This window comes from Thiohalocapsa sp., from assembly GCF_022340605.1.
GTDB lineage: Bacteria > Pseudomonadota > Gammaproteobacteria > Chromatiales > Chromatiaceae > Thiohalocapsa.
The window spans coordinates 56,862-111,042 of record NZ_JAJDNQ010000023.1 but is presented as its reverse complement, the minus strand read 5'-3'; the positions used below and the strand labels follow the sequence as shown (position 1 = coordinate 111,042).

Sequence of the window (54,181 nt, the reverse complement as noted above, 5' to 3'; positions counted from 1 at the left end):
TTCTTACCCAAGCTGCCCTCATGCCTCTCTGTGGTTTCTGCGCACATCAGGCGACCTTTACCCAATACACCGTGCCAAACCGTACGCCGAAAACTTTCCCATGCCCGCCATCGCATTATTCCCGCAAGCACCTGACCGGTCTTCCCCACATCGTCGCCGGCACCAAGATTCAGCGCGTCTTTGTATTCCCAAAGCCGACAAAGAAGGCAGTCATCTGCCCGACAGCGATGACCGTCGAGCCACGATGACCAACGCGGACGCGCCCGCACCGTCGTCGAGCCATTGGCAAGCCGCGAATTGAGCCGCAGAGACAAACCGCCAAAGGCAACAAGATCACACCTGCGGCAAGCGCTCCGGCGCAGCTCGGCGATCGTTATCGCCAATCCCCAGACCACCGGCCTCGCGGCGGTGCTTACATCCTTGGCGGTCCGGCTGCTATGCTGCCGAGCCATGTTGCCCCCCTGCGAACCCACCGCCATCCGCGACGAGCTCCGGCGCATTCTGGATGCGCTGCCGGAGCAGACGGCCGCCCCCAGCGCCGGGTCTGCGGACGCGCCGGAGGCGATGTCCTTGTCCACGCTGGCGACGGCCCTGGAGGAGGCGCTGGACGCGCTTGCCCAGCGCATCCACATCGATTGCAGCGACGCGCCGGTCACGGAACAGCCCGGTCTCGACCGGCTCGGCGACCACGTCATCGACCTGCTGGACCGCCTGACGCAGCACGCGCGGCGGCTCGGCGCCGATGCCGACGCGCACGACCTCGACGGGCTGCTGCTGGCCCTGGCCTGCTGCGTGGTGCGCAGCGGCGGTGAGCTCTCGCTCCTGCAACCGGTGGTCAACGCCGCCGCGGAGCGTGCCAAAGACGAGCGCGACCCGGCGCAGATCCGCCTGCTCTACCACATGGCCGACGACGTCGCCCGCGGGCTGTCGGCACGCTTCAGCGGCGCCCTGCCCGGGAGCGCGCGCTTCGAGACCTGGCGCGCGCTGCTCATCAATCGCGCCATCATCGCAATGCGGACGCTGGAGCCGCAGTTGATGGAGCCGGCCTTCGATGCCCTGCTGGAGGAGTTGCCCGCCGACGCCCCCACCTTCTTCCGTGAGGGCATGCGCCAAATGGCGCTGATGGACTATCCGCGTGCCGTGCGCGAGGTCATGCGCCGCTACCACGATGCCCGCGGCACGGACGAGCGCCTGCACTGACGTGCACGGCGAGCCGGGTCGCCGCAAACGCGCAGCCCGCGCTTCGACGTCCGCAGCCACGGCCGGCGCCATCGAAGACCCCAGGCCACGACACGGCCCATGCAAGAGATGCCATGAAACTCCTGTTCGACCTCTTCCCAGTCATCCTGTTCTTCGTCGCCTACAAGCTGTTCGGCATCTATGTGGCCACGACCGTCGCCATTGCCGCATCGGCCTTGCAGGTGGCTTGGGTGCGCCTGCGCCGCGGCCGCGCCGAGCGCATGCACCTGGCCACGCTGGCGCTGCTGGTGATCTTCGGCGGAATGACCCTGGCGCTGCGCGACCCTACCTTCGTGATGTGGAAGCCCACCATCGTCAACTGGTTGTTCGGGCTGGTATTCCTGGTGACCCAGTTCATCGGCGACAAGCCGCTGGCGCAGCGCATGATGGAGCACGCCGTGGAGGTGCCGGACGTCATCTGGCGGCGGCTCAACCTTGCTTGGGCGGTCTTCTTCATCTTCTCCGGCCTGGTTAACCTCTACGTGGTCTACGTCGGCAGTGGCTTCTACGAGGCCCGTGAGGCACTCATCGCCGCCAGCGGCGTCACGGACATCGACCTCAAGCAGTGCGCACAACACTTCTCCGGCTCCGTTCTCGCCCTCTGTCAGCGGGCGCACATGAGCGAGTCGTCATGGGTCGACTTCAAGCTGTTCGGTATGATGGGCATGACATTGGTGTTCGTCCTGGCGCAGGCGGTCTACCTGGCCCGGTACGCTCACCACGACAAGGAGCCCGCGCCCGCCGCGGGCGATATCTCGCAGGAGGCCGACGCAGGCGGCCGATAGCCCAGGACTAAACAGCCCGGAGTGCTCGACAGTGTTGTACGCCATCATCGCCACAGATCACCCGAACAGTCTGCCCGCACGCCGCGCGGCGCGGCCGGCGCACCTGGCACGGCTGGAGGCCCTGCAGGCGGAGGGTCGGCTGGTGCTTGCCGGACCTCACCCGGCGGTGGCGGCCACCGATCCGGGCGATGCGGGCTTCACCGGCTCGCTGGTGGTGGCGGAATTCGAGGACCTCGACGCCGCCCGTGCCTGGGCCGACGCCGATCCCTATATCGCCGCGGGCGTCTACCAGAACGTGCTGGTCAAGCCGTTCATCCAGGTGCTGCCCCGCTGAGCGGGGCCCGCCGAAACCACCGCCCCGCCTGAGCACGGCGTCCGGGATGAGCAACCGGCAGCCCGAGCAACCGAACCCAGAACCCCCTTCCTAGGCCAAGGGCGCGCGGCACATGATGCCGGCCGGCGCCGAGGTCAGCGCACACCATCACCAACCCGAGGAAGAAGTCAGATGCGATCCAAACCGTTCCCGAAGCACCTGTTGCGCATCGCCGTCGCCAGCGGCCTGCTGGCCGCGGCATTCGCCACGCCTGCGTCGGCGGAGGACAAGACCCCTGCCGGCGACGATACGGTCATCGCCACCATCAACGGCGAGCCCTACAAGCTCGACGTATTCCGCCTGTTCTATGCCCAGCGCCTGCAACAGACGGGCGGGGAGAACTCGGCTGACTTGCAGGAACGGGCGTTCAACGAATTCATGAACCTCGTGGTCTCTTCCCAGGAGGGCGAAAAGCGCAAGCTCGCCGAGCGCCCCGACGTGCAGGCGGCGCTGGAGCTGGAGCGCATGATGGTGCTCTCCACGGCCGCGTTGCAGGCCATCGCCGCAGACACCGAGGTCACCGACAAGGAGCTGAAGCAGGCCTACGAGCAGTTCAAGCAGCAGGCCAAGCGCACCGAGTACAAGGCCCGCCACATCCTGGTGGACAACAAGGAAAAGGCCGAGGAGCTCGCCAAAGAGGTCACCAAGAAGAAGGGCAAGAACTTCGAGAAGCTGGCCAAAGAGAACTCCCTCGGTCCCACCGCCGACAAGGGCGGCGACCTCGGCTGGTTCGATGGCCAGCAGATGGTCAAGCCCTTCGCCGACGCCGTGGCCAAGCTCAAGCCTGGCGAGTGGACCAAGGAACCAGTGCACACCCAGTTCGGCTGGCACGTGATCCTGCTGGAAGACACCCGCGACGCCGAACCGCCGTCGTTCGAGGACGCAAAGCCGAGCCTGGAGGCTGCAATCAAGCGCCAGAAGGTCGCCGAGAAGCTGGCCGAATTGCGCAATCAGGCCATGGTGGAACTGAACGAAGACGTCGTGAAGCTCAAGGACGACGGCGGCGAGAAGAAGTAACGCCCCGGCCAAAGCCCGTGCCCAGGGCCAGGATGGCCCGCGGCACCGGCAGCAGGACGTGCCGGTGCCCGGCCATGGGCGAGCGGGCGACCAGTCGGTGTAGGTCGGGTTAGCGGTAGCGTAACCCGACGATGGGCGTCCGTAAGCCGTGCTTACCCGGCCGCCGGTCGCGGCACCGAGAGTGCCGCTCCCACCAAGCCCCACAAGCGCTGCCTGCCATAGCGGTTGCTCTAGGCGCGTCGGCGCTGTGGGAGCGCCACTGCCTTTTGTGGCGCGACGACGGGTGGGAGGTTGCCTGCCGCATGGCAGTTACTCAGCGCGCGGTGTGCTGCCTGGCCGCCGGTCGCGGCACCGAGAGTGCCGCCCCCACAAGCGCTGCCTGCGATCTGCTCGATTTCGATCCCGATTTCGATTTCGATCCTGAAACGTCTGTGGCTGGCGGTGCCAGGAATTTGGCGCAGGTGCACCGGCCACAGCAGTCAACTGCTGGTTCTAGGACCACGCGTCAGGGCGTACAGACCATGGCGACACGCCGATTACCCAGGCGCTGAAGCGGTCTGGCGTTCCGCCCCACCAGACTCGCGAGCCGATTCAGGTCGACCGCCGCCACCTCCACCGGGGTGCGCATCACGAACCAGTGCACACCCTCGGTGCAGGGCGGTCGGGTCAGGGAGCCCTCGTAGGCGTAGTAGTCCTTGCGACCCGGTAGCATGAACAGCGGGTTCACGCCCACGTTGCGGCCGTAGAAGGATTGGCCCGGCCGGCTCGGTGCGTTCTCCAAGACCCGCCGCAGGATCTGGTTGACGCGTGGACCGGCGATCAACGGCACGGCGACCACGGCAATGTCGCCGCGATTGTTGGCATGGATGAGCTGTAGCTCCGCATCCGCCGTGTGGCCGTCGATGACATGCTCGGAGGGCACGTGGAAACGCAGCTCCACCAATTCGTAGCTGAGTCCGTCCACCACCAGATAGCTGCCACGATCGTAGCCCAGCCGCAGGGCGCGCCCATCGTTGGTGACATAGAGGGCGCTGCTGCGGTAGCGGAAGCGCAGCGGCTCGCAGGGCGCCGCAACGGCAACCGCCTCCGTCAGGGCCACCGGTGACTGATGGTCACCGCGGCCGCAGGTGCCGTAGTCGGGATCAAGATCGGCCCAGCGCTCCGGCCCCTTTGCGCCACTGTAGGCCCACTGCGGCATCGCGTCCGGGTCCGGCAGCGAGACACCCGGCTGCCAGGCGGCCGCGGGCGCGGCGCAGAGCAGGAGCCCCGCGACGGCGAGGGCGCCGGGCAGTGCTTGCGCAGCAAGTTGGGCGAGTGCCATGGGCCGGACCCACGGGCCAAACCGGCGAGACGGCTTGCTCATGTCGTATCAGTCGTCGCGGTTGCGCTTCAGGCCCGCAACGGAGACCACCTGGGCCGATTGCGGCTCGTCGGCAAAGTAGGGACGCTCGCCGCCGCGGCCATCGAGGTCGGCGAGCTCTTGCTCGCGCGCGGCGATCAGCGCGAGGCACTGGCGCACGTCCTCGATCGTGTTACCGGAGAGTGGATGCTTCATGCCGGGCGGCGGCGTCACGTCTCTGATGATCGCCCCCAGCGTCTTGCGCATCGCGATCAGGATCTGCTGTTCTTTGCTAAGCTCGGGCATCTGACTCCTCCCGTTGCGTTTGAGTTGTCGGCCATGTAGCTGTCACGTCGGGGAGGCCGCGCGGCATCGCCGCGATCTTGCCCGCCCGCGCATCAGGGTCGGGGCGAACGGCGCATTATTCACTAGCCCGGAGCCGAGTCAAAAGGGGCACAACGCTCAACCGGCCGCTGCCGCGGGCTGGTACAGGCCGCCCGTCAGGTCCGCCAGCGCCGCCTCATCCAGCACCGCAACGCCGAGCGACTGCGCCTTTTTGAGCTTGGAGCCCGCCTCTGCGCCGGCCAGCAGGTAGTCGGTGTTGCCGGACACGCTGCCGGTAACCTTGGCACCCAGGGCCTCTAGCTGTGCCTTCACGGCGTCGCGCGGTCGGCTCAAGGTGCCGGTGATGACGAAGGTCTTGCCGGCCAGGAGCTGCCCGCCACCCACTTCGCCTGCCGCGGCGGCCCGCGCGGTCGGCACCGCCCAGGTGATGCCGCCGATGGCCGGGTCAAGCAGCTTGTCGATGACCTCGCGGTTATGGGGCTGGGCGAAGAAGCTCACGATGTGGGCGGCAACGATGGGTCCGACCCCTTCGATGAGACTACACTTGCCACCCTGGAGCTCGGCGACCGTGGCGCCGCGTAGTGACGCCAGGTCGGGCCAGCGCTCGGCGATCTTGGCCGCCGCGGCGGCCCGCAGGCCGCGCACCTCGAGGCCGGCGAGCCAGTCCGCCGACGGCTGCTCAGCCGGATGGGCCTCGGGATGCTCACCGAGCCACTCCAGCAATGCCGTGGCGGTCTTCTCGCCCACGCCCTCGATGCCCGGCTCATCGACGACGAAGGTGTCGATGTCGGCGCTCAACAATGGCTCCAGATCACCAAAATGGTCCGCCAGCGCCGCCGCCGTGGCCTCCCCCACCTCGCGGATGCCCAGTGCATAGATGAAGCGCGCGAGCGTGGTGCGGCGGCTGCGGTCCAGCGCGTCGATGAGGTTCTGCGCGGACTTCTGCCCCATGCGCTCCAGCCCGGCGTAGTCGTCCACGCCGAGCCGGTAGAGGTCCGCCGGGTCGCGCACCAGTTCCTGGTCGACGAGCTGCTCGATGAGCTTCTCGCCGAGACCGTCGATGTCCATCGCCCGGCGGGACGCGAAGTGCTTCAGCGCTTCCTTGCGCTGCGCGGCGCAGCTGAGCCCGCCGCTGCAACGCGCGATGGCATCGCCCTCGGCACGGATCACATCGGAGCCGCACGCGGGGCAGTGCGTCGGCAGCTCCACCGGCACGGTCCCCGGCGGGCGCAGCGATTCCACCACGGACACCACCTCCGGGATCACGTCCCCGGCGCGGCGCACGATGACGGTGTCGCCGGCGCGCACGTCCTTGCGGTGCACCTCGTCGATGTTGTGCAGCGTGGCGTTGGAGACGGTCACGCCGGCCACGTCCACGGGCTCCAGTCGCGCGACGGGGGTGACGGCACCCGTGCGACCCACCTGGAACTCCACCGCCCGCACCACCGTCTGCTCCTCCCGCGGCGGGTACTTGTAGGCGATGGCCCAGATCGGGTCCCGCGCCCTGCGCCCAAGCTGGCGCTGGGCGGCGATGTCGTTGACCTTGAACACGACGCCATCGATCTCGTATTCGAGACTGTCGCGGCGCGCGCCGATGGCGCGGTGGTAGTCGATACAGCCCGCCGCACCGCGGACCACCTTGGACTCGGGCGACACCCGCAGCCCCCAGCCGCGGAAGGCCGCAAGCGCGTCGTGCTGCGTCGCGCCCAGCTCGCCGCCCTCCACGGCACCGAAACCGTAGCAGAACATGGCGAGCGGCCGACTCGCCGTAACCCCCGGGTCCAGCTGCCGCAGACTGCCGGCGGCGGCGTTGCGGGGGTTCTTGAAGGGCGTCTGGCCGGCTTCGAGCATCTGTTCCTTGAGGCGCTCGAAGGCGGCGATGGGGAGATAGACCTCGCCGCGCACCTCCAGCAGCCGGGGCCAGCCGGCGCCCTGAAGCCGCAGCGGGATGGCACCGATGGTACGCACCTGGGCGGTCACGTCCTCGCCGACGGTGCCGTCGCCGCGGGTAGCGGCCAGGGTCAGTAGGCCGTCTTCGTACAGCAGGCTGATGGCCAGGCCGTCGAGCTTGGGCTCGGCGACATAGTCCACCGCGTCGGTGTCCAGGTCCTTGCGGATACGGCGGTCGAAGTCCTGCACGTCGCCGTCGGTGCGCGCGTTGCCCAAGGAGAGCATGGGCACGCGGTGGCGGGCCTCGGCGAAGCGCTCGGACGGCGGTGCACCGACCCGCTGCGTGGGCGAGTCGGGCGTGCGCAGCGCCGGGTAGCTGCGCTCGAGCTCCTGCAGCTCCCGGAACAGCGCGTCATACTCGGCGTCGCTGACCTCCGGGTTGTCGAGGACGTAGTAGCAGTAGTTGTGGTGGTGCAGCTCGGTGCGCAGTGCTTCCGCCCGCCGTGCCGCCGACTCGAGTGCGTCCGGCGCGTCGTCGGGCGCGTCGGGCACATCAGGGGGCGCCTCAGGGGGCGCCTCAGGGGGCGCGCTCACGGCGTGTCGGCGGTCGCCGCGTTGCCATGCAGCAGGGCGCGCACCTGGGTGCGCAGCGCCTTGGCGTCGGCGTCGCGCAACGGCTGGCGCTGCGGTCCGCGGATGTCGCCGCCGAGCAGCTCCGCCATGATGCGGGCACCGTCCAGCATCTCGTCGAATACCATGAGATCGCTCGGCTCACCGCGGAACTGGGCGAACACGGCGAGCCCGGGACTGGCGAACTCGCTCATGTCATCGAAGGGGAAGGTGCCGGGGTTGACCAGGTTGGCCATGCTGAATAGCGGCTCACCGTGCGGCGCGTCGCCGCGGGTGCGGTGGAAGATGTCCATGTCGCCGGGGCGCAGCTTGCAGCGCTCGGCAGCGGCAAGGATGTCTTCACCGTCGAAGGCGCCGCCGGGGCTGGTGATATAGAGCTGGATCAGCAACTCATCACTGGCGGCACCGGCGGCACCGGCGGCGGCGCGCTCGCTGGCGGACTGCTCGCCCTCATCGTCATCATAAGCGTCGGTCATGGCCGATTCGGGCGCCGGCACGGCTTCATAGGAGAGGTCGTCGGCATCGTCACCATAGGCATACGCCGAAGCGGCGGAATCATCATCGTCCGCCTCACCCAGGCGGCCGAAATTCGGCTCCTGCCTGCGTCGGGATGGCGGCCGACGCACCCGCCGCGCCCCCGTGAAGCCCTGCGCCCGCTGCTTCTCCCAGAGATACAGCCCGATCAGAAACACGGCCCCAATGACCGTCAGTATCAGGCGCAAAGTCGTGGCGTCCATTCGGTGCTCGCCCCCCAAACGTTGTCTTGACCGGAATAAGTCTATTGTCGCGCGCAGTATATCAGCGCGATCAAGCGCGGTTGGCGGCGGCCGGGCCGACGAACACCGCCTCCAGCTGGCCGAAACGGACTCATACGCCGATTATCCCGCACATCAGCCCGCTCATCACCCGGATTGCGGTCAGGAGACCGCCGCGAGCCGAGCGGCCTCCTCCACGTCCACGGACACCAGCCGCGAGCAGCCGGGCTCGTGCATGGTGACGCCGATGAGGTGATCCGCGATCTCCATGGTCACCTTGTTGTGGGTGATGAAAATGAATTGCACCTGATCCGACATGGAGCGCACCAGTTCGCAGAAGCGCCCGACATTGGCGTCGTCGAGCGGCGCGTCCACCTCGTCCAGCATGCAAAAGGGCGCCGGATTGAGCTGGAAGATGGCAAACACCAGGGCCACCGCCGTCAGCGCCTTCTCACCGCCGGAGAGCAGGTGAATGCTGCTGTTCCGCTTGCCTGGCGGGCGGGCCATGATGGCCACGCCGGTGTCCAGCAGATCCTCGCCGGTAAGCTCCAAGTACGCATGCCCGCCGGCGAAGACGCGCGGGAACAACTGCTGCAAGCCCTGATTGATGCGATCGAAGGTCTCCTGGAAGCGCTGGCGGGTCTCGCGGTCGATTTTGCGGATGGCCGCTTCCAGGGTCTCCAGGGACTCGCTGATGTCCCCGTGCTGCTCGTCCAGGTAGTGCATGCGCTCGGACTGCTCGCGGAACTCGTCGATGGCGGCAAGATTGATGTTGCCGAGGCGCTCGATGCGGGACTTGACCCGCGTCAGCTCGCCCTCGTGCTCGGTGCTGGTGGCGGCGGCCGCGAGGCGCGCGACCACCTCCGCCATGACGCCGCCGCGCTCGCCGAGCTGCTCCTCCAGGGTACGCCGACGCACCAGGCGCTCCTGGCGCTCCAGGCGCATGGCATCCAGCGCCTGCTGCACCGAGCCTACGCCCTGCTCCAGGGTATGACGCTGCTGCTCGGCCTCGCGCACGGCCTGATCCAGCGACTCCATGCGCGCGCGGGCCTCGCTCAGCTCCGCCTCCACGTCCACGCGCAGCTCCAGTTGCACGTCGAGCTGCTCGCGCTGCTCGGCGATGGGCTCCGCCGCCTCGTTCAGGGCCTCGATCAGCTCGTCGCGGCGGGCGTTGAGGGTCTCCAGCTGCTCGGCGGCACGTGTCAGCTGGCCCTCCAGTGCGCTCAAGGACGCCCGCCGCGTCTCGATGGCGACCTCCAGGCGCTGGCGCTCGTCCCGCAGCCTGCCCTCGGCGGCGCGCGCCTCGGCGACGCGGGCACGCAACGCGTCGCGCTCCACGCCCAGCGCCTCGCGGCGGGCGGCGAGCCGATCCGTCTCCGCCAACGCCGCGTGCAGGCGCTCGCGGGCGGCTTCGATCTCCTCCTCGGCCTCGGCGCGGCGCTCGGTGAGCTCCCGGAGCTCCTCGTCCAGGGCCGCCACGCGCTCGCGCATGTGCTCCAGGCGCGAGCGCCCGGCGCCGAGGTCCGCGTCGAGTGCAGCGCGCTCGCGGCTCAGGCGGCCGACGGTATCCAGGGCGTCGTCGCGTTCCCGCTCCAGGACCTGGCGGCGCTCGGCCAGCGCGTCGTGGCTCTCCGCCAGCTCGGCGATCACCTGCTCCAGGTCGTCGATCTCGGCCTGCAGGCTGCGTAGGGTCTCGGCCCGCTCCAGGCTGCCGGCCACCTTGGGACCGTCGCCCGGACGTTGCAGCCAGTCGCGGCCCACCTGCGCACCGTCGCGGGTGACAATGCGCTCGCCGGGGCCGATCTCACTTCGGCGGGACAGGGCCTCGGGCAGGGTGTTGGTGGTGCGGATGCCGTGCAGCAGGCCATGCAGCGGCCAGGGGCAGCGCACCCTGGCCGCGAGGCTGTCGGGGGGCGGTGCCGGCGGGTCCAGATCCTGGCTCAGGCCCGGCCCCAGCAGACCGAGGGGGCCGCAATCGAGGTGTGGGCCGTGGGCGTCCAGATCGGCGACGCACAGCGCGCCAAGCATGTCCGCGAGCACCGCCTCCGCGGCTGCCTCCCAGCCGGCATCCACCTCGATGCCGTCCAGCAGCCGCGGCACGTCACCCAGCCCCTGCTCCTCGATCCAGACGCCCACCGCGTCGTCGCCGTGCTCCAACGCGGCATCCTGCAACGCCTCCAGCGAGGCTTGGCGACCGCGGCATGTCTGCAGCTCGGTGCGGGCAGCGTCCAGACGCGCGGCGGCCGCGGTGCGCTCCGCGTCCAGCGCGCGCAGGGCCTCGGCGCTGCGGGCCTGGCCGTCGGCGGCCGCGGCGATCTGCTCGTCCAACGCCTCGGAGCGCTCCCGCAGCGCCGCTAGGCGGGTTTCCAGCTCGGCGGTATCCAGCTTGGCCCGGTCCTCGGCGATGCGTGCGGCGCGCTGCCCCGCGCGGGCGATGCGCTGCTCCAGGTCGTTGATGCGCCCGCGCTCAGTCTGCGCGCGCTCGGTGGGGCCGCCGGGACCCTCCTGGAGCTCGTCCCAGGCCGCCTGCCAGGCGTCGAGCCGCTCTTCCGCCTGCGCCAGCTCGTCGCCCGCGGCCGCGAGACGCTCGCCCACCTCTTCGAGGGCAGGCTCGTCACGCGTAAGCTCTTCGGTGAGCTCCCGGATGCGGCCGGTGTCGCGCTCGCGGTGGCCCCGGGCGGCTTCCAGCTCGCCGCGCACCCTCGCGAGCTCCACCTCCTGGCGGGTGCGGTTCTCGTCGGCGAAACGGATGGCCTGCTCCAGCCGGGCGATCTCGGCACCGACGGCGTAGTAGCGGCCCTGCACGGCGTTGAAGCCGTCGGAGGCATCGGCGTGGGCATCACGGTCCGCCTCGATCTGCGCCTCCACCCGGCGCTGCTCCGCGCGGCGGCGCTCCAGATCCACCTCAAGCTGCGCCAGCGCGCGGTCGCGCTCGGCGAGCTCCTGGTCCAGCTCGCGCCAACGCAGCGCCGTCAGCTCGTCCTCCAGCGCCCGCTCGTCTTCCTTCAGTTTGCGGTACTTCTCGGCGGTCTCGGCCTGGCGCTCCAGATGCTTGATCTGCTTGCCCACCTCCTCGCGCAGATCGTTGAGGCGGTCCAGATTCTCGCGGGTGTGGCGGATGCGGTTCTCGGTCTCGCGGCGGCGCTCCTTGTACTTGGAGATGCCGGCGGCCTCTTCGATGAAGAGCCGAAGCTCATCGGGCTTGGCCTCGATGAAGCGCGAGATCATGCCCTGCTCGATGATCGCGTAACTGCGCGGCCCCAGGCCCGTGCCGAGGAAGAGGTCCTGGATGTCGCGCCGCCGGCAGCGGGCACCATTCAGGAAGTAGGCCGACTGGCCGTCGCGGGAGACCTGGCGCTTGACGGCGATCTGGTTGAACCGAGCGAACTCGCCGCCGGCGCGGCCCTGGCTGTTGTCGAAGGTGAGCTCGATGCCGGCCACGCCGACCGGCTTGCGGCTGGTGCTGCCGTTGAAGATGACATCCGCCATGGACTCGCCGCGGAGCATCTTGGCCGAGCTCTCGCCCATGACCCAGCGCACCGCATCGATGACGTTGGACTTGCCGCAGCCGTTGGGACCGACGACACCGACGAGATTGCTCGGAAACTGCACCGTCGTCGCGTCGACGAATGACTTGAATCCCGCCAGTTTGATCTTTTCCAGCCGCATCGCGGAAAGATACTGAAGGGATGTGAACCTAACAAGCGTCCACCGACTGACGCCTGGGGGCGCGCTGTTAGACTTTGCGGAATGCAGCGGGCCGAGGGCCGAGGGCCGAGGGCCGAAAGGAGCCTTGCACGCAGCGCCAAACAAGCAAGCGTCCCCGCACCATGGGCGCTCGCGCTACGCGCTACGCACCACGCACCACGCACCACGCACCACGCACCACGCACCACGCACTACGCACTACGCACTTCGCACTTCGCACTCCCAAACACCATGCCGAGTCAACCAACCAAAACCCTCGAAACCTTCCCCAACCCCCAGCCGGGGCGTGATTACGTCATCCGCATCCGGGTGCCGGAGTTCACCTGTTTGTGCCCGAAGACGGGCCAGCCGGACTTCGCGGAGCTCACCCTCGAATACGTGCCGGAGGCGCTCTGCGTGGAGCTGAAGAGCCTGAAGCTCTACGTCTGGTCGTTCCGCGACGAGGGCGGCTTCCACGAGGCTATGACCAACCGCATCCTGGACGATCTGGTGGCGGCCACCGAGCCGCGCTTCATGCGGCTGACGGCGGACTTCAACGTCCGCGGCGGCATCTACACCAAGGTAGTCGCCGAGCACCGCGCCACGGGCTGGCGTGCGGCCGAGCCGGTGCATCTGCCTTGAGCGAGCGAGTCGGCATCGGTGTCGACGTCGGCACCAGCGGCGTGCGCGCGGTGGCGTTGGACGGCGCCGGCAACGTGCTGGCCCGCGCCGTCGAGCGCCTGCCGGCGCCGCTGCATACCGCGGAGGGCGGCGTCGAGCAGGACCCGGAATGCTGGTGGGACGCCCTGGTGCGGACACTGCGGCACCTCACGACCGAGGTGGCGCTCGCCGGCCAGGACTGCGCGCTGAGCCTGGACGGCACCTCCGCAACCGTGCTGCTGACGGCGCCGGACGGCCGCCCGCTCGGCCCCGCGCTCATGTACAACGACCGCCGGGCGACACGGACGGCCGCGGCCATCGCGGCCGCGGCGCCGGCAGACTCACCGGCGCTGGGCGTCGGCTCCAGCCTGGCCAAGGCGATGCACCTGCGGTCAGCCGGCGGGCTCGATGCGGCCGAGGTCCGCGTGCTGCACCAGGCGGACTGGCTGGCCGGGCGGCTGCTGGGGCGGTTCGGCGACAGCGACTGGAACAACGCGCTCAAGCTGGGCTACGACCCGCGGGCGGAGCGCTGGCCGGACTGGCTGGGCAGCCTGCCGCTGCCGGCCACGGCGCTACCGCGAGTGCACGTGCCCGGAACGCCGTTGGGCATCATCGCGCCCATGGCCGCCGCCGCAACCGGCTTGCCGGACAACACCATCATCTGCGCCGGCACCACAGACAGCACCGCCGCGGTGCTGGCGACCGGCGCCGCGGACATCGGCGACGCCATCACCAGTCTGGGCAGCACCCTGGTGCTCAAGGTCATCGCCGAGCGGCGGGTAAGCGCGCCCGAGTACGGCGTGTACAGCCATCGGCTGCGGTGTGACTGGGGCGATGCCTGGCTGGTGGGCGGCGCCTCCAACAGCGGCGGCGCGGCGCTGCGGGCGCACTTCGACGATGCCACCCTGGCCCGGCTGAGCGCGAGGATCGACCCAGAGCGGCCCAGTGGGCTCGACTACTACCCGCTGCCGGCACCGGGTGAGCGCTTCCCGGTGCACGACCCCGGGCTCGCCCCGCGGCTGACACCGCGGCCGGCGGACGACGCGCGCTTCCTGCATGGGCTGCTGGAGGGCATCGCCCGCATCGAGCGCGATGGCTACCGGCTGCTCGCCCGCCTGGGTGCGCCGCCCCCGCGCCGCGTGCTCAGCATTGGCGGCGGCGCGGCCAACGCCACCTGGACCGCCATGCGCCGGCGCCTGCTCGGCTGCGATGTCATTCGCGCGCATGGCGAGGCGGCGGCGGGCGTCGCAGCGCTCGCGCTGCGCGCCCTTTGGCGGAGCTGAGCTCTGCAACGGTCGGCTGTTCTGACCTTCCCGGCAGGCGACAGGTCGTGCTTTCCATCGTCCCGCAGAGCTGGTGGAACCGTTTCGAGACCGTGGAAGTATTGCCCGTAACGCAGAAATCGAGCGAATCGTAGGTCGGGTTAGCGATAGCGTAACCCGACAATCAACGGCTTACTGGCGCTCTTACTGGCGCCCAGCGTCGGGTTACGCTGCGCTAACCCGACCTACACCCAATTCCAAGAACGGTCTCGACATTTCGGCGCCAAGGCTCCAGGACCACCGGGCGCTGCGCTGAGATGCCGTGCCTCGCCTCGGGCAAGGATGCACACGCAACAGATTTGGCGCATGGCAACCGCCTCAGCCGATTGCGCCGCATCGCTTCCGGTCGCGCGGCGGGGTCGCCGCGCCTATGGGGCTCATCGGTGCGCTGCCTCAGCCCGCGCCACCGCCCAGCTTGTTCAGCAGTTGCTGGGCGTCGTCCGCCTGCGCCGAGTGCGGGTGCTCACGCACCAGGCGGTGCAGGATGGGCAGGGCCTCATTGCCACGCCCCAAGTCGCTCAGCGCCAACGCCGTGTGATAGGCGATTTCGGTCTGGGTCGGATAGGCCAGATGGGCGTTTTGCAGGATGCGCAGGCCCTTGTCCCGCTGGCCGTTGTTGAACAGGATCCAGCCGTAGGTGTCGGCCACCTCGGGGCGGTTCGGGTCGAGCTCGTAGGCGTTGCCGGCGATCTCCAGCGCCCGGGGGTCACCGCGCTCTTGCAGGATCCAGGCGAGGTTGTTGAGAATGAGGATGTTCTTCTGGCCGGCGGCGTAGAGCCGCTCGTAGATTGGCAATGCCTGGTCCGCCTTGCCCTCGCCGTGCAGCAGCATGGCCAGCATGGCCTGTGTGCCAAGATCATCCGGCTGCTGCCTGCTCCAGTCCTGAAGCAAAGCGATGGCGTCGGCGTTGCGGCCTGCACGGCCATAGGCTTCGGCGAGCTGACGGACCAGCTCCGGCGCCGGCGCCAGATCCAGGGCCTCCTTCAGCGGCGCGATGGCGCCGGCCGGATTGCGCGCGGCCATCTGCACCGTCCCCTCGATGCGGTAGCCGAGCGCCTGCTTTGGGTAATCCGTCTGCAGGCCACGCGCAACCTTCAGGGCGGCGTCGTAGTTCTCGGCGGCCACCAGCACCGATGCCAGGGCGACGCGCGCTTCGATGAAGTCCGGTTTCTGTGCAATAGCGTGCTCGAATGAGCGCCGCGCACCGTCGAGATCCTTGCTCTTCCATTGCGCGCCGCCTTTGAGATAGAGGATGCGGGCGTCATCCGGGTTCTTGTCCAGGATTTGGTCGTAGCTGCGGATGGCGCTGGCCGGCTCGTCGGCGAGGGTCTGGGCCCGCCCGAGCATCTCGAGGGCATCGGCATTGTCCGGAAAGCGCCCGGCGAGGTCGCTCGCGGTCGTGAGCGCCTTCAGGTATTCCTGCCGATCGATGTAGTAGCGGCTCAGCAGCAGCCCGGGCTGTGTGGCGGTGGGATTGGCGTCCTGCGCCTTGTTCAGCCATTCGAGGATGCCGGCATCGTCTTTGCGCAGTTCGGCAAGGGCGGCCATGCCGAGCAGGGCGGCGAGGTTCTTCGGGTCCTGTTTCAACACCTGCCGGTACTGGCCCTCGGCGGCGTCGAGATCTTTGTTGGCCACCTCGACGCGGGCGAGGTTGATGTGTGCGGTGGTGAACTCCGAGTCCAGTTCAAGCGCCTTCTCGAAGCGTGCACGGGCGTCGTCCAGCTTGCCCTGCGCGAGCATTGCGAGACCGGTGAGGTTGAAGGCGATGGGACTCTTGGGCTGACGCGCCTCCAGCGCCTTGCTGGCGGCAATGGCCTCGTCGTAGCGCTTCTCCTTGAGCTTGGCGAGGACCAGCAGGACGTCCGCCTGCAGCACGTCCTGGCCTAGGTCGACGGCGCTCTGAAGCTCGTCGATGGCACCGTTCATGTCGCCCCCGGCGATGAGCGTCAGCGCGAGCTGGGTGCGCAGCGCGGCCACGTCCGGCGCCGCTTCCACGGCCCGGTTGAGCCAGTCCTGCCCCTTCGCCTGATCCCCCGCCAGCATATAGGCGCTACCGAGCAGCGCCATCACCTGCGGGTCCTGGCCGCCGGCGAGAGGCTCCAGGACCTTGACCGCCTGCTTCGGCTCGCGGAGCTTGAGACGGGTTGCGGCCAGCACCTTGGCCGCCTGCAGGTTGTCCGGCATCGCGTCATGGATGCGCGACAGATATTCCTCGGCTAGCTGGAGATCGTTGCGGGCATAGCTGACGATGCCCATTAGCAGCTGACTCTGCACGTGGCTGGGTTGGGCGCTGAGCACCCGTTGCAGGTGCTCCGCGGCCTCGTCCCACTTGCGCTCGTAGAAGGCCATGACGCCGCGCAGATAGCTGACGATGACGATCTTGGGCTGGAGGGCATCGACTCGCTTCAGGTCCGCCCGCGCCTCGTCGAAGTGCCGCATGCTCACCAGGGTGGTCGCCCGGCCGAGCAATGCGCGCAGGTTCTCGGGCTCGAGCTTCAGCACCTCGCCGAACAGCGCCACGGCCGCCTCCGGCTGCTGGGCACGGCGCTCCACCTCGGCCCGCAGCAACATCACGTCGGGGTCTTTCGGGTACTGCTCCAGCAGGCGCTTGGAGGCCGCTTCCGCGGTCTCCATGTCGCCGTCGAGGAGGGCCAGCTGCACCAGGCCCGAGCCGGCCTCACGATCGGTCGGGTCCAGCGCCACCGCGTCGGCGAAGGCTTGCTTGGCGGCATCCTTGTCGCGCAAACCAACGTAGGCGCGCCCGCGCAGGGCCAGGGCGCGGGCCTGCTCCTCTGCCGGCAGTGCGGCCACGTCCAGCGTGTCCAACACGGCCTGGAACTCCTGTTGCTGCAACTGCGCCTCGACGAGGTCGAAACGCAGCGTCGCCGGGTCGGCACCGAGATCCAACGCCCGACGCAGCTCCTTCTCCGCCTCCGCACCCCGTCCGGCACGCAGGTATACCTGGGCGAGCAGCACCCGGGCGTCCATCAGGTTCGGGTCGGACTGGAGCAGGTTCTTGAGCTCGATCTCGGCGGCGTTGTAATCGCCCTTGTCGAAGGCGCCCTGGGCCTCGTCGAGCGTTTCGCTGCCGGCCCACACGGATGGCGCGGCGCTGGCACACAGCAGGGCGAACAGGACGGCGCGGATGCGCAGCGAACGGCGCAGCCTGCGCGGCGAGTGGATGATCATGACCACCTCCGGACGATGCATGATGGGGTGAGGCTTGACGAAACGGGACGCAGACGGCCCGCCGCGCGCGGCCCGTCAATTGGGGATGCTGTACTTCTTCATCAGGTTGTAGAGCGTCGGGCGGGTGATGCCCAGGAGCTCGGCGGCGCGCGAGAGGTTGCGGTCGCTGTGATGGATGGCGCGCGTGATCGCCTGCATCTCGGACAGCTCCCGCACTTCGCGCAGATTGAAGGGCGTCTCGCGCGCTTCCACCTGCGCGAGCTCGAGGTCCTCGGCGGTGATCTCGCGGCCGTCGGCCATCACCACCGCACGCTTGACCCGGTTTTCCAACTCGCGCACGTTGCCCGGCCAGGCGTATGCCTCGATCATGGCCAGAGCCTGCCGCGCGAAGCTCTTGACCGGCTTGCGGTGCTGCGCGGCGAAGCGATTCAGGAAAGCGCGCGCAAGCACCACGGCATCGTCCCGGCGCTCGCGCAGAGGCGGCACCTGGATGGTCGCCTCGTTGATGCGGTAATAGAGATCCTCGCGGAAACGGCCCTCCTCGATGAGCTTGGGCAGGTTCTGGTGTGTCGCGCAGACGACGCGCACATCCACCGGAATTTCCTGCCGCCCCCCGATGCGCTCGATGACACGCTCCTGCAGGAAGCGCAGCAGCTTCGCCTGCAGCGACAGGGGCAGATCACCGATCTCGTCCAGGAACAAGATGCCGCGGTCGGCGGTTTCGATTTTGCCGCGGGTGGTCTTCACCGCACCGGTGAAGGCGCCCTTCTCGTAGCCGAACAGCTCGCTCTCGAGCAGCGCATCCGGGATGGCCGCGCAATTGATGGCGACCAGGCGACGGCCGCTGCGGGCGCTCAGCGAATGCAGGATGCGCACCAGCACCTCCTTGCCGGTGCCGCTCTCGCCGAGAATCAGCGTGGTGACATCGGTCGGCGCCAGCTTCTCGACCGTGCGGCACACCTCGAGCATCTGCGGGCTAACGGCGATCAGCTCGCCGAACGGCGACGCCGGCACGGTGCTGGCAAGCTTGCGGTAGTCCTGTTCGAGGCGCGCGAGCTTCGCGGCCCGCTCTATCATCATGCCGAGCAGATCCGGATCGATGGGCTTCTCGAAGAAGTCGTAGGCACCCCGGCCCACGGCGCGCACGGCGTTGTCGCGGTCGTTGTGGCCGGTGACGACGATGATCTTCGTATCCGGTGCACGCACCAGGATCTCATCGAGCAGTCGAAAGCCCTCGCTAGTGCCGCCCGGATCGGGGGGCAGTCCGAGATCCAGGGTGACCACCGCGGGCGTGAAGCGCGCGAGCTCGGCGAGCGCGGAGTCGTGGTCCGAGGCGACGGCCGTCTCGCAGCCTTCGAAGCTCCAACGCAGTTGCCGTTGCAGTCCCGGGTCGTCTTCGACGACCAAAAGTTTGATGGGTTGCTCTTGTGCTGCCACTAGATCGCTGCCGCCACGGGCTGTGGTGCTACCGCCGAACCCGCCTTCGGCAGGCGGATGCGAAAGCGCGTACCGCGCCCGGGCTCACTGTCAACGTCCACGCGCCCGCCGGCCAGGGCAACGAGGGACTTGCATTCATACGCACCGATACCCATGCCGGCGAGGCCCTTGGTCGAGTCGAAGGGCCGAAACAGCCGCTCGCGGACGAATTCCTCGTCCATGCCGCAGCCGTCGTCCTCGATATCGATGGTCACCATGTCGGCATCCGCGCGCAACGTCACTGCCACATGCCCGGACCTGTCCGTGGCATCTTGGGCGTTCTGGATCACGTTCCGCAGCACCGCCTGAAGTCGCTCGGCATCGATGCACACCTCCTCGGCAGCGGCCGTCTCGACTTGCAGCACCGGTGCCGGCGCGTGCGCCGAGCGCTCGGCCACGGCCCGCTCGAGCACGGGCAGCAGCTCGCAACACAGTTGCCGGCCGCCCGGCACGGCCGCTCGCAGCTGGAGCAGGAGCCGATTCATTCGGTCGACGGCGTCGCGGACCGTCTGCAAAGCGTCGTCGACGAACTCCGGGTTGTCACGATAACGCTCCGCATTGCGGCTCACCAGTGACAGCTGGGCCACCAGGTTCTTGAGATCGTGGACGACGAACGCGGACAGCCGGTTGAAGCCTTCGAACTGACGCGCCTCAAACAGGGCCGCGGCGGCCTCGTCCAGGGCCAGATAGCTCGCCGCCTGACGGGCAGCGGTCCGGAGCAATTGACGATTCTCCCAGCCGAGCTCCTGGGGTGCCCGGGGGCGGGCGAGCAGCACGAAGCCCAGCAGCCGCGTGTCGTGCATCAGGGGCAGCAGCAGCCAGAGCGTCGGACTCTCGCGCAGCCAAGTGGGTATTGCCGCGGCAATCACGGCATCCTCCATCGGCGGACCCAGCTCCACCACCTGACCGCTCGGCTCCAGGGCCGCGCACAGCATGGCGGCGTCCCAGCGGCGGTCCACAGCGGCCGGTGCCAGATTCCAGCAGCGGCGAAAGGTGCAGACGCCGTCCGGGTCGCGAACCCAGATGGCCCCCCCGGGGCTGTCCACCAGCTCGGCGAGGGCGAAGATGATGCGTTCGGGCAAGCTGGCCTGCAAGACCTTGCCCGACAGCACGCTGATGAGGCGCAGCCATTCTTCGCGATAGTCGTAGCGGTAGCTGTAGAAGTGCTTGCTGACGAACAGCTTCAGGCGCGAGCGCAACTGGCCGGAAAACAACAGAACAACCAGCAGCAGTGCCGCACCGAAGAAGAACAGCGGCTGGAAGACCGCGCTCCACTCGCCGCCGTAGGCGCGGATGTAGTAGCCGGCCAATGCCATGAACAACAGGTAGATGCCGGCGGCCATCAGGGTCGTGGAGTGCACCACGACGGTGCGGGACACCGCGAGATCGAACGACCATTGCGGGTTGCGCGCAATGGAGACGGCGAGCAAAGGCGTCGCCAGGGCGTTGACCGCACCCCGGGCGAGCCAGACCCCGGGGTCCAGCCGGCCGAACAGCAGCGCATCGGCAAAGAAGTAGAAATCGTAGACGAACAGGGCGCCGAGCCCAAAGCACAGGAATTTGATGCCCCAGCGGTGCTGCCAAGGGGTGTTTCGATACATCTGCTCAACCAGGAACAGACCCACCACGGTCAGCAACAACTGCCCGATCAGGCGCGCCTTGGCCAGCCAGTCACCAGGGCCGGGCAGCAACGCGGGCACCCAGTCCTCAAATGGCAACAGCAGCAGGAAGCCACCCCCCAGCACGCTCCAGCGCAGCAGCCGAAGCCGCTGCGCCAAAGCGCTTTGACCGTGGGCCAGCACCCGCAGCAGGAAGACACACCAGGCGACCATCCGCACCGCTTCGGCCGCCCAGATCAGTTGCACCGGCACGACGTGCCACTGCGCCTGAATCGCGAGCAGGAGTGCCCAGACGACACTCGCCATGACGGCCAGCAGCAGCAGACCGCCCTGCAGCCGCCCGCGCCAGCTGGTGAGCAGCAGCAGCCCCAGTACTGCCATAGCCAGCGCATCCGCGGCGTAGCCGGCGGAACCGATGAGATCAGGGGACATCAGTGCTGCCATCCGGCGGCCCGGCGCGCCGATCCTAGCGCGCGCCCTTGCCCAGCAAGACCACTTCGACGGTCTGCAGCAAGATGATCAGATCGAGGAAAATGCCCGCATTCTTGACATAGTAGAGGTCGAATTCGAGCTTGCTTTTCGCATCCTCCTCGTCGGACCCGTATGGATAGAGCAACTGCGCCCAGCCGGTGAGCCCGGGCTTCACCCGATGACGCTCGGCATAGTAGGGAATGCCGGTGGTGAGGCGCTCGACGAACTCCGGCCGCTCCGGCCGCGGCCCCACCAGACTCATCTGCCCCTTCAGCACGTTGAACAGTTGCGGCAGCTCGTCCAGGCGTGTGCGCCGCAGAAAGGCGCCGAGCCGCGTGATGCGGGCGTCGTTCTTGGCCGCCCAGCGCGGTCGCCCGTCGGCCTCGGCGTCCACGCGCATGCTGCGGAACTTGTGCAGTCGAAACGGCAAGCCCCCCTGCCCCACGCGGATCTGGTGGTAGAGGATCGGATCGCGCCCGCGGGATTCGATCAGCGATGCCAGGGCCACCAGGAGCATCACCGGCGCCGCCAGCAGCAGCATCAGCGAGCCGAGCATCAGGTCCAGCAGGCGCTTTCCGTACAGGCCCGTGACGCCCATCCTGAAGCCGTCGCGCGAGAAGAAGATCCAGCTCGGGTGCAACAGGTCGATCTTCACCGCCGCCTGTTCTTTTTCGAAGAAGGTCAGCAGGTCCTGCACCCCGAAACCGCTCAGCCTGCAGTCCAACAGCTCGCCCACGGGGAGCTTGCGGCGGCGGTCGTCGGCCGCGACGACGATCTCATCCACGTTGTGCGCGATGGCCAACTCCAGCAGTGAGCCCGTCTGCGCCAGGAGCTTGTCCTCGCCGAGCAGACGCTGACTGCGTGGCAGCGGCACGTAACCGACGACGCAGAAGGCCTGATTGCCGCCACGCTCGGCCACCTCGGCGATACGCTCGGCGTTGACGCCGGCTCCGAGGACCAGCACCCGGCGCTTCTGCCACTCGGCCCCGGCGATGCGGTCGAAGGCGACACGCAGCAGCACCGTCCCGATGAACGAGAACAGCAGCGACAGCGCCAGAATGCCGCGGCCCATGAAGAGGGCCGGAAACAGATAGAACAAGAGCGCCAACAGCGTGGTGCCGATGACGAAGGCGATGCCCAGACGCACCAGGAAGCCCGCCTCGCCGTCCTGCGCGCGGCGTTGATACAGCCCCATCGACGCGAGCGAAAACGACAGCACCAGCGCGAATACCGCCCCGGTGATCCACGGATCGCCAGACGCGATGTCGTGCGGCAACTGCCAGCCGAAGCGCACCCCGACACCAAGGTGCAGCGCGCCGAAAAACAGCGTGAGCTCCAGCAGGGCCAACACGAGGTTGATCGCGGAGACGTGGTGGCCGAAGAGCCGGATCATTCTGGTTTAGCAGCAACAGCGCGGTGCGGGCGGGCAGCTGAGCAACACCCGCGAGGTGGTGAGCATGCGGTGCCGGTCTTGAGCTGCGCGATCGACGAGCCTGGACCGCCGCACCGGCCGCCGCACTGGCCGCCGCACTGGCCGCCGCCACGCAGAGCATGGCCTCTGGCGGCAGGCACGGCGCGCGTGCGAGCGCTTGCGCAGGTGATCCCCGATCGGGAAATCCAGCAGCGAAGCGCATGGTAGCATATGCGCTCATCGTCGATGGACGGCGGCGCCCGCGTGCCGAGCACGGCAGCACCGCGGCGGGACGAGACTGGCCGTTCGCCTGCCTCGTCCCGCCCGTGGGCCGACCCATCGTCGATCGCCGAGGCCACGCGGAGTGCCCGTCGCGTGGCCCGGACAAGTCCGTCCTCAGTCCCGCCCGGAGCCCGTTACCATGCCCCTTCGACTCGATGCGAGCACCACGACGATCGGCGTCGTCGGGCTCGGCTACGTGGGTTTGCCCCTCGCCGTTGCGCTGGGTCAGCGCTACACGACCATCGGTCTCGACATCAACCCCACGCGCGTCGCGGAGCTGCGCGCCGGGCGCGACAGCTCGCTCGAAGTGGAACCGGACGAGCTGACGACGGCGCAGCACCTGAGCTTCACCACGGCCATCGATGATCTGCGCCCGTGCAACGTGTATATCGTCACCGTGCCGACGCCCATCACGGAGGCCAAGACGCCGGATCTGCAGCCCCTTGTCTCGGCGAGCACCATGCTCAGCGGTGTGCTCGGCGGCGGCGACGTGGTCGTTTACGAGTCGACGGTCTACCCTGGCGCCACCGAGGAGGTCTGCGTGCCACTCCTCGAGCAGGGATCGGGTTTTCACCTAAACAAGGACTTCTTCGTCGGCTACAGCCCCGAGCGCATCAACCCGGGCGACAAGCAGCACCGGCTCGCGTCCATCAAGAAGGTCACTTCCGGCTCGACGCCGGAGGTCGCCGACTTTGTCGACGCCCTCTATGCCAGCATCATCACCGCGGGCACCCATCGCGCCAGCAGCATCCGCGTGGCCGAGGCCGCCAAGGTCATCGAGAACACCCAGCGCGACGTGAACATCGCCCTCATCAACGAGCTGGCGCTGATCTTCAACCGCCTCGGCATCGACACCGACGAGGTGCTCGCCGCCGCCGGCAGCAAGTGGAATTTCCTGCCCTTCCGGCCTGGACTCGTGGGCGGACACTGCATCGGCGTCGACCCCTACTACCTGACCCACAAGGCACAGCAGATCGGCTATCACCCGGAGATCATCCTCGCCGGGCGGCGGCTGAACGACAGCATGGGCGCCTTCGTCGCGCGCGAGGTGGTGAAGCTGATGACCGCACGCAACGGCTTGCCCCGGGACGCGCGCGTGCTCCTGCTGGGGCTGACCTTCAAGGAGAACTGCCCGGACCTGCGCAACACCCGCGTGGTGGACATCGCCACGGAGCTGAAGGGCTACGGCATCGGCTGCGACGTGCACGATCCGTGGGTCAGCCGCGAGGAGGCCGAGCACGAATACGGCATTGCGCTGGTTGAGCCCAAGGCCGGCGATGACTACGATGCCGTGGTGCTGGCGGTGGCGCACCGGCAGTTCGCCGAGATGGGCATCGAGGCCGTGCGCGCCCTCGGGAAGCCGAGCGCCGTGCTCTACGACGTCAAGCACCTGTTTCCCGCCACGGCGGTGGACGGACGGCTCTGAGCAACCGCAGCCACGACGCCGCGGGGTGCTGCCCCATCACGGCCAGCTGCGAAACAGCGGCGGGCTCGCGGCGGACCAGCGGCGCCTCACCACCGTTCCGCCCTGGCGCGAACCGTACCCCCATCGTCGCGGGCGCACGCGCATTGTGCCCGCTTCAGACCTGAGCACGGATTCATGAAAGTACTGGTCACCGGCAGCGCCGGGTTCATCGGCTCGAATCTTGCCTTGCGGCTGCTCGCCCGTGGCGACGAGGTCATCGGCGTCGACAATCTGAACGACTACTACGACGTCGGCCTGAAAGAGGCGCGCCTGGAGCGGGTCCGCGCGCTCGACGGCTTCACGGACTTGCGCCTGAGCCTGGAGGACCGCGACGGCATCGCCGCCGCCTTCGCCGAGCACCGGCCACATCGGGTCGTGAACCTGGCCGCCCAGGCCGGCGTGCGCTACTCCATCGAGAATCCGCTGGCGTACGTCGACACCAACCTCGTCGGCTTCGCGCACATCCTTGAAGGCTGCCGGTACAACGGCGTCGAGCACCTGGTCTACGCCTCAAGCAGTTCCGTTTACGGCGCCAACACGCGCATGCCCTTTTCGGTGCACGACAACGTGGACCATCCGCTCAGCCTCTATGCCGCCAGCAAGAAGGCCAACGAGCTGATGGCGCACACCTACAGCCACCTGTACCGGCTGCCGACGACGGGACTGCGGTTCTTCACCGTCTACGGCCCCTGGGGGCGGCCGGACATGGCGCTGTTCAAGTTCACCCGCGCCATCCTCGCGGGCGAGCCCATCGAGGTCTTCAACTACGGCAAGCACCGGCGCGACTTCACCTACATCGACGACATCGTCGAGGGCGTGATCCGGGTGCTGGACCGTATCCCCGAGCCCAACCCCGAGTGGTCCGGCGACAGCCCCGACTCCGCCACCAGCAGCGCGCCGTACCGGCTCTACAACATCGGCAACAACCAGCCGGTCGAGCTGATGCACTACATCGAGGTGCTGGAGCGCTGCCTCGGCCGCGAGGCACAGAAGAACCTGCTGCCGCTGCAACCCGGCGACGTGCCGGACACTTACGCCGATGTCGCCGACCTGGTGGAGCAATTCGACTACAAGCCCGCAACGAGCGTTGAGGACGGCGTGGCGCGCTTCGTGGAGTGGTATCGGGACTATTACGCGGTCTGAACCCGACGGGGGTCTTGATGGCCCCGATCACAACGCCGTGCAGTGCCGTGGCCCCGTGCGAGCGGCGTCCCCGCCGCGACCGGGCGCTCGTCGCGCCGAAGACGGCGCTCCCACATCGGTAGACATGGTCACGATGGACGCCGCTTTGGCTGGCGCCGAGGCGCGCTGCCGCGCGCCTCGAAAGAAACTCAGAAAGGCGGCTCGGCCGGCTCCGGCTCCTGCGCTCGGCGGGCACCTTCCGGCTGCGCGCGGTCGGCCGCCGCCGCGCCATCGGTCAGGGCATCTTCCAGGCAGCTCAGCAGCCCGCGCAGCTGCTCGGTCATGATGGTCATCTCGGCCTCGAAGCGCAGCGCCGGGTCCTCGTCCTCGGCGCCGTCCATGGCCTGCTCCAGCAACTCGTCGGCGAAGCGCAGGCGCTTCAAGGACAGGTCGTCGGCGAGCACCAGCGACAGGCCGTCCTGCCAGTCGAGCCCCACTGCGGCCACCCGCATGCCGGTGTCGATGTGGGCGCGCACCTCCGGGGAGCCGAGGTCCACACCGCGACAGCGCACCACGGAGCCCTTCTCCGCCGGGTCGCGCAGCTCGCATTGATCCTCCAGCGCGAGTCCGCTCGGCGGCTCGCCTGAGAGTACCCAGGCCGTGAGGCGCTCGGAGGCCGCGGCGGCGGTGAGTGGCGTCGCCGGCAGCGAGCCCAGGCTCTGGCGCAGCAGCGACAGCACCTCTTCCGCCAGCTTGTCCGAGGCCGCATCGACCACAACCCGGCCGGCCTGCGGATCGATCAGCGCCAGGACCACGCGCGAGCGGGTGAAGGCCTGCGGCAGCATCTCCGCCAGCAGGGCTTCGCGCAGCTGCGAGCGCTCGCGGCGCGGAACGTCGCGGCCTTCGGCCTGCTCCAGCTCGGCAACCCGCTCCGCCACCGCCTCGCCCACCACGGACGCCGGCAGCAGCCGCTCCTGGCGGCGCGCCGCCACCAGCAGGCAGCCGTTGGCGGCATGGACCAGCAGCTCCGCCTGCGGCCCGAGCGGCGGCGCCCAGCCCATGGTCGCGGCCTCCAGCGGGCCGCAGCCGCGGAAGACTTTCTCGCTCAAGCGCTCATGCAGCGCGAGCTGGTCCAACTCGAAGGGGGTGTTGAGCCGATAGGCCCGGGCGTTCTTGAACATCCGCTGCTCCCGCAAAAAAGCCGCGGATTATCCGGCTTGCGGGGTTCCCCGGCAAACGCTTCCGGGGCCGGTGCTCAAGGCGCGTGCAGGGATGGTCTCGCGCAACGACGCCACGAACGCAACGCTTTTTGCGTTGCCCACGCCACTCGTTGCGCCGATGCGTGAAAAGACGCCGCGCGCGTGGGTCATCACCGCGCACGCCCCGTGGGAGCGCCGTCTTCGGCGCGATCGACGCCCCGTCGCGGCGAGGACGCCGCTCCCACCAGGTAAAAACTCCAGCCAAATTGCTATGACACAGGGGGTTATCCCGTTAGTGCAGCGTTTCACCCAACTTTGCTTTCGTTGTCGTTGTCGAGTATCCGACCGCGAATACGAACAGAGACCTCGACTAGTGCATGGCCCTGGAATTGTCGATCCCGTTCGCTGTCCGGCGCCCTCCCGCTCAAGCGACCTCGGCCATTGCGGCAGGCGACAGCGGCAGCCGCCGCGCGCCCCAATGCCCGGGTGCGGCCTCGAACACGCCGGCACAGGGGGTGCCGCAGTGGGCGCAGCGGCCCTCCGCCGTCAGGCCCCAATGCCCGATCCGGTACCAGTCGCGCTCCATGAGCAGCTCCCCGCAGGCGTGGCAGTAGGTGCTGCCGCCGCCGGCGTCGTGCACATTGCCGGTGTAGGCATAGTGCACGCCTTGGTCCATGGCCACCTGCCGGGCGCGGGTGAGCGTCGATGCCGGCGTCGGCGGCACGTCCTGCATGCGGTAGGCCGGATGGAAGGCGCTGAAGTGCATTGGCACATCCGGCCCCAAGTGCTCCACCACCCAGGCCGCCATGCGCGCGATCTCCGCATCGCTGTCGTTGTGGCCGGGAATGATGAGCGTGGTCAGCTCCAGCCACACCGGGGTCTCCTTGTGCACGTACTCGATGGTCTCCAGGATCGGCCCGAGCCGCGCGCTGCAGAGCCTCTTGTAGAAGTCGTCAGTGAACGCCTTGAGGTCGATGTTGGCCGCGTCCATGCACGAGAAGAACCGCTCCCGCGCCCCCGGCGAGATGTAGCCCGCGGTCACAGCCACGTTGCGGATGCCGAGTTCGCGGCACAGCTGCGCGGTATCGCAGGCATACTCCAGGAAGATCACCGGGTCGTTGTAGGTGTAGGCGACGCTGCGGCAGCCGTGTGCCTGCGCCGCATGGGCGATGCCCGCGGGCGACGCCTCGGCCGCCAGCGTGTCCATCTCCCGGGACTTGGACATATCCCAGTTCTGACAGAACCGACAGGTCAGATTGCACCCGGCGGTGCCGAACGACAGCACCGGCGTGCCGGGCAGGAAGTGGTTGAGCGGCTTCTTCTCGATGGGATCGATGCAGAAGCCGCTGGAACGCCCATAGGTGTGCAGCACGACTGCGCCGTCCTCGCAGCCGCGTACGAAGCACAGCCCGCGCTGGCCTTCCTTCAGCACGCAGGCGCGCGGACAGACGTCGCATTGCACACGCCCGTCAGCCAGGCGGTGCCAGAATTCGGTGGGGTGAACCGAGGTTGCGCTCATAGAGGCTCTCCGGCAGCCGCGCACGCGGCGCCGCACGGGTCGCCTCGCGCGCTAGAATTCGATTGAGAAAGCCGATGCCTTGCTTCCTACCCGTCACGTCGACAGGGTATCGGGAAGCAGGCGTTCGGACTTAACCTAAGTATGGTCGCAACAAACCCTGTCCGCAGCGGACATCGAGCCATGTCGAATATTCGCCGCCCCGCCGTGGCGGGGCTTTTCTATCCGAGCGATGCCGGCGACCTGCGCGGCCTGGTGGCGGACCTGCTCGCCGCCGCGGCGCCTGCCGACGCCGCGCGCGAGCACCAGATGCAGCCCAAGGCCCTCATCGCCCCACACGCCGGCTACATCTACTCCGGCCCCATCGCCGCCAGCGCCTACGCGCAACTGACCCGGCCGGAGACCATCCGCCGGGTGCTGCTGCTGGGGCCGGCGCACCGGCTGCCATTCCGCGGCATCGCGGTACCCGCCGCCGAGGCATTTGCAACGCCACTGGGCACGGTGCCTGTGGACCGCGACGCCATCGCCGCCATCGCTGACCTGCCACAGGTGGGCGCGCTGGACGCCGCCTTCGACGGCGAGCACTGCCTGGAGGTGCAACTGCCCTTCTTGCAGGCGCTGCTCAGCGACTTCCGCGTCGTGCCACTGCTGGTGGGTGACGCCGCCGGCGACGAGGTGGCAGAGGTCTTGGAGCGACTCTGGGGCGGCCCGGAGACGCTCATCGTCATCAGCTCGGACCTGAGCCACTACCTGGACTACGACAGCGCCCGGGCCATCGATGCGCGCACCTCGGAGGCCATCTGCGCGCTGCGCCCGGCGGCCATCGCGAGCCGCCAGGCCTGCGGCCGGCACCCCATCGCGGGGCTGCTCACAGCGGCGCAGCGACATCACTTGCACGCCGAGCAACTGGACCTGCGCAACTCCGGGGACACCGCGGGACCACGCGACCGGGTGGTGGGCTATGGCGCCTATGCATTCAGCTGAGCAGCGGCCAGCGGCGGGCAACGCCGGCGAAGATGCCGCAGCGCCGAACGACTTCGCGCGACAGCTCGCACCGCCCCACCGCCAGCGCCTGCTGACCCTGGCGCGGCAATCCATCCGTCACGGGCTCGACACCGGCCGGGCGCCGGCGCTGGAGACGAGCGCCGAGCCGCCCGAGCTCCTGGTGCACCGGGCGGCCTTCGTGACACTGGAGCTGCGCGGCCATCTGCGCGGCTGCATCGGGCACCTGGAGGCGACGCAGCCGCTGGTGCTGGACGTCTCCGACAATGCCTTCGCGGCGGCATTCCTCGACCCGCGCTTCCCGCCGCTGACCGCCCCCGAGCTTGATCCGCTCAGCATCAAGATCTCGGTGCTGACGCCGGCCATGGAGCTGGCCTTTGCCGACGAGGCGGCGTTGCTCGCCACCATCGAGCCCGGCATCGACGGGCTAATCCTGGCCGATGCCGGCCGCCGCGGCACCTTCCTGCCGTCGGTCTGGAAGCAGTTGCCCGAGCGCCGGGACTTTCTGCGCCGACTGAAAGAAAAGGCCGGCCTGCCCGCCGATCATTGGAGCCCGAGCCTGAGGGTCTGGCGCTATCGCACCGAGTCCTTCGGCGGCTAGCCGGCAGCCGCGCCCGCCGGTGACCCGGCGACGAGCGCCGGCCACGCGCGATGCCGCCGTCATCTCAGCCCAACCCAATGCTCCATCCGACTTAGGCCCCACTGTGAGCCAGATCCCCATCACCGAACTGCTCGCGCTGCTGGCCCTGCTGGTGCTCTCGGGCTTTTTCTCCGGCTCCGAGACGGCACTCATGACGCTGAACCGCTACCGGCTGCGCCACCGCGCGGAGCAGGGGCATCGGGGCGCGAAGCTGGCGCAGCGGCTCCTTGAGCGGCCGGACAAACTCATCGGCCTGGTCCTGCTCGGCAATAACTTCGTCAACATCCTGGCGTCCTCGCTGGCGACGGTGATCGCGCTCAAGCTCGGCGGCGAGGGCGCCATCGCCGTCGCCGCCGGCGTGCTGACGCTGGTGATCCTAATCTTCTCGGAAGTGACGCCGAAGACGCTCGCGGCATTGCACCCGGAGCTCGTCGCCTACCCGGCCGCCTACATCTACACGCCGCTGCTGCGGGTGATGCAGCCGGTGGTCTGGTCGGTGAACCTCATCACCAACAACCTGATCAGGCTGCTGGGCGTGCAGCCGGAGGCGGGCAACGGCTCGGCGCTGAGCCGCGAGGAGCTGCGCACCGTGGTCAACGAGGCGGGGGCGATGATCCCCGAGCGTTCGCGGGACATGCTGCTGGCGATCCTGGACCTCGAGAACGCCGTGGTGGAGGACATCATGATCCCCCGCAACGAGGTGGAGGGCATCGACCTGCAAGACCCGCCGGAGGAGATCGTCGCCGCTGTCAAGCGCGCCAGCTACACGCGGCTGCCGCTGTTCGATGGCGGCATCGACAACGTGGTCGGCGTCTTCCACACCCGCAACGCCATCGGCCTGCTGGACGGCAGCGGCGACGTGCGCGAGCGCCTGCGCGCCATCGCGCGCCCGCCCTACTTCGTGCCCGAGGGCACCCGCCTCTACCGGCAGCTCATCGCCTTCCAGCGCGCCAAGCGCCGCGTGGCGCTGGTGGTGGACGAGTACGGCGACTTCCAGGGCCTGGTGACCCTGGCCGACCTGCTGGAGGAGATCGTCGGCGAATTCACCACCGACCCGGCGGACGCCTACCCGGAAATCCACCGCGCCGACGACGGCAGCCTGCTCATCGACTGCAGCATCAACGTGCGCGAGCTGAACCGCGCCATGCGCTGGAACCTGCCCAAGCGCGGTCCCAAGACCCTGAACGGCCTCATCATCGATTACCTCGAGACCATCCCCCAGCCCGGCACCAGCCTCAAGCTCTACGGCCACCCGCTGGAGATCATCCAGACCGACGAAAAGGCGGTGAAGACGGTCAAGAGCCTGGAGCGGATAGCGGCAGGTGCGGCCCTGCCCGGCACCACCGGCGGCGAGGCAGACCGGACGCAGTGCGGCCCCTGAGCGGTCGGGAGCGCCGGCATCCCGCCGGCGCAAGACCTCACATTGGCAGCCAGTCTTCGCTCAGCACATCTTGCGGGGGAAACGGGCAGGTCTCGGGAAAGACCCGTAGCGGTAGCCCGGTCTGCTTTGCCACGGCGCGCCGCGCCCGTTGGTAGCACGGGTCCAACTGCTGGGCCAGATAGTCCCGCAGGCTGGGGCTGTCCTCGATGGCAAGCTGGATCTGGAGGCGCGAATCCGCAATGGAATCTTGCCAGCCATCCGAGCGCCGCTCCGGCTGGTGGCGCCACTTGAGCAGATGTACGAGCAGCCGCGTGAGCTGACTTGCGATCCCGCGTCTCTCGCTCTTGCCCAAGTCCTCGACCTCGTCCGCCAGTTGCTCCGCGTCGACCTCCTGCCAACGCCGTTCGCGGATTAGCCGGGCCGTGCGACCAAGCCAGTCATTGAAATCGGTGGCGTGATCGCCGTTCATCTCGAATATCGCAGTTGCGAGGGAGCCTGCTTAAGCAATAGCGGCGGCCCCTCGGCAGGACAAGCATCGCGCGGCCCCGGGAAATGGCTCGCGCCGCGCCCCGGTCCAATCGACACTGTGGCACCTACCAAGCTGACCGACGCGCTTCGCACGGCAGCCAGCCTGATACAGCGGGCGCACCACGCCGACAACGCTCGGGCTGCGAGTCAGAGCCGCCACCAGGGAAAAGTCGGCCGTCTGCTGTCTCCGTGGTCTGACTCAACCACAAGCCAAGTGTGCGTCTAGGTCGCGTGGTCTGTCGGATTGGGCCGTGCTGCATCAGACAGCCCGGGCGCGTCGCCGCGGTCTCCACCGCGCGCCAGCCCGAGCCGCAGCAGCACCCGCAGCCGACGCAGCTGATCGGCGGGCACCGTATCCGCGCTCAACAACAGGGTGGGCCGAAACAGGCGTCCGGCGCGCAGGTGCAGGATTACGAGCCCGACGCCGACGAAGGTGGACGGGGCCAGTCGAACGGGCCGCGTGCTGCCATCGGCGAAGGTCGCCTGCCAGCCCCGCTCGTTCCAGTCCACGGCCACCACCGACCAGGGCGCGCGGCGCAGCACCTGCGCCCAGATGACATAGGCCAGGCTCGCCAGGATCACCGCCGCGAGGCCAGCGCGCAGAGCCACGCCCGGTGCAGGCAGCGGCGCCAGCACCGCCAGCGCGACGGCGTGGGTGAGGATGACGAAGACCAGCAGCCGGCGCGACGGCCGAGGCGCGATGCGCAACGGCGGCAGGCTGCGATGGTCTGTCATCAGGTTGTCAGCCCGGGGGCCGCATGCGCTGGGCGCCAGACATGGGAGTGCGCATCGGAGAGCCCGTCGGAAAGCGGCGAGCGCCCGGGACCGGAACCAAGACGAGAACCGGAACCGGCCCGGCGCGCCGAGGTGCTAGCTCAGGATCTTGCCGGCATAGTCGGCAATGCCCGGGTTGCCTTCCACGTTCTTCAACTTCGGCGTGTTGAGCTTGTCGAGCTTGACCGTCTCAACGTCGCGCAGATAGGTCGCCACGGTCTCCCAGATGGGCTCACCGGGCGACTGGCTGCCCACGGTGGCCCAGCCGGCGACCACATAGGTCTTGTCGGGGTCGATCTTGGTGCCGTCGTCGAGCTGCATGTCGCTGATGCGCTGGCCCATGTCGGCGGCCGGGTCGCAGACGTAGTCCAGCCCGCCGACGCGCACCATGTCGCCGCCCTGCTGCACGTAGGGGTCGGGGTTGAACAGGTTGTCGCAGACGTCCTCCAGGATGGCCTTGATCTCGGCGCCCGTCATCTCCCGGCGGTAGGTCTCCGGGTAGGTGATGCAGGTCTGGTCCATGACGTTGTCCATGGTGATCTTCTGCCCCGGCAGCACCGTGGTGCCCCAGCGGAAGCCGGGCGAGAGGCTGACCTGGGCGTCGTGCACCTTGCGCAGTGCGTCGCAGATGACCTGGTCGAAGGTGCCGTTGAAGTTGCCGCGGCGGTAGAGCACCTGCTCGGCGGTGGCCAGCTCCTCGGTGAGCTTGTCGCGGTAGGGCGCGCGGGTCTCCTCGATGTACTTGGCCATATCGGCGTCGGCCGGCAGCAGGTTCGAGAACACGGGCAGCAGCCGGTAGCGGTAGTCGCGGAGCTTGCCGTCTTTCACGTCCAGGTCCATGACGCCGAGGAACTTGCCGTTGGAGCCCGCGTTGGTGACCAGCGTCTTGCCGGACGCGTTCTCGACGATCGACGGCGCCGGCATGCCATCATGGGTGTGGCCACCGAAGATGACGTCGATGCCGGTGACCTTGGAGGCCATCTTGAGGTCCACGTCCATGCCGTTGTGGGAGATGACCACCACCAGGTCCGGCTCCTCCTCGGCACGGATCTTGTCCACGAACTCCTGCATGCGCGCATCCTGGATACCGAAGGTCCAGTCCGGAATGAAGCGCTGCGGGTTGGCGATCGGGGTGTACGGGAAGGCCTGACCGATGACGGCAACGCGCGCCCCACCGACATCCTTGATGGTGTAAGGGCTGAAGGCGAGCCCGGCATCCTCATCGAAGCCGCCGAAGTCCGCGAACTGGTAGTCGAACAGCGCCTCCTCGCGCACCTTGACGTTCTGCGCCACGAAATCGCCCTTGAAGGCGCGGATGTTCTTGATGACCTCGTCTTCCAGGTAGGTGAACTCCCAGTGGCCAGTCATCACGTCCACGCCGAGCAGGTTGCAGGCGCCCACCATGTCCATGCCGCGGGTCCAGTAGGCGGTACCGGAGCCCTGCCAGGTATCGCCGCCATCCATCAGCAGGGTGTTGCCGTCGCCACGCTCCGCGCGGATGCGGTCCACGAGGGTCTTCAGGTGCGCGAAGCCGCCCACCGCGCCGAACTGCTCCGCCGCCGCGGGGTAGTTCAGATAGGTGAAGGCGTGCGCCTCGATGCCGCCGGGGGTGATCCCGAAATGCTCGAGCAGGTGTTCCCCCACCAGATGCGGGGCTTTGCCGTAGGCCGGACCGACGCCGATATTCACGTTCGGCTCGCGGAAATAGATGGGATTGAGCTGCGCGTGACAATCCGTCATGTGCAGTAGGGTCACATTGCCGAACTTGGGCACCTCGTAAAGGTCGCTCGGCTGCCTGGCCTGGGCGAACACAGAGCCGGGCAGCATGCCCGCGGCTCCGGCAAGCCCCATCAGCCGCATGAATTCGCGTCGTGAAATGGACATTCGGTTATGATCTCCTCTGGTTTTCACTTAGGGCAGCTGACACTGACCCTCAGACTGCCCCTGAGTCGGGTCGCGGCTGCCGCGGGATTATGATCATCCGTGGCGATTGCGGCTCAGCACGCCGTCGTACAGATCCGGATGGCATGGAACGGCGCGCTAGTATGCCTGCGCCGAGACCGGCTTTGCCAATGCCCGAACACGGCCCGGCTGCCCGTCCGGCGCGACCCGAGACACAGAGAACAACCTCAAAGCCAGCGTTTCAGACCTCCCGCCCGATGCCGGCCCCATTGTTGCTGATCCTCCTGCTTGCCATCGGCGCCATGCCCGCCGCCGGCACCGCCGCGCCGTCCGCGCCCGCCCCCACGGCGGAGCGGCAGGTGCTCATCGGCGTGCTCAGCCACCGCGGCGACGCCCGCAGCCGGCGCGCCTGGCAGCCCACCGCGGATTATCTGACGGCGCAGATCCCGGGCTACCACTTCGATATCGCGCCACTGGACTTCGCCGCCGTGGAACCCGCCGTGGCCGCCGGCAGCGTGGACTTCGTGCTGGTCAACCCGGCCATCTACGTGCTACTGGAGGTGGAGCACGGCGTCTCGCGCATCGCGACGCTCAGAAACGGCAGCAACGGGCATGCGCGCAACGTCTTCGGCGGCGTCATCTTCACTCGCGCTGAGCGCGACGACATGACCCGCCTCGAAGACCTGGCCGGCAAACGCTTCATGGCCGTGGATCCAACCTCGCTCGGCGGCTACGAGATGGCCAACGCGGAACTGCGCAAGCATGGCGTCGATCCAGCCAAGGACTTGGGCCAGCTGGTGTTCGGCGGCATCCACGACACCGTGGTGCTGGCCGTGCGCGACGGCACCGTGGACGCCGGCACCGTACGCACCGACGTGCTGGAGCACATGGCGGACGCCGGCACCATCGATCTGGCCGACTTCAAGATCCTCGGCGCCCGTGAGGACCCGGACTTCCCGCCGCTGCACAGCACCCCGCTGTATCCGGAGTGGCCATTCAGCAAGCTGCCGGACACCCCGACGGACCTGGCCCAGGCGGTGGCCGTGGCGCTGCTGCAGATGCCGGCCGACAGCGCCGCCGCGCGTGCCGGCGACTATTCCGGCTGGACCGTAGCGCTGGACTACCAGCCGGTGCATCAGCTCCTGCGGGAGCTGCAGCGCCCCCCTTACGACGGCGAGGCGCCCTTCACGCTGGCCGACGCGCTGGCCAAGTATTGGCTCGCGGTGCTCATCGGCACGCTGGCGCTGGTGACCATGGCCCTGCTGACCAGCCGGGTCCTGCAGCTCAATCAGCGCCTGAGCCGCGCCAACACGCGCCTGGAACGCCGCCACCAGTTGATCCTGGACTCGGTGGCCGAGGGCATCTACGGGGTCGATCTCAAGGGCTGCGCCACGTTCGTCAACAAGGCCATGGAGCGCATGACCGGCTGGCGTGCCGAGGAGCTCATCGGCAACGAGACCCACGAGATCATGCACCACACCCGCGGCGACGGCGAGCCGCACCCACGTGAGGACTGCCCCGTTTACACCACCTTCCGCGACGAGCAGTCGCGCTACGTCGAGGACGACGTGTTCTGGCGGCGCAACGGCACCAGCTTTCCGGTGGAGTACAGCGCCACCCCCATCCGCGACGAGCAGGGGCAGACCATCGGCACCGTCGTCGTCTGCCGCGACATCACCGAGCGCCGCGAGGCGGCCGAGCGCTTCCGCCGCCAGGAGGCCGAGCAGACCCACTTCACGCGGCTGAGCACCTTGGGCGAGATGGCCTCGGGCATCGCGCACGAGCTGAACCAGCCGCTCACGGCCATCACCACCAACGCGCGTGCCTGTGTGCGCATGATCAATGCCGGCCGCGCCGACACCGGCACCTGCCGGGAGGTGATGACCAAGATCGCCGAGCAGGCCGAGCGCGCCGGTGAGGTGATCCGCCACATCCGCCGCTTCGTCCGCAAGGAAGAGCCGGAAATGGCGCCGGTGGCGGTGGCGGACATGTTCGAGACGGTGCTGGTGCTGATGCGCCAGGACGCGCGCCGCGCCGGCGTGGCGCTGCACCGGCAGATCGGCTTCGGCGCCGACTACGTCATGGCACAGCGCACCCAGATCGAGCAGGTGCTGCTCAATCTGGTCCGCAACGCCGTGGAGGCGATGCTGGATCAGCCCCGCGAGCGCCGCGTGCTGCTGCTCGCCAGGCGCAACGGCGACATGGTGGAGATCCGTGTCGTGGACACCGGCCCCGGCCTCGGCAAGGGCTCGCCGGAGCACCTGTTCGAGCCTTTCGTCACCACCAAGCCGCAAGGGCTCGGCGTCGGCCTGTCCATCAGCCACGGCATCGTCGAGGCCCACGGCGGGCGCCTGCGGGTGGACTCCACGCCCGGCATCGGCGCAACCTTCTTCTTCAGTCTGCCCTATGTGGACAAGCGCCACGGGGTGAATTCCGACGCCGCCTCATTACAATCCGGCGGCAACGAAAACGACCATTCCGGAGAGCACGCATGAGCAACGACCCGACGGTGTTCATCGTCGACGACGACGACGAAGTCCGCGAGGCCATCGCCCTGCTGATGGACTCCGTGGGACTCGCCGCCGAGACCTTCGACTCAGCCTGGGCCTTCCTGAACTGCTTCGACCCGGAGCGCCCCGGCTGCCTGGTGCTCGATGTGCGCATGCGGCACATGAGCGGGCTCGAGCTCCAGGAGCGGCTCTCGGAGGAACCCCTGCACCCGCCCATCATCATCATCACCGGTCATGGCGATGTGCCCATGGCCGTGCGCGCCGTCAAGAACGGTGCCGTCGACTTCATCGAGAAGCCGTTCAACGACCAGGCGCTTTTGGACGCGGTCCATCGCGCGCTGGAAGTGGACGCCGAGCAGCGCGGCCACGCGCTGGAGGTGGCGCAGATCCAGGACCGCGTCGAGCGCCTCACCAAGCGCGAGCGCGAGGTGCTGGACCAGATCCTCGCCGGCAAGCGCAACAAGGTCATCGCCGCCGACCTCGGCATCAGTCAGTCCACCGTCGAGGCCCACCGCGCCAAGGTCATGGAGAAGCTGGAGGCGCGCTCCCTGTCCGAGCTGATGCGCATGATGCTGATGCTCTACCCCGACCGGGCCAAGAGCGGACAGGAGGGCTAATCCCCCGTTTCAGCCAATCTTGCAGGGCGCCAACTCGGGTGGGGCCGAAGCCGCGGGTCCTGTTCGAAGTCTCTGCTTGTGGTCGTGCTCGTGGTCGTGGTCGTGGTCGTGGTCGTGGTCGTGGTCGGATACTCGACAACGACCACGACAACGACCTGAGGCGGTCTTGGGACTTGTCTTCTATTGCAAAGGGCAGGCCACGCAGGTTCGGCGAGGGCCGGTCGTCCGACTGCGCGAGCCGGGGACATGCCCTCGGCGCCCGCCGTCTCGCCGCCGCCGGCCCATCAAAACGCGCACACTCTTGCGTTTCGGCCACGCGCCGGGCACCATCCGCGCACTCGGACAATGATAAAAATCATTGAACGCGGCCAGCACCGGTCGCCGCCGGCACGCGCAACGCGATCGGTCCCACCCCCGGTGACCCTCGCAACCTCGCAGGCCGAGCCCTCCGGTCCGGCCACGGCGGGCGCCGCCGCCACAAGCACGACAGCGACAACCAAGGCGACATCGCAACGATGCCGCTCGACAGACACAAGCACTCAGCACGAACGACCCCCAGGAGGTATGCCATGCCCATCAAGCAGCCGCTCCTTGCCGTATCAGCGGCGACGCTCCTGACCCTCGCCAGCGCCACGGCGCTGGCCGAGATGCCGGAGCTGAACCTGAGCGGCAACGCCGAAGCCGGTAAAGAGATCGCCATGGACCGCTCGCGCGGCAACTGTATCGCCTGCCACGTGCTGCCGGGCGGCGAGTCGCCCGGCGCCATCGGCCCCGCGCTGGTCGCCATGCAGACACGCTACTCCAGCAAGCAAGACCTCGCGCAGCAGATCTGGGATCCCACCATCAAGAATCCCGACGCCGTCATGCCGCCCTTCGGCAAGCACGGCATCCTGAGCGACAAGGAGTTCGTCGACGTCGTCGAATACGTCTGGTCGCTCTGATCGAGCACGTCCGCAGCGGCACGGCAGCCTCGGCCCAAAAGCCTCTGACCGGCCGGCAAGAACCAGAAGAAAGACGACGACGACACACGTGAACCGCTCATCGGAGATCACATCGACATGAACAAGACTATCGCCACCATCACCGCCGCCTGCATCGGCGGCCTGCTGGCCACCCCCCTGGCCGCCAGCACCCCGGAAGAAGACCGCGAGGTCTGGAACGACTACTTCCAGCAGCGCTTCCCGCAAGTGGAGCGCAGCGACTTCGTCAACGGTGTCTATGCCATCGACCCCGTCGGCCGCGAGAACTGGGAGGCCATTGAAGAGTTCCCGCCCTACGAGACGTCCATCTCCAACGGCGAAGAGATGTGGAACACCCCCTTCGCCAACGGCAAGACCTACAAGGACTGCTTCCCGGACGGCCCCGCCATCGAAGGCAAGTATCCCTACTGGGACAAGGACAAGGGCATGGTCATGACGCTACCGCTGGCCATCAACGAGTGCCGTGAGGCCAACGGCGAAGAGCCGCTCAAGTACGCCAAGGGCCCCATCGCGGACCTCCTGTCCTACATCGCCTATCAGTCGCGCGGCCAGGTGATCGACGTCAAGATCCCGGCGGACGACCCGCGTGCGCTGGAAGCCTACGAGAAGGGCAAGCACTTCTTCTTCGCCCGCCGCGGCCAGCTCAACTTCAGTTGCGCCAACTGCCACGTCGGCAACTCCGGCAACCGGCTGCGCACCGAGATCCTGAGCCCGGCGCTGGGCCACACCACCCACTTCCCGGTCTACCGCTCGAAGTGGGGCGAGATGGGCACGCTGCACCGTCGCTATGAGGGCTGCAACAAGCAGGTGCGCGCCAAACCCTTCGAGCCGCAGAGCGAGGAGTACCGGGACCTCGAGTACTTCATGAGCTACATGAACAACGGACTCGAGCTGAACGGTCCGGGCGCGCGCAAATAGCACGAACCACCCGAACGCCCGCCGGCCGGACCCGCACCGGGCGCCAACTCGCCCGAACCACTTGGGGCCGGCCCATGGCCGCCGGCACACAACGCACGAGAGGAGTTTCCACTAGATGAAAATGACCAGGCTAGCCGCAGACCTGATCCTGATCGCCCTGCTCGCCGCCATCCCGCTCAGCAGCGCCTGGGCTACCACCCGGGCCGACGCCGAGGACGCCATCGCCAAGGCGGAGGCCATGCACGAGAAGGCCGTCGCCGCGAACGCGGCCGACAACCAGGCCGCGGAGATGATCGAAGAGGCCAAGTCCCTGTTGCCGTCGCATCAGTACACCAAGGCCAAGATGATCGCCTACTGGGCGATTCGCCAGGCAGAATTCGCGATGCAAGTGTCCAGCGGCGAGACCACCGTCGAGGCCGACAAGGCCGCCCAGGCGGAATCCCTCATCGCTGCGGCCGAGGCGGCGCGCGAGAAGGCCGCCTCCGTCGACGGCGAGTGGCGCGACACGGCCAAGATGATCAAGAGCGCGCAGACCCTGGCCGGCGCCGGCGAGTTCGACAAGGCGATCGAGATCGCTGCCGCCGCCGAGTTCCAGGCGAAACGGGGCTACGAGCAGGCAATGGCGGAGAAGGACGCGGACTTCCCGCAGTACATGCTGGATGCGGTCAAGTGACCACGGCTGCAACGCCGCCGCCCCCCCTTCCATTCGCCCGCGAGAGGAGACAGACACAATGACGACTGCCACCATCCCGTTCGTGTTTCAAGGCCGCGCGTTTCAACGCCGCGCGCTGCGCCTGGGCGCACTGGCCTGCGGCCTGCTCGTCGCCGGGCTGGCCACGGCCGCGGACAATCTGATCACCCGCGGACTCGAGTCCGTCGAGGTCAAGCACAACGGCGAGACCGTGGTCATCAAGCGCGGCCACGACCTCGATGCCAGGCTGCCCGAGGCCTTCCAGAAGACCCAGCGCGGCTGCCCGCCCTTCTGCGTACAGCCCATCGAGGTCCTGCCCGGCGTGCAGACCGTCGGCGAGTTGGAGGTGCTGGACTACCTCAAGCGCATGTCCGACGGCGATGACAACATCATGCTGATCGACTCCCGCACCCCGGACTGGGTCATGCGCGGCACCATCCCGGGCTCGGTCAACATCCCCTGGAACCGGATCAACACCGATGTCGAGGGCACCTTCGAGACCCCGGGCGAGGTGGACAGCTTGGTGCACATTCTCTCGGACGAGTTCGGCGCCAACTACGACGCCAACAAGGACAAGTGGGACTTCAGCAACGCAAAGACGCTGATCCTGTTCTGCAACGGCATCTGGTGCCCGCAGTCTAGCGCCAACATCAAGACCCTCGCCGGTCTCGGCTACCCCGTGCACAAGCTCAAGTGGTACCGCGGCGGCATGCAGGACTGGGTGAGCGTCGGGTTGACGACGGTGCAGCCCTAGGGAGACGCCGATTATTGGCCATCCCGGCCACCCGCTGAAGGCGCCCGATGGGCGCCTTTTTTGTGTGCTTCCGCCCGCGACTGAGGAGGCGAGCGCTTCCGGAGTCACGCCCCTCTTTGCGAACTTTGCAGTACCTGGTGCAACTGTGCGCGAGTCCCGAGAGCGTCTCAGGTCGTTGTCGTTGTTGTTGTCGTTGTTGTTGTCATGAGCGTGATCGTGGTCTTGATCATAAGTCCGTCCATTGCCGTGGGAGCGCCGTCCTCGGTGCGACGCGCGTCCGGTCGCGGCGGGGACGCCGCTCCCACGGGGCGAGCGCCTGGTGGGAGTGATGATCAAGGCCGTGGTCGTGGTGTTGATCGTGGCTCTCAATCGTGCGGAGATTCAATTACGACTCCGATTACGATTACGACATCGACATCGACATCGACATCGACATCGACCACGACCACGACCACGACCACAACAATGAGGTAGGCCGGTATTGGACGGGTCCTTGGCGGTGTCGCCCTGGAGGGCGACACTCCGGCCCACACTCCGGCCGACACTCCGCCACCGACCCTGCCCAATGCTCACCATTGACACCTCCCGGCACCGCGGCGGCCGGCGTTGGGCTATATTGCGGGATTACGTCAAGCGGGTTGCGGGTTTGTCACGGCCCTCGGCCCCACACCTGCACCGAAGACCGCGCCGAGGCATGCTGCGATGACCGAGACCGTACGTTGGCTTTCCGAGCTGGGCATGGACGACGTCCCCATCGTCGGGGGCAAGAACGCGTCGCTGGGAGAAATGATCCAGCACCTGACGGCCGTCGGCGTGCGGGTGCCAGGCGGCTTCGCCACCACGGCGGCGGCCTATCGGGAGTTCCTGTCCGCCAGCGGCCTCGCCGAGCGCATCGCCGCGGAGCTGGAGGCGCTGGACGTGGACGACATCGCCGCCCTCAGCGAGGTGGGTCCGAAGATCCGCGGCTGGATTATCGAGCAGCCCTTCCCGCCCGGCCTGGATGCGGACATCGAGGCTGCCTACCACGAGCTGGTAGGCCAGGAGGGCAACGATAGCGCCTCTTGGGCGGTGCGCTCGTCGGCCACCGCGGAAGACCTGCCGGATGCGTCCTTCGCCGGGCAGCAGGAGACCTTCCTGAACGTGCACGGCTTGGACAACGTCAAGCGCGCCATCCGCGAGGTCTTCGCGTCCCTGTACAACGACCGCGCCATCGCCTACCGCGTGCACCAGGGCTTCGCCCACGCCGAGGTGGCGCTGTCCGCCGGCGTGCAGCGCATGGTGCGCAGCGATCTCGCCTCCAGCGGCGTTATGTTCACGCTCGACACCGAGTCCGGCTACCGCGACGCCGTCTTCATCACCGCCAGCTACGGCCTCGGCGAGATGGTGGTGCAGGGCGCCGTGAACCCCGACGAGTTCTACGTGCACAAGCCGACGCTCGCCGCCAGCCGCCCGGCCATCCTGCGCCGCAGCGTCGGCGACAAGGCCATCCGCATGATTTACGCTGAGCCCGGGTCTGAGAACCCCGTCCTCACCGAAGACGTGCCGGAGGCGGACCGCCAGCGCTTCAGCCTCACGGACGCCGAGGTCGAGGACCTCGCCCGCCAGGCGGTGCTCATCGAGCAGCACTACGGCCGGCCCATGGACATCGAGTGGGCGAAGGACGGCACCGACGGCCTGCTCTACGTGGTCCAGGCGCGCCCGGAGACCGTGCAGAGCCGCTCCGGCAAGGTCATCGAGCGCTATCACCTGCAAGGCACGGGCGAGGTGCTCGCCACCGGGCGCAGCATCGGCCATCGGATCGGCGCCGGCAAGGCGCGAGTGGTGGAGTCCATCCGCGACATGGAGCACGTGCAGCCCGGCGACGTACTGGTCACGGACATGACCGATCCGGACTGGGAGCCGGTCATGAAGCGCGCCGCCGCCATCGTCACCAACCGTGGTGGGCGCACCTGCCACGCGGCCATCATCGCCCGTGAGCTGGGCGTGCCCGCGGTCGTCGGCTGCAACGACGCCACCGACAAGATCCCGGATGGTGCCGCGGTGACCGTCTCCTGCGCCGAGGGCGACACCGGCTTCATCTACGACGGCGCCCTGCCCTTCGAGCACAAGACGGCCGAGCTGGACAAGATGCCGGAGGTGCCGGTCAAGGTCATGATGAACGTCGGCAACCCGGAGCGAGCCTTCGCCTTCGCGGCGACGCCGAACGCCGGCATCGGGCTCGCGCGCCTGGAGTTCATCATCAACAACACCATCGGCATCCACCCCAAGGCGCTGCTGGAGTTCGACAATTTGCCGGCCGATCTCAAGGAGCGGATCACCCCGCGCATCGCCGCCTATCCAAGCCCGCGGGACTTCTATGTCATGCGGCTCGTCGAGGGCATCAGCACGCTAGCCGCGGCCTTCGCGCCGAATCCGGTCATCGTGCGCATGTCGGACTTCAAGTCCAACGAGTACGCCAACCTCGTCGCCGGCCCCCGCTACGAGCCGGACGAGGAGAACCCGATGCTCGGCTTCCGCGGCGCCGGCCGCTACGTGGCGGACGACTTCCGCGAGTGCTTTGCGATGGAGTGCGAGGCGCTGAAATACGTGCGCAACGAGATGGGGCTGACCAACCTGCAGATCATGATCCCCTTCGTGCGCACGCTCCGGCAGGCTCAGGCGGTCACTGAGGCGCTGGCCGAGCAGGGCCTGAAGCGCGGCGAGAACGGGCTGAAGCTCATCATGATGTGCGAGATCCCGTCCAACGCCGTGCTGGCGGAGCAGTTCCTGGAGTACTTCGACGGTTTCTCCATCGGCTCCAACGACATGACCCAGCTCACGCTCGGCATCGACCGCGACTCGGCGCTGGTGGCCGCCGACTTCGACGAGCGCGACCCGGCCGTCAAGGCCATGCTCTCCATGGCCATCCGCGCCTGCCGCGCGCAGGGCAAGTACGTCGGCATCTGCGGCCAGGGCCCGTCGGACCACGCCGACTTCGCCGACTGGCTGGTGAAGGAAGGCATCGAGAGCGTCTCGCTGAACCCGGACACCGTCATCGACACCTGGCTGTACCTGGCCGAGCACGCGGGCAGCTGACGCTCGATTGCACCGCCGGCGTCCAGTCGGCGGTGCGGGTGGCCTTGATCGCGCACACCACCGCGAACGTAGAACGTAGGATGGGCAAAGCGCAGCGTGCCCATGTTGCAAGCTGCAGGCATTGCATCGCCGTGCCGCGGACCATGGGTTTGACTGCGAGGGGATTCTGCTCCATGTTTGCGCGCAGTCGCACCAAACCGCAATAATCACCCGCTCCGCCGAGGACTCGCGCATGCAGCCGGCTCCCGCAACGCCGAACGCGAGCGTTCATTTGCGCATGCCCCCTGGCCTGCGCATGGACGACGAGCAGTTTTTCGCATTCTGCCGCTCGCACCGGATTTCGTCATCGAGCTCGCCTCCCCGACCGACGCCCCCGAAAAGCTTGCCGAGAAGATGGCCGAGTACCGCGCCTGCGGCGTCCGGCTCGGCTGGCTGCTGCTGCCCGACGGGCCGCAAGTGCACGTGTACCGGCCAACCTCGCCGCCCGTCGTGATCGACGCCCCGGAGCACATGGATGGCGGCGACGTGCTGCCCGGCTTTCGGCTCGACCTGCGCCCTATCTGGGCATCCGCGCTCTAGCACCTGGGACGGAAATCGGCCTGAACGCCTCGACACCTGCGCTTCAAGGACCGGACGCTGTGGGTGGATACCACCCTGTGCCGGCGGTTACCATGCACCGCGCTAGTGCACCCATGCGGAAGTATCGAGGCCACTCTCAAGGCCACCCGCGGCGCTGATCCGTGTCGACCTGGAGGCCGACGGCGGCTGAGTTCGGCGGAATCTGAGACAATACCCGGCGTTTGTCGACACGCACGAGGTATTGCATGAGCAACTACGACGTCTACGCCCTGGGCAACGCGCTGGTGGACATGGAATACGAGGTCGCCCCCGAGGACCTCAGGCACCTGGACATCGACAAGGGCGTGATGACGCTCGTGGATGAGGCGCATCAGCTGCGCATCATGGAGCACCTGCGCGAGCGCCATCATCACCGCGGCTCCGGCGGCTCGGCGGCCAACTCCATCATCGCCCTAGCCCAGTTCGGCGGCAGCGGCTGGTACTCGTGCAAGGTGGCCAATGACGAGCTCGGCCACTTTTACCTCAAGGACCTGCGCGACGGCGGCGTCGCCACCCGCGACACCAGCTTCCTCGAACAAGGCGACACCGGCCGCTGCGTGGTGCTGGTGACCCCGGACTCCGACCGCACCATGTGCACCTATCTCGGCATCAGCGGCAACCTGTCGCTGCACGAGCTGGACCAGGATGCGCTGAAGGGCTCCAAGTGGTTCTACACCGAGGGCTATCTGGTCACATCCGACACCGCCCGCGTCGCCGCCATCGAGGCGCGCAAGCTGGCCGAGCGCTCCGGCGTCCGCACGGCGCTGTCCCTGTCCGACCCGAACATGGTCCGGTTCTTCAAGGACGGGCTGATGGAGATGATCGGCGAGGGCGTGGACATGGTCTTCGCCAACGAGGAAGAGGCCATGGGCATGGCCGAGGCCGATAGCCTGGACGATGCCGTCGCCTACCTCAAGACCATCGCCCGGGAGTTCGCCATCACCCGCGGCCCCAAGGGCGCGCTGGTTTGGGACGGCCAGCAGGCCATGGACATCGCCCCGGTGCCGGTGACCCCCGTGGACACGGTCGGTGCAGGTGACATGTTTGCAGGGGCCTTTTTGTACGGCCTGACCCAGGGCTGGAGCCACCAGCGCGCCGGAGACTTGGCCTCCGCCGCATCCGCGAAGCTCGTGACCAGTCTCGGACCACGGATCAGCACGGCCGAGAGCCGCGCCATCCTGGATCGCTTTGAATGATCGAGGCCAAAGGCCGACGACGCCACTCCACCACAACCAGTCTAGGGAAACATCATGCACGCAAATCGCATCCTGATGCTGCCGCTGGCAGCCTTCGCCGCAACGCTTGCCCCGACCATCCAGGCGGATTGCAGCGATCCCCTGGTCTCGGGATCGACCCTGAACAACAGCCTGGTCTGCGCGTCCAAGCCCGGTCAGACGGGCGATCCGAACCAGCGCTGGTCCGAGATACACAACGGCGATGGCGCAAGCCCGCAGACGCTGGGCGAGCACGGCCGTGGCACCACGGACAAGAACGGCTCCTATGACGCGAACGTCGGCACATGGAGTTATTCCGGCAGCTCAGTCACCTACAACTACACCGGCGACGGCACTTACACCTTCGACCTACGTGGGGCAGGCGACGAGCCACAGTTTTTCTGCTCCGGCAGCAGCGAAATCGCCGAGATCAAGGCGGTCACAGCGATTCCCGATCCAGCGGCCACCAATCCCTGCGGCTGGTGACACTCCGCCCAGCCCGGCCGCCGATGACTGCAAACGCATAGCGCAGGCGCTAACCTGGCGCTGACCTCCGTCCAATGCCGCCGGACGTGAGTCTTCAGCCAGGCATGACGCGCGGTACAGGCGGGGCGTCGTTGGCACGTCCGCCGCTTTTGCGCCGACGTGTCCTGGCATCTTTCCCGCGCACCAGTATCACCGCGCAAAAGGCGCCGAGATATAACAGCATCGCCGTCCGCGGCGCATCCACGGTACTGCCGAGCGCTCCGACGCTCAGGAAACCCGTCAGCGCCCCGGCGAACGCGACACCCTCGTACCTGCCGGCACGGATCGCCGGCAGCAGCACGGCGAACGCGGCGATCAGCAAGACCGCGGTGGCCAGCAGGCCCAGCAACCCCTGCGCAAAGTAGGTCTCCACGAACTGCTCGTGGATATGCCAGGCGGGGTCCTGGTCGGTGACGAACAGCCAACGCTCCGCGCCGTGCTCGAAGCCGCCGTTCGCAATCAGCTCCCGGCCCTGCGGCGAGGTGAGACTGACGTCGTCCACATCGATCGGCCCCACACCCGCGTTGTAGAGCGACAGCTTGACGGGGCCATGCGGCCAGCGTCCGCCGCTGCCGACCTGCCCACTGCGGACCTGTATGGCCAATGTCTGCCACTGCCCGGGTGTCTGTGGTTTCAGTCTGTTCCAGACGCAGGAGAACGAATACAACAGGGCCTTCTCGCACAGCGGCACGCTGAGCCGCGCGCCGGCCTCGTATCCGCGCACACGCAGCGTCAGGAGATACCGGGTTTGCGCCCGCACTGGCACACGCTGATCCAGGTACACCGCCTCGCCCTTGCCGAGGTGCAGGTAGCCGTTGTCGTTGTGCTTGCGCACTTCGAACGTGCCCGCCGCCTTGTCCGGCGGGGACGCGAGCAGGTACTGCACGGGATAGCGCCCGAAACCCTCCCCGAACGTAGTAGTCAGGAAACCATCGTCCATCAGACCGATGGCGTGGCGCCAATGCACGAGACGGGTGTTGAGATCCGCACCAATCCGGGCCAGCCGCTCGCCTGCAAAACCCGTCGTCAGCGCCGGCACCGCCGCGGCCCCCACCACGGCGAGCATGCCGAACAGCACCAGCCAGCGCGCTTTCGGCAGGGACTTCACGCCGGCGAGCAAGCCCAGCAACACGACCACCGAGCCCACCGCGAAGCCGCCGTAACCGCCGCGTGAGAAGGTCACCAACATCGCATAGGCAGCAACGGGCACGAGCATTGCGCCGAGTGCAAGTTGCCAGCGGCGCCGCCCGATGAACATCCAGACCAGCATCATCGGGAAGGCGAACGCCAGATACGCCTCCACGTAGGCGCCACCGTCATGCATGCTGGCGAAGGGCCCGCTGACGCGAAATACCTCATCGAGGTCGAACAGACCGACGTGCACGACGCGCTCGTAGACGACGACGGTGCAAACTGCGATCAGGCCGACGACCGCTCCCGGCAGCAACAGCCGCGATGCCCGCGTCGAACCCAGCAAGCGCCGGAAGCGGCGCAGCAGCGGCACCGCCAGCAAGGCCCAGAGCAGTCCCTTGCCCGCATACCAGGGCGCCAGCAAGGGGTGAGATGACGCGATCCAGCGCTCGCTGCCGCGTGACGCGTCGAGGCCGATACCCGTGGCAACGAGCCAGCTCGCCCCCAACAGCAGCAGCGCGAGCCCAAGCCAGACATTCGGCAGTCGAGCGGGCCTGATGCCGGACAGCCGCAATCCGGCCGCGCCGAGGCCCACCAGCACGATCAGGTCGAAGGCATTCAGCAGCAGTTGCCCACTCCAGGGCGTCAGATCCAGCACCGGCAGTCCCACCGGCACCACTGCCAGCCAGAGCCAGGGCCAACGCCACAGCGCCACGGCGAAGAGCGCCAATGCGGCGGCGAGCCAGAACTGCGCAAACGGATACAGCACGATGCCGGTCACCGTCGCCGCTCCACAGCCCAGCGCATAGAGGTAGCCGAGTATCGTTGGCTCCGGAAACGACTCGTCACGCACCGCGAGCATCTGTCGGAACTTGCCGGCAGCACCCTGCACCGATGCCGAGCCCCGCACCATGGCACGGGGCTGCGCCGGCACGGCCGGCGTCGGCAGCGGCGCCGGTTCGATAACGATAGGTTCCGGCTCCGATCGCGGCCCCCGTGGTGCTCCGGACAGCGCGTGGCCGTCGGACATCGACCGCTTGGCGGCACGCGGGTCCGAGGTGGGCGCGAGCGCATGGAACGCGGGGCGCGGTGCGACACCCCGCGACGTCACGGTCGTGCTAAGCAGCCGACCGAGCCAAGTCGCCGCCGCATAGGCGAGCCATGCCCCGACAGCGGCAATGATCAGGTTCGTCGGATCGGGGCGCGCGCCGGGTGCAAACAGCTTGCCGGCTTCGATCACCAGCGCCATCCCCGTGGCGACAACGGCTGGCCACCATTGGGATGCCCGTCCACCCGCTCGGGCAAACGCTCGCAGCCAGGCCGCAACGCCGATGGGCGCATACATCGCCAGCTGCGCCAACAGGCTCACCATGGCCACCGGTTCCGAGGTCCAGTAGTGGTAGTAGAACGGCTCCCAGTCGAGCGTGGACAATTTCTGCACCGCGCCGGCAAACCCCAGCCAGGCACCATTCCACCACCCGGACAGCGCCATGACGGCGAGCACATAGGGGACCGCCAGCCACGGCACCAGGCGCCACCCCAGGGCCGCCAAGGCACCGATGTCGTGATGCGTGGTCAGACGACGGCCCAACAGGCCGCCGAGCAGAACCCCGAGCCCCCGCAGCAGTATCGACAGGAGCAGGCCCTTCCCGGAGACCAACACCAGCTGTAACGGTTCCAGCACCAGGCCGACGCCGATGCCAAGCAGGAACAACCGCGCCAGCGGCCAACGCGGATGAAGCAGAATCAGTAAAAGCCCGAGGGGCGCGATGCTCAGGACCTCCACCACCCAGAAGGCGAAACAGCGCAACCAGCTCTCACAGCCGAAGGAAAGGAAGGCGCGGCCCTGCTCCCGGAGCACCGCATGCAGCTCCGCACGCGAGACCACGAAATCGTACGGAAACAGCGACAGCAGCAGGTAGGCGACGACAAAGACCACCAGCACGGCGAGCACGGATGCGCGGCCGCCGCGCGCGAACGCAAGGCCCAACCGAACCACTTGCCAGCGACCGAACAGCCACAGTGACGCGCCGATACCCGCACCGATCGCCTCGGCCAGCAGATCGTTCAGCGACACAGTCCGTGGCGCAAAGAAGATCTGCGTGAACTCCACGGCAACGGCGATGGCTGTACACAGGAGGAACACAAGCAAGGCCGCGACGGGCGCCAGCAGACCCTCAACGCGGAGGCCGAAGAGCGCCGCGCAGCCCAGGAACGCGAGCGGCACATAGAGGACGATGTTCGCCACCCAGTCCGCACGGGACGCCGCGCCCAGGTGCAGCAGGCGGATGTGGGAGAACTGCGTCAGCGCCTGGCCTAAAGGCACATCCCGCCACTCGAACGGGACCAGGCTGCCGTAGACGACGAACGCGAGGTAGACAAGACACAAGAGCCACCAGCGTGGCTCCTTGAAGCCCTGTGCCAAGACGTCCGTGACCGGTGCGGTCCTCAACACGCGACAGCGACCACGCCCCCTCGCGCGAACCGGAAACCGCAAGCGAGCGGGGGCAACGGCATCTCGCGAACGCTCACTGCCGAGCGCCGACGAGCGGCTCGCAGACTCACGAGCATCACCCCCTCAGTCCGCGTCGGCCGTCGCCCCTGGGACGGCATCGGGGGGCGGGTCATCGGCCCGGGGCAATAGCGGGTTGTGGGCGAAACGACGCGTCGCATAGGCGACCCAAACAGGATACTGCGCAAAGGCGAGCAACAGCATCACCGCCAGATAGCTCAGCAGGTAGTGGCCGAACAACTGTGCGCCCCGAAGGTCGTAGTCGGAGCGGCTGCCACTGAAGAGGAACTCCAGCGCGGAGAGACTGGACTGCGGCCCCAGCACCCGCGGCTCGGTGGCCAGTAGCAACACGGCGTAGCTGAGCGGTGCGAACAGCACGACACCGAAAAGCGCCGCGAACGTACCCGTGAAGACCCCGGCGAATCGCTCTGCGGCCAGCGACGCCACGGCGGCCATCAGCAGCATCCAAAGCGCCAGCGCCAGCCATGACAGTGGATTGGCGCCCCCGCGCAGCAACACGGTGACATTGTCAGTGGCGGCGACGACCACGACGATCCAGTAGCCAACCCCCAGGAAGAGCGCCGCATAGAGCACCCACCACAGGAAGCGCAACGGATCGGACGATCGGGTGATGGCGAAGAGCAAGGCGGTGCCACCCGCGACCGACACGGACACGACGAGGAACAGCGCGACGAAGCGGATCAGTCGCTCCAACTCCGCGGCGATCGGCCATTGGGACGGACCCACCAAGTCCTGCACGCTGGCAATGGGCGTCGCATAGCGAAACACCAGGAAAACCAGCACCGCATGCGCCAGGATGGCGATGGGAAACAGCCAGGCCCAGGGCCTGGGCTCGCGGATCAGCAAAAGCCCCAGCAGCGCCGGCGGCCCCAGCGCCAGCAGCACCATCACCGCGAATAGCAGCGCCTGGAGCGGCGTCGGCCGGCTGCCGAAGAGCTCGCGCACGTGATAGGGCACGCCGGGCGTCACCGCCACCACGTACAGCAGTACTGATGCAACCGCCAGAATGACCAGCACCCGCAGGGCCAGAAAGACGATGGCCTGGCGGCGCTGTGCTCCACCGAAGGCGTAACGAACACGCATCGGATCGGTCGTCGCCTCCCCGGTAACCTGGAATTACGGGCCAGTCATCGGCGCCTGCAAGCGCGAGGCCGGCTACCCCGCGAAGGCAGCCTCGCACAACGACAACAGCGCCGCCGGGAACATGCCCAGCACCAGCATCGACAGGCCGTTGACGCTGACAGCGATGCGGGCATCACGTGTGCTGTCCACCGGGGCGTCGCTCACAGGCTTGTCGAAGTAGATCATCTTGACGACACGCAGATAGTAGAAGGCCCCGACGATCGAGAACACCACCGCTACCACTGCGAGCCAGACCAGCCCGATGTCGATGACAGCCTGCAGCACCAGCAGCTTGGCCATGAAGCCCACCAGCGGCGGCACGCCGGCCATCGAGAACATCACCAGCGTCATCATCGCCGCAAGCCAGGGATCACGGTCACCCAGGCCCTTAAGGTCGTCGAGGTTCTCCGCCTCGAAGCCCTGATGCGAGAGCATCACCAGCACGCCGAACGCACCGGCGGCCATCAAGGCGTAGACAACAGCATAGAACATCGCGGCAACATAGCCTTCATGGGTCCCGGCCAGCAGCCCCAGGAAGATGAAGCCCACGTGCGAAATGGTCGAATAGCCGAGCATGCGCTTGATGTTGCTCTGCGCGATGGCCACCACATTGCCGATGCCCATCGACAGCACCGACAGGATGATCAGGATATCCGACCAGTCGGAGCCAAGCCCGGCCAGCGCATCGACCAGGATGCGCACCGCCATCGCGAACGCGGCCACCTTGGGCGCGCTGGACAGGAACAGCGCCACCGGCGCCGGCGCGCCCTGGTAGACGTCCGGGATCCACATGTGGAACGGAACGGCGCCGAACTTGAAGGCGATGCCGATGATCACAAAGACCAGCCCGAACACCAGAATGCGGCTCTCCGCTCCGTCGGCGGACATCGCCTGTGCCACCGGCGCGAAGCCGAGCTCTCCGGTTGCCCCGTAGATCATGGAGATGCCGTACAGCAACATGCCGGAGCCGAGCGCACCGAGCACGAAGTACTTCATCGCCGCCTCCGCGCCGGCGCCGGAGTCGCGATTGAAGGCAACCAGCGCATACAGGCACAGGGCCAGCAACTCCAGACCCAGGTAGATGGTCAGGAAGCCATTGGCGGAGATCATCACCAGGATGCCGAGCAGCGCGAACAGCACCAGCACGTGGAACTCGCCCACCCACATGTTGCGCTCGCGCATGTAGCGCGCCGAGTACGCGAAGGCGAGCAGGGTCACCACCAGCACAGCGCCCTTCAGCAGGTCGCTCAGCGGGTCGCGCACGAAGGCGCCGCCGAAGGCCAGTGTCGGCTCGGGTCCAAAGCTCAGCCCCACGACACCGACGGCGAGCAGCGCAAGCACCAGACCCGCGAAGGTGATGAGCTGGTTCGCATCCTTGCGGTCGGCTGGCAAGTACAGATCGACGACGAGTACGGTGCACGCCGTAATCAGGACGACCAGTTCCGGCAGCAGCGTGAAGAGATCGATGGCTTGAAAGCTCATGGGCATAGTCCCGTCATTCTGCGCGAGCCGCGGCGAGTGCAACGGCCGTGGCACCGCCGGCATCGGCAGTGGCGGCCGCCGGCAGCTTGCTCACCTGTACCTGCTGCACCAAGTGCTGGATGGAAGGCTCCATCACGTCCACCAGCGGCTTAGGCCAGATGCCGATGGCCAACGTCGCCGCGGCGAGAGCCCCCAGGTTCAGCACCTCGCGGCGGTTGAGGTCCTGGAGCGCCGCCACGTGCTCGTTGCCCACCGGGCCGAAAATGACGCGCTTGACCATCCACAGGGTGAACGCCGCGGCCAGGATCAGTGTCGTCGCCGCCAGCAGTGCAAACCAGAAGTCCGCATGGAAGGTGGCGAGGATCACCATGAACTCGCCGACGAAGCCGGAGGTGCCGGGCAGACCGGCGTTGGCCATCGCAAAGAACACCGCGAAGGCCCCGAACCAAGGCATGGTGTTGATAACGCCACCATAGTCGGCGATCTGCCGCGTATGCATGCGGTCGTAGAGGACGCCGACGCAGAGGAAGAGCGCCCCCGAGATGAAGCCATGCGAGATCATCTGTACCATGCCGCCCGACATGCCAAACGCGGCACCCTGTGCGCTGCCGGTCTCGCGCACGATGGCAAACACGATGAAGAAGCCCAGGGTCACGAAGCCCATGTGCGCGATGGACGAATAGGCGATCAGCTTCTTCATGTCCTGCTGCACAAGCGCGACGAAGCCGATGTAGACCACCGCAATCAGCGACAGTGCGATGATCAGCCAGTCCAGCTCCGCGCTCGCATCCGGTGTAATGGGCAGACTGAAGCGCAGAAATCCGTACCCGCCGATCTTCAGCATGATGGCCGCCAGGATCACCGAGCCGCCCGTGGGCGCCTCCACGTGCGCATCCGGCAGCCAGGTATGCACCGGGAACATCGGCACCTTCACGGCAAACGCCACCAGGAAGGCGAAGAAGATCAGTACCTGCGCCGTCATGCCCAGCTCCAGGGCATGGAAGTCCAGAATGCTGAAGCTGTCGGCCTGGAAGAACATGTAGATCAGCGCGACCAACATGAACACCGAGCCGAAGAAGGTGTACAGGAAGAACTTGATGGTGGCGTAGACACGGTTTGGCCCGCCCCAGACCCCGATGATAATGAACATCGGGATCAGCATCGCCTCCCAGAAGAAATAGAACAGAATCGCATCCAGCGCCGAGAAGACGCCCACCATGATGCCCTCCATGATCAGGAAGGCACCCATGTAATACGACGGCCGATAGGTGATCACCTCCCAGCCGGCGATGATCACGAAGATGGTGATAAAGGTGGTGAGCAGGATCAACGGCATCGAAATGCCGTCGACGCCGAGGTAGTACTGGATCTTGAGCGCCGGAATCCAGTCCGCCCGCTCGACGAACTGCATCGCCGCCGTGCCGCTGTCGAACGCGAGCCACAGCGGCAGGCTCACGACGAAGGCCGCAACCGCAATGCCGAGCGCAAGGCGCTTGGTGGTCTCCGCGTGCTTGTCGCCATTGGCGATGACGGCGAGGCCGCCGATGATGGGCAGCCAGATGACCAGCGAGAGCCAGGGGAATTGGGACAACATGGGTAGGTCTCTCCTGGGCTCGTTACAGCGCGACGAACAGGGTCAGCAGGGCCACCAGGCCGATGATCATCGCAATGGCGTAGTGGTACAGATAGCCGGTCTGGAGGTGGCGCATGACGCCGGCGGCATAGCCCACCATGCGCGCCGAACCGTTGACGATGGCACCGTCGATGAGCGTGCGGTCGCCGGCGTTCCAGAGGAACTTGCCGATGTCGCGGCCGCCACCGGCAAACACCTTCTGGTTAAAGTCATCAAAGCCGTACTTGTCTTGCAGCACCCGGGTGACCCAGCCGCCCTTCTGCTGGATCTGGTCATCGATGGCGGGGTTGCGCGTGTGCATGACGAGCCAGACGACGGTCGCGAGCACCAGCCCGCTCATCGCCAGCCAGAATGGCCAT

Annotated in this window: 41 protein-coding genes (1 of these 41 running past the window's edge); 22 read left to right on the top strand and 19 right to left on the bottom strand. The window is 67.7% G+C overall.

The window, feature by feature from the left end:
• From LJE69_RS02940 to LJE69_RS02920, 5 genes are all read left to right on the top strand, one after another.
• A partial coding sequence (locus tag LJE69_RS02940; RefSeq protein ID WP_296921329.1) for a hypothetical protein occupies positions 1-248 on the top strand: 248 nt, incomplete at its 5' end.
• Positions 249-450: 202 nt separating this feature from the next.
• The gene (locus LJE69_RS02935; protein WP_296921327.1) at positions 451-1,200 is read left to right on the top strand and encodes a hypothetical protein; all 750 of its coding nucleotides are present in this window, start codon (positions 451-453) and stop codon (positions 1,198-1,200) included.
• A 113-nt stretch (positions 1,201-1,313) separates the two neighbouring features.
• The gene (locus LJE69_RS02930; RefSeq protein ID WP_296921325.1) at positions 1,314-2,024 is read left to right on the top strand and encodes a septation protein A; all 711 of its coding nucleotides are present in this window, start codon (positions 1,314-1,316) and stop codon (positions 2,022-2,024) included.
• A gap of 31 nt (positions 2,025-2,055) precedes the next feature.
• Positions 2,056-2,358 carry a YciI family protein gene (locus tag LJE69_RS02925; protein WP_296921323.1) on the top strand — a complete coding sequence of 101 codons (303 nt, stop codon included), beginning with the start codon at positions 2,056-2,058 and terminating at the stop codon, positions 2,356-2,358.
• 171 nt (positions 2,359-2,529) lie between these two features.
• Positions 2,530-3,414 (top strand): peptidyl-prolyl cis-trans isomerase, encoded by an 885-nt coding sequence (locus LJE69_RS02920; RefSeq protein WP_296921321.1) that lies wholly within the window; start codon positions 2,530-2,532, stop codon positions 3,412-3,414.
• A 505-nt stretch (positions 3,415-3,919) separates the two neighbouring features.
• Here the strand turns inward: LJE69_RS02920 and LJE69_RS02915 are convergent.
• The 5 genes from LJE69_RS02915 to smc all read right to left on the bottom strand — a co-directional run bounded on the left by LJE69_RS02915 (position 3,920) and on the right by smc (position 12,042).
• Positions 3,920-4,735: a carbonic anhydrase gene (locus LJE69_RS02915; protein WP_296921320.1), complete on the bottom strand. Its 816-nt coding sequence runs from the start codon at positions 4,733-4,735 to the stop codon at positions 3,920-3,922.
• Between the two features lie 48 nt (positions 4,736-4,783).
• Positions 4,784-5,059: a segregation and condensation protein A gene (locus tag LJE69_RS02910; protein ID WP_296921318.1), complete on the bottom strand. Its 276-nt coding sequence runs from the start codon at positions 5,057-5,059 to the stop codon at positions 4,784-4,786.
• Between the two features lie 156 nt (positions 5,060-5,215).
• Positions 5,216-7,540: an NAD-dependent DNA ligase LigA gene (ligA, locus tag LJE69_RS02905; RefSeq protein ID WP_296921316.1), complete on the bottom strand. Its 2,325-nt coding sequence runs from the start codon at positions 7,538-7,540 to the stop codon at positions 5,216-5,218.
• Positions 7,541-7,578: 38 nt separating this feature from the next.
• On the bottom strand, positions 7,579-8,355 hold the full coding sequence (locus LJE69_RS02900) for a cell division protein ZipA C-terminal FtsZ-binding domain-containing protein (protein ID WP_296921315.1): 777 nt from the start codon (positions 8,353-8,355) through the stop codon (positions 7,579-7,581).
• Positions 8,356-8,535: 180 nt separating this feature from the next.
• On the bottom strand, positions 8,536-12,042 hold the full coding sequence (gene smc, locus LJE69_RS02895; RefSeq protein WP_296921313.1) for a chromosome segregation protein SMC: 3,507 nt from the start codon (positions 12,040-12,042) through the stop codon (positions 8,536-8,538).
• Between the two features lie 270 nt (positions 12,043-12,312).
• Between smc and queF the strand changes: the two genes are divergently transcribed.
• Positions 12,313-12,702, top strand: a complete 390-nt coding sequence (gene queF / locus LJE69_RS02890; protein WP_296921311.1) for a preQ(1) synthase — start codon at positions 12,313-12,315, stop codon at positions 12,700-12,702.
• Entirely contained in the window at positions 12,699-14,003 is a 1,305-nt protein-coding gene (locus LJE69_RS02885; RefSeq protein WP_296921309.1) for an FGGY-family carbohydrate kinase, read from the top strand. The genes queF and LJE69_RS02885 overlap by 4 nt, the downstream gene beginning before the upstream one ends.
• 432 nt (positions 14,004-14,435) lie before the next feature.
• Here LJE69_RS02885 and prsT read toward each other — a convergent pair whose 3' ends face one another.
• From prsT to LJE69_RS02865, 4 genes are read right to left on the bottom strand one after another with little or no spacing between them, the layout of a single operon-like run.
• Complete coding sequence (gene prsT / locus LJE69_RS02880) at positions 14,436-17,252, bottom strand: XrtA/PEP-CTERM system TPR-repeat protein PrsT (RefSeq protein WP_296921307.1); 2,817 nt, start codon at positions 17,250-17,252, stop codon at positions 14,436-14,438.
• A gap of 54 nt (positions 17,253-17,306) precedes the next feature.
• Positions 17,307-18,668: a PEP-CTERM-box response regulator transcription factor gene (prsR, locus tag LJE69_RS02875; RefSeq protein WP_296921305.1), complete on the bottom strand. Its 1,362-nt coding sequence runs from the start codon at positions 18,666-18,668 to the stop codon at positions 17,307-17,309.
• Positions 18,668-20,758, bottom strand: a complete 2,091-nt coding sequence (gene prsK / locus LJE69_RS02870) for an XrtA/PEP-CTERM system histidine kinase PrsK (protein WP_296921303.1) — start codon at positions 20,756-20,758, stop codon at positions 18,668-18,670. The genes prsR and prsK overlap by 1 nt, the downstream gene beginning before the upstream one ends.
• Positions 20,759-20,792: 34 nt before the next feature.
• A complete protein-coding gene (locus LJE69_RS02865; protein ID WP_296921301.1) occupies positions 20,793-22,190 on the bottom strand; it encodes a TIGR03013 family XrtA/PEP-CTERM system glycosyltransferase in 1,398 nt (465 codons plus the stop codon).
• Between the two features lie 439 nt (positions 22,191-22,629).
• On the opposite strand from LJE69_RS02865, the gene LJE69_RS02860 reads away from it, so the two are divergent.
• Together LJE69_RS02860 and LJE69_RS02855 are read left to right on the top strand one after the other, a co-directional pair.
• Positions 22,630-23,916 carry a nucleotide sugar dehydrogenase gene (locus tag LJE69_RS02860; RefSeq protein WP_296921300.1) on the top strand — a complete coding sequence of 429 codons (1,287 nt, stop codon included), beginning with the start codon at positions 22,630-22,632 and terminating at the stop codon, positions 23,914-23,916.
• Between the two features lie 174 nt (positions 23,917-24,090).
• Positions 24,091-25,098: an NAD-dependent epimerase gene (locus LJE69_RS02855; protein ID WP_296921298.1), complete on the top strand. Its 1,008-nt coding sequence runs from the start codon at positions 24,091-24,093 to the stop codon at positions 25,096-25,098.
• Positions 25,099-25,286: 188 nt separating this feature from the next.
• Here LJE69_RS02855 and LJE69_RS02850 read toward each other — a convergent pair whose 3' ends face one another.
• Positions 25,287-26,258, bottom strand: coding sequence for a recombination-associated protein RdgC (locus tag LJE69_RS02850; RefSeq protein ID WP_296921296.1), 972 nt, complete (start codon positions 26,256-26,258; stop codon positions 25,287-25,289).
• 442 nt (positions 26,259-26,700) lie between these two features.
• Positions 26,701-27,795, bottom strand: coding sequence for an AmmeMemoRadiSam system radical SAM enzyme (amrS, locus tag LJE69_RS02845; RefSeq protein WP_296921295.1), 1,095 nt, complete (start codon positions 27,793-27,795; stop codon positions 26,701-26,703).
• 180 nt (positions 27,796-27,975) lie between these two features.
• On the opposite strand from amrS, the gene amrB reads away from it, so the two are divergent.
• The 3 genes from amrB (at position 27,976) to LJE69_RS02830 (ending at position 30,815) form a co-directional block, all read left to right on the top strand.
• Positions 27,976-28,776, top strand: coding sequence for an AmmeMemoRadiSam system protein B (gene amrB, locus LJE69_RS02840; RefSeq protein ID WP_296921293.1), 801 nt, complete (start codon positions 27,976-27,978; stop codon positions 28,774-28,776).
• Positions 28,763-29,395, top strand: a complete 633-nt coding sequence (gene amrA, locus LJE69_RS02835) for an AmmeMemoRadiSam system protein A (RefSeq protein ID WP_296921292.1) — start codon at positions 28,763-28,765, stop codon at positions 29,393-29,395. The genes amrB and amrA overlap by 14 nt, the downstream gene beginning before the upstream one ends.
• A gap of 103 nt (positions 29,396-29,498) precedes the next feature.
• A complete protein-coding gene (locus LJE69_RS02830; RefSeq protein ID WP_296921290.1) occupies positions 29,499-30,815 on the top strand; it encodes an HlyC/CorC family transporter in 1,317 nt (438 codons plus the stop codon).
• Positions 30,816-30,852: 37 nt separating this feature from the next.
• On the opposite strand, the gene LJE69_RS02825 is transcribed toward LJE69_RS02830, so the two are convergent.
• The 3 genes from LJE69_RS02825 to soxB form a co-directional block, all read right to left on the bottom strand.
• Complete coding sequence (locus LJE69_RS02825) at positions 30,853-31,284, bottom strand: DUF29 domain-containing protein (protein WP_296921289.1); 432 nt, start codon at positions 31,282-31,284, stop codon at positions 30,853-30,855.
• A gap of 281 nt (positions 31,285-31,565) precedes the next feature.
• On the bottom strand, positions 31,566-32,078 hold the full coding sequence (locus LJE69_RS02820; protein WP_296921287.1) for a protein YgfX: 513 nt from the start codon (positions 32,076-32,078) through the stop codon (positions 31,566-31,568).
• A 135-nt stretch (positions 32,079-32,213) separates the two neighbouring features.
• On the bottom strand, positions 32,214-34,001 hold the full coding sequence (gene soxB, locus LJE69_RS02815) for a thiosulfohydrolase SoxB (protein WP_296921284.1): 1,788 nt from the start codon (positions 33,999-34,001) through the stop codon (positions 32,214-32,216).
• 275 nt (positions 34,002-34,276) lie between these two features.
• Between soxB and LJE69_RS02810 the strand changes: the two genes are divergently transcribed.
• The 10 genes from LJE69_RS02810 to LJE69_RS02765 all read left to right on the top strand — a co-directional run bounded on the left by LJE69_RS02810 (position 34,277) and on the right by LJE69_RS02765 (position 45,882).
• On the top strand, positions 34,277-36,514 hold the full coding sequence (locus LJE69_RS02810) for a PhnD/SsuA/transferrin family substrate-binding protein (RefSeq protein ID WP_296921283.1): 2,238 nt from the start codon (positions 34,277-34,279) through the stop codon (positions 36,512-36,514).
• Positions 36,511-37,146 carry a response regulator transcription factor gene (locus LJE69_RS02805; protein ID WP_296921281.1) on the top strand — a complete coding sequence of 212 codons (636 nt, stop codon included), beginning with the start codon at positions 36,511-36,513 and terminating at the stop codon, positions 37,144-37,146. Before LJE69_RS02810 ends, LJE69_RS02805 begins: the two co-directional genes overlap by 4 nt.
• A gap of 569 nt (positions 37,147-37,715) precedes the next feature.
• The gene (gene soxX, locus LJE69_RS02800) at positions 37,716-38,087 is read left to right on the top strand and encodes a sulfur oxidation c-type cytochrome SoxX (protein WP_296921280.1); all 372 of its coding nucleotides are present in this window, start codon (positions 37,716-37,718) and stop codon (positions 38,085-38,087) included.
• 117 nt (positions 38,088-38,204) lie between these two features.
• The gene (soxA, locus tag LJE69_RS02795) at positions 38,205-39,044 is read left to right on the top strand and encodes a sulfur oxidation c-type cytochrome SoxA (RefSeq protein WP_296921278.1); all 840 of its coding nucleotides are present in this window, start codon (positions 38,205-38,207) and stop codon (positions 39,042-39,044) included.
• Positions 39,045-39,159: 115 nt separating this feature from the next.
• Positions 39,160-39,717 (top strand): hypothetical protein, encoded by a 558-nt coding sequence (locus LJE69_RS02790; protein WP_296921276.1) that lies wholly within the window; start codon positions 39,160-39,162, stop codon positions 39,715-39,717.
• 58 nt (positions 39,718-39,775) lie between these two features.
• Positions 39,776-40,489: a rhodanese-like domain-containing protein gene (locus tag LJE69_RS02785; RefSeq protein ID WP_296921274.1), complete on the top strand. Its 714-nt coding sequence runs from the start codon at positions 39,776-39,778 to the stop codon at positions 40,487-40,489.
• A gap of 702 nt (positions 40,490-41,191) precedes the next feature.
• Complete coding sequence (gene ppsA / locus LJE69_RS02780; RefSeq protein ID WP_296921272.1) at positions 41,192-43,564, top strand: phosphoenolpyruvate synthase; 2,373 nt, start codon at positions 41,192-41,194, stop codon at positions 43,562-43,564.
• A gap of 177 nt (positions 43,565-43,741) precedes the next feature.
• Positions 43,742-44,143, top strand: a complete 402-nt coding sequence (locus LJE69_RS02775) for a Uma2 family endonuclease (protein WP_296921271.1) — start codon at positions 43,742-43,744, stop codon at positions 44,141-44,143.
• 245 nt (positions 44,144-44,388) lie between these two features.
• Positions 44,389-45,378, top strand: a complete 990-nt coding sequence (locus LJE69_RS02770) for an adenosine kinase (RefSeq protein ID WP_296921269.1) — start codon at positions 44,389-44,391, stop codon at positions 45,376-45,378.
• A 75-nt stretch (positions 45,379-45,453) separates the two neighbouring features.
• Positions 45,454-45,882 carry a hypothetical protein gene (locus LJE69_RS02765; RefSeq protein WP_296921267.1) on the top strand — a complete coding sequence of 143 codons (429 nt, stop codon included), beginning with the start codon at positions 45,454-45,456 and terminating at the stop codon, positions 45,880-45,882.
• 94 nt (positions 45,883-45,976) lie between these two features.
• Here the strand turns inward: LJE69_RS02765 and LJE69_RS02760 are convergent, their stop codons facing one another.
• From LJE69_RS02760 to nuoL, 5 genes are all read right to left on the bottom strand, one after another.
• On the bottom strand, positions 45,977-49,507 hold the full coding sequence (locus LJE69_RS02760) for a VanZ family protein (RefSeq protein ID WP_296921264.1): 3,531 nt from the start codon (positions 49,505-49,507) through the stop codon (positions 45,977-45,979).
• 123 nt (positions 49,508-49,630) lie between these two features.
• The gene (locus LJE69_RS02755; protein WP_296921262.1) at positions 49,631-50,668 is read right to left on the bottom strand and encodes a hypothetical protein; all 1,038 of its coding nucleotides are present in this window, start codon (positions 50,666-50,668) and stop codon (positions 49,631-49,633) included.
• A gap of 72 nt (positions 50,669-50,740) precedes the next feature.
• Entirely contained in the window at positions 50,741-52,189 is a 1,449-nt protein-coding gene (gene nuoN / locus LJE69_RS02750) for an NADH-quinone oxidoreductase subunit NuoN (protein ID WP_296921261.1), read from the bottom strand.
• A 13-nt stretch (positions 52,190-52,202) separates the two neighbouring features.
• Positions 52,203-53,783, bottom strand: a complete 1,581-nt coding sequence (locus LJE69_RS02745) for an NADH-quinone oxidoreductase subunit M (protein ID WP_296921259.1) — start codon at positions 53,781-53,783, stop codon at positions 52,203-52,205.
• Positions 53,784-53,805: 22 nt separating this feature from the next.
• Positions 53,806-54,181: the final stretch of an NADH-quinone oxidoreductase subunit L gene (nuoL, locus tag LJE69_RS02740; protein WP_296921257.1), read on the bottom strand. It continues 1,619 nt past the right edge of the window; 376 of the gene's 1,995 nt are visible here — the last part of the coding sequence; its start codon lies beyond the right edge, outside the window; its stop codon occupies positions 53,806-53,808.

Bases quoted from the DNA above. Each gene is read 5' to 3' on its own strand.
- LJE69_RS02935 (WP_296921327.1), top strand. From the start codon at position 451: ATGTTGCCCCCCTGCGAACCCACCGCCATCCGCGACGAGCTCCGGCGC.
- LJE69_RS02930 (WP_296921325.1), top strand. From the start codon at position 1,314: ATGAAACTCCTGTTCGACCTCTTCCCAGTCATCCTGTTCTTCGTCGCC.
- LJE69_RS02920 (WP_296921321.1), top strand. From the start codon at position 2,530: ATGCGATCCAAACCGTTCCCGAAGCACCTGTTGCGCATCGCCGTCGCC.
- LJE69_RS02915 (WP_296921320.1), bottom strand. From the start codon at position 4,735: ATGGCACTCGCCCAACTTGCTGCGCAAGCACTGCCCGGCGCCCTCGCC.
- LJE69_RS02910 (WP_296921318.1), bottom strand. From the start codon at position 5,059: ATGCCCGAGCTTAGCAAAGAACAGCAGATCCTGATCGCGATGCGCAAG.
- LJE69_RS02900 (WP_296921315.1), bottom strand. From the start codon at position 8,355: ATGGACGCCACGACTTTGCGCCTGATACTGACGGTCATTGGGGCCGTG.
- smc (WP_296921313.1), bottom strand. From the start codon at position 12,042: ATGCGGCTGGAAAAGATCAAACTGGCGGGATTCAAGTCATTCGTCGAC.
- queF (WP_296921311.1), top strand. From the start codon at position 12,313: ATGCCGAGTCAACCAACCAAAACCCTCGAAACCTTCCCCAACCCCCAG.
- prsT (WP_296921307.1), bottom strand. From the start codon at position 17,252: ATGCATCGTCCGGAGGTGGTCATGATCATCCACTCGCCGCGCAGGCTG.
- prsK (WP_296921303.1), bottom strand. From the start codon at position 20,758: ATGTCCCCTGATCTCATCGGTTCCGCCGGCTACGCCGCGGATGCGCTG.
- LJE69_RS02865 (WP_296921301.1), bottom strand. From the start codon at position 22,190: ATGATCCGGCTCTTCGGCCACCACGTCTCCGCGATCAACCTCGTGTTG.
- LJE69_RS02860 (WP_296921300.1), top strand. From the start codon at position 22,630: ATGCCCCTTCGACTCGATGCGAGCACCACGACGATCGGCGTCGTCGGG.
- LJE69_RS02855 (WP_296921298.1), top strand. From the start codon at position 24,091: ATGAAAGTACTGGTCACCGGCAGCGCCGGGTTCATCGGCTCGAATCTT.
- LJE69_RS02850 (WP_296921296.1), bottom strand. From the start codon at position 26,258: ATGTTCAAGAACGCCCGGGCCTATCGGCTCAACACCCCCTTCGAGTTG.
- amrS (WP_296921295.1), bottom strand. From the start codon at position 27,795: ATGAGCGCAACCTCGGTTCACCCCACCGAATTCTGGCACCGCCTGGCT.
- amrB (WP_296921293.1), top strand. From the start codon at position 27,976: ATGTCGAATATTCGCCGCCCCGCCGTGGCGGGGCTTTTCTATCCGAGC.
- amrA (WP_296921292.1), top strand. From the start codon at position 28,763: ATGCATTCAGCTGAGCAGCGGCCAGCGGCGGGCAACGCCGGCGAAGAT.
- LJE69_RS02825 (WP_296921289.1), bottom strand. From the start codon at position 31,284: ATGAACGGCGATCACGCCACCGATTTCAATGACTGGCTTGGTCGCACG.
- LJE69_RS02820 (WP_296921287.1), bottom strand. From the start codon at position 32,078: ATGACAGACCATCGCAGCCTGCCGCCGTTGCGCATCGCGCCTCGGCCG.
- soxB (WP_296921284.1), bottom strand. From the start codon at position 34,001: ATGTCCATTTCACGACGCGAATTCATGCGGCTGATGGGGCTTGCCGGA.
- LJE69_RS02810 (WP_296921283.1), top strand. From the start codon at position 34,277: ATGCCGGCCCCATTGTTGCTGATCCTCCTGCTTGCCATCGGCGCCATG.
- LJE69_RS02805 (WP_296921281.1), top strand. From the start codon at position 36,511: ATGAGCAACGACCCGACGGTGTTCATCGTCGACGACGACGACGAAGTC.
- soxX (WP_296921280.1), top strand. From the start codon at position 37,716: ATGCCCATCAAGCAGCCGCTCCTTGCCGTATCAGCGGCGACGCTCCTG.
- soxA (WP_296921278.1), top strand. From the start codon at position 38,205: ATGAACAAGACTATCGCCACCATCACCGCCGCCTGCATCGGCGGCCTG.
- LJE69_RS02790 (WP_296921276.1), top strand. From the start codon at position 39,160: ATGAAAATGACCAGGCTAGCCGCAGACCTGATCCTGATCGCCCTGCTC.
- LJE69_RS02785 (WP_296921274.1), top strand. From the start codon at position 39,776: ATGACGACTGCCACCATCCCGTTCGTGTTTCAAGGCCGCGCGTTTCAA.
- ppsA (WP_296921272.1), top strand. From the start codon at position 41,192: ATGACCGAGACCGTACGTTGGCTTTCCGAGCTGGGCATGGACGACGTC.
- LJE69_RS02770 (WP_296921269.1), top strand. From the start codon at position 44,389: ATGAGCAACTACGACGTCTACGCCCTGGGCAACGCGCTGGTGGACATG.
- LJE69_RS02765 (WP_296921267.1), top strand. From the start codon at position 45,454: ATGCTGCCGCTGGCAGCCTTCGCCGCAACGCTTGCCCCGACCATCCAG.
- LJE69_RS02755 (WP_296921262.1), bottom strand. From the start codon at position 50,668: ATGCGTGTTCGTTACGCCTTCGGTGGAGCACAGCGCCGCCAGGCCATC.
- nuoN (WP_296921261.1), bottom strand. From the start codon at position 52,189: ATGAGCTTTCAAGCCATCGATCTCTTCACGCTGCTGCCGGAACTGGTC.
- LJE69_RS02745 (WP_296921259.1), bottom strand. From the start codon at position 53,783: ATGTTGTCCCAATTCCCCTGGCTCTCGCTGGTCATCTGGCTGCCCATC.